The 56837-nt window shown below is 71.6% G+C and carries 56 protein-coding genes and 1 pseudogene (2 of these 57 cut by a window edge); 38 read left to right on the top strand and 19 right to left on the bottom strand.

The window, feature by feature from the left end:
* Together O7615_RS05470 and O7615_RS05465 are read left to right on the top strand one after the other, a co-directional pair.
* Positions 1–106, top strand: partial view of a serine/threonine-protein kinase gene (locus O7615_RS05470; protein WP_278176197.1) — the end only. The gene continues 2249 nt to the left of window position 1, outside the view; the window shows 106 of its 2355 coding nt (coding positions 2250–2355); the start codon falls outside the window, past its left edge; it ends in the stop codon at positions 104–106.
* Positions 107–167: 61 nt separating this feature from the next.
* Positions 168–401 carry a hypothetical protein gene (locus tag O7615_RS05465; protein WP_278176195.1) on the top strand — a complete coding sequence of 78 codons (234 nt, stop codon included), beginning with the start codon at positions 168–170 and terminating at the stop codon, positions 399–401.
* A 135-nt stretch (positions 402–536) separates the two neighbouring features.
* Here the strand turns inward: O7615_RS05465 and O7615_RS05460 are convergent, their stop codons facing one another.
* Together O7615_RS05460 and O7615_RS05455 are read right to left on the bottom strand one after the other, a co-directional pair.
* Complete coding sequence (locus O7615_RS05460; RefSeq protein ID WP_278176194.1) at positions 537–1289, bottom strand: GH25 family lysozyme; 753 nt, start codon at positions 1287–1289, stop codon at positions 537–539.
* Between the two features lie 123 nt (positions 1290–1412).
* Complete coding sequence (locus tag O7615_RS05455; RefSeq protein ID WP_278176193.1) at positions 1413–1964, bottom strand: Uma2 family endonuclease; 552 nt, start codon at positions 1962–1964, stop codon at positions 1413–1415.
* 131 nt (positions 1965–2095) lie between these two features.
* On the opposite strand from O7615_RS05455, the gene O7615_RS05450 reads away from it, so the two are divergent.
* Positions 2096–2842: a M50 family metallopeptidase gene (locus O7615_RS05450; protein ID WP_278176191.1), complete on the top strand. Its 747-nt coding sequence runs from the start codon at positions 2096–2098 to the stop codon at positions 2840–2842.
* 5 nt (positions 2843–2847) lie between these two features.
* On the opposite strand, the gene O7615_RS05445 is transcribed toward O7615_RS05450, so the two are convergent.
* Complete coding sequence (locus O7615_RS05445) at positions 2848–4431, bottom strand: acyl-CoA carboxylase subunit beta (protein ID WP_278176189.1); 1584 nt, start codon at positions 4429–4431, stop codon at positions 2848–2850.
* A gap of 75 nt (positions 4432–4506) precedes the next feature.
* Here O7615_RS05445 and O7615_RS05440 point away from each other — a divergent pair, with 75 nt between their 5' ends.
* Both O7615_RS05440 and O7615_RS05435 read left to right on the top strand, forming a co-directional pair.
* Entirely contained in the window at positions 4507–5400 is an 894-nt protein-coding gene (locus O7615_RS05440; RefSeq protein WP_278176187.1) for a biotin--[acetyl-CoA-carboxylase] ligase, read from the top strand.
* Between the two features lie 81 nt (positions 5401–5481).
* Positions 5482–6039, top strand: coding sequence for a PH domain-containing protein (locus O7615_RS05435; protein ID WP_278176185.1), 558 nt, complete (start codon positions 5482–5484; stop codon positions 6037–6039).
* An 18-nt stretch (positions 6040–6057) separates the two neighbouring features.
* Here the strand turns inward: O7615_RS05435 and O7615_RS05430 are convergent, their stop codons facing one another.
* The 3 genes and pseudogenes from O7615_RS05430 to O7615_RS34295 form a co-directional block, all read right to left on the bottom strand.
* The gene (locus O7615_RS05430) at positions 6058–6774 is read right to left on the bottom strand and encodes a GtrA family protein (RefSeq protein ID WP_278176184.1); all 717 of its coding nucleotides are present in this window, start codon (positions 6772–6774) and stop codon (positions 6058–6060) included.
* A gap of 63 nt (positions 6775–6837) precedes the next feature.
* On the bottom strand, positions 6838–7365 hold the full coding sequence (locus O7615_RS05425) for a GtrA family protein (RefSeq protein ID WP_278181979.1): 528 nt from the start codon (positions 7363–7365) through the stop codon (positions 6838–6840).
* Between the two features lie 185 nt (positions 7366–7550).
* Positions 7551–7655: pseudogene (locus O7615_RS34295) on the bottom strand (GtrA family protein); the annotation flags it as partial.
* Between the two features lie 141 nt (positions 7656–7796).
* Between O7615_RS34295 and O7615_RS05420 the strand changes: the two are divergent.
* The 3 genes from O7615_RS05420 to O7615_RS05410 all read left to right on the top strand — a co-directional run bounded on the left by O7615_RS05420 (position 7797) and on the right by O7615_RS05410 (position 11378).
* Complete coding sequence (locus tag O7615_RS05420; protein WP_278176183.1) at positions 7797–9647, top strand: phosphoenolpyruvate carboxykinase (GTP); 1851 nt, start codon at positions 7797–7799, stop codon at positions 9645–9647.
* Positions 9648–9678: 31 nt separating this feature from the next.
* Positions 9679–10533, top strand: a complete 855-nt coding sequence (locus tag O7615_RS05415) for a hypothetical protein (RefSeq protein ID WP_278176181.1) — start codon at positions 9679–9681, stop codon at positions 10531–10533.
* A gap of 74 nt (positions 10534–10607) precedes the next feature.
* Complete coding sequence (locus O7615_RS05410; RefSeq protein ID WP_278176179.1) at positions 10608–11378, top strand: isoprenyl transferase; 771 nt, start codon at positions 10608–10610, stop codon at positions 11376–11378.
* Between the two features lie 26 nt (positions 11379–11404).
* Here the strand turns inward: O7615_RS05410 and otsB are convergent, their stop codons facing one another.
* From otsB to O7615_RS05395, 3 genes are all read right to left on the bottom strand, one after another.
* Positions 11405–12229, bottom strand: a complete 825-nt coding sequence (otsB, locus tag O7615_RS05405; protein ID WP_278176178.1) for a trehalose-phosphatase — start codon at positions 12227–12229, stop codon at positions 11405–11407.
* A gap of 68 nt (positions 12230–12297) precedes the next feature.
* The gene (locus O7615_RS05400) at positions 12298–12651 is read right to left on the bottom strand and encodes a hypothetical protein (protein WP_278176177.1); all 354 of its coding nucleotides are present in this window, start codon (positions 12649–12651) and stop codon (positions 12298–12300) included.
* A gap of 160 nt (positions 12652–12811) precedes the next feature.
* Entirely contained in the window at positions 12812–13252 is a 441-nt protein-coding gene (locus O7615_RS05395) for a helix-turn-helix transcriptional regulator (protein WP_278176175.1), read from the bottom strand.
* A gap of 264 nt (positions 13253–13516) precedes the next feature.
* On the opposite strand from O7615_RS05395, the gene O7615_RS05390 reads away from it, so the two are divergent.
* The 5 genes from O7615_RS05390 (at position 13517) to O7615_RS05370 (ending at position 17677) form a co-directional block, all read left to right on the top strand.
* A complete protein-coding gene (locus O7615_RS05390) occupies positions 13517–13861 on the top strand; it encodes a hypothetical protein (protein ID WP_278176173.1) in 345 nt (114 codons plus the stop codon).
* A gap of 28 nt (positions 13862–13889) precedes the next feature.
* Positions 13890–14231: a hypothetical protein gene (locus O7615_RS05385; protein ID WP_278176172.1), complete on the top strand. Its 342-nt coding sequence runs from the start codon at positions 13890–13892 to the stop codon at positions 14229–14231.
* A 383-nt stretch (positions 14232–14614) separates the two neighbouring features.
* Positions 14615–16030 carry a PhoH family protein gene (locus O7615_RS05380; protein WP_278176171.1) on the top strand — a complete coding sequence of 472 codons (1416 nt, stop codon included), beginning with the start codon at positions 14615–14617 and terminating at the stop codon, positions 16028–16030.
* 212 nt (positions 16031–16242) lie between these two features.
* Complete coding sequence (locus O7615_RS05375) at positions 16243–16914, top strand: lytic transglycosylase domain-containing protein (protein WP_278176170.1); 672 nt, start codon at positions 16243–16245, stop codon at positions 16912–16914.
* Between the two features lie 109 nt (positions 16915–17023).
* Positions 17024–17677, top strand: a complete 654-nt coding sequence (locus O7615_RS05370) for a rhomboid family intramembrane serine protease (RefSeq protein ID WP_278176169.1) — start codon at positions 17024–17026, stop codon at positions 17675–17677.
* Here O7615_RS05370 and O7615_RS05365 read toward each other — a convergent pair.
* Positions 17607–18605 (bottom strand): DMT family transporter, encoded by a 999-nt coding sequence (locus tag O7615_RS05365; RefSeq protein ID WP_278181978.1) that lies wholly within the window; start codon positions 18603–18605, stop codon positions 17607–17609. The two genes, O7615_RS05370 and O7615_RS05365, sit on opposite strands and share 71 nt — an antisense overlap.
* Before the next feature lie 73 nt (positions 18606–18678).
* A complete protein-coding gene (glpX, locus tag O7615_RS05360; RefSeq protein ID WP_278176168.1) occupies positions 18679–19710 on the bottom strand; it encodes a class II fructose-bisphosphatase in 1032 nt (343 codons plus the stop codon).
* Between the two features lie 144 nt (positions 19711–19854).
* On the opposite strand from glpX, the gene O7615_RS05355 reads away from it, so the two are divergent.
* The 3 genes from O7615_RS05355 (at position 19855) to O7615_RS05345 (ending at position 22399) form a co-directional block, all read left to right on the top strand.
* Positions 19855–20454 carry a DUF4245 domain-containing protein gene (locus tag O7615_RS05355; RefSeq protein ID WP_278176167.1) on the top strand — a complete coding sequence of 200 codons (600 nt, stop codon included), beginning with the start codon at positions 19855–19857 and terminating at the stop codon, positions 20452–20454.
* A gap of 163 nt (positions 20455–20617) precedes the next feature.
* A complete protein-coding gene (locus O7615_RS05350) occupies positions 20618–21421 on the top strand; it encodes a hypothetical protein (protein ID WP_278176166.1) in 804 nt (267 codons plus the stop codon).
* A gap of 147 nt (positions 21422–21568) precedes the next feature.
* Positions 21569–22399 (top strand): hypothetical protein, encoded by an 831-nt coding sequence (locus O7615_RS05345; protein ID WP_278176165.1) that lies wholly within the window; start codon positions 21569–21571, stop codon positions 22397–22399.
* A gap of 477 nt (positions 22400–22876) precedes the next feature.
* Here the strand turns inward: O7615_RS05345 and O7615_RS05340 are convergent, their stop codons facing one another.
* Together O7615_RS05340 and xseA are read right to left on the bottom strand one after the other, a co-directional pair.
* Entirely contained in the window at positions 22877–23098 is a 222-nt protein-coding gene (locus tag O7615_RS05340; RefSeq protein ID WP_092380842.1) for an exodeoxyribonuclease VII small subunit, read from the bottom strand.
* Positions 23099–23300: 202 nt separating this feature from the next.
* On the bottom strand, positions 23301–24515 hold the full coding sequence (xseA, locus tag O7615_RS05335) for an exodeoxyribonuclease VII large subunit (RefSeq protein ID WP_278176163.1): 1215 nt from the start codon (positions 24513–24515) through the stop codon (positions 23301–23303).
* 159 nt (positions 24516–24674) lie between these two features.
* Between xseA and O7615_RS05330 the strand changes: the two genes are divergently transcribed.
* Together O7615_RS05330 and O7615_RS05325 are read left to right on the top strand one after the other, a co-directional pair.
* Positions 24675–25664: a 4-hydroxy-3-methylbut-2-enyl diphosphate reductase gene (locus O7615_RS05330; protein WP_278176162.1), complete on the top strand. Its 990-nt coding sequence runs from the start codon at positions 24675–24677 to the stop codon at positions 25662–25664.
* A gap of 56 nt (positions 25665–25720) precedes the next feature.
* Positions 25721–26167, top strand: coding sequence for a hypothetical protein (locus O7615_RS05325; protein WP_278176161.1), 447 nt, complete (start codon positions 25721–25723; stop codon positions 26165–26167).
* A gap of 114 nt (positions 26168–26281) precedes the next feature.
* On the opposite strand, the gene O7615_RS05320 is transcribed toward O7615_RS05325, so the two are convergent.
* Positions 26282–29548 (bottom strand): S8 family serine peptidase, encoded by a 3267-nt coding sequence (locus O7615_RS05320; protein ID WP_278176160.1) that lies wholly within the window; start codon positions 29546–29548, stop codon positions 26282–26284.
* Between the two features lie 161 nt (positions 29549–29709).
* Positions 29710–30882 carry a DNA recombination protein RmuC gene (locus tag O7615_RS05315; RefSeq protein WP_278176158.1) on the bottom strand — a complete coding sequence of 391 codons (1173 nt, stop codon included), beginning with the start codon at positions 30880–30882 and terminating at the stop codon, positions 29710–29712.
* 107 nt (positions 30883–30989) lie between these two features.
* On the opposite strand from O7615_RS05315, the gene O7615_RS05310 reads away from it, so the two are divergent.
* The 3 genes from O7615_RS05310 to O7615_RS05300 all read left to right on the top strand — a co-directional run bounded on the left by O7615_RS05310 (position 30990) and on the right by O7615_RS05300 (position 32767).
* The gene (locus O7615_RS05310; protein ID WP_278176156.1) at positions 30990–31322 is read left to right on the top strand and encodes a PadR family transcriptional regulator; all 333 of its coding nucleotides are present in this window, start codon (positions 30990–30992) and stop codon (positions 31320–31322) included.
* Positions 31315–31953: a hypothetical protein gene (locus O7615_RS05305; protein WP_278176155.1), complete on the top strand. Its 639-nt coding sequence runs from the start codon at positions 31315–31317 to the stop codon at positions 31951–31953. Before O7615_RS05310 ends, O7615_RS05305 begins: the two co-directional genes overlap by 8 nt.
* 73 nt (positions 31954–32026) lie before the next feature.
* Positions 32027–32767 (top strand): hypothetical protein, encoded by a 741-nt coding sequence (locus O7615_RS05300; protein WP_278176154.1) that lies wholly within the window; start codon positions 32027–32029, stop codon positions 32765–32767.
* A 43-nt stretch (positions 32768–32810) separates the two neighbouring features.
* Here the strand turns inward: O7615_RS05300 and ppc are convergent, their stop codons facing one another.
* Both ppc and O7615_RS05290 read right to left on the bottom strand, forming a co-directional pair.
* Positions 32811–35597: a phosphoenolpyruvate carboxylase gene (gene ppc / locus O7615_RS05295; RefSeq protein WP_278176153.1), complete on the bottom strand. Its 2787-nt coding sequence runs from the start codon at positions 35595–35597 to the stop codon at positions 32811–32813.
* Between the two features lie 102 nt (positions 35598–35699).
* On the bottom strand, positions 35700–36623 hold the full coding sequence (locus tag O7615_RS05290; RefSeq protein ID WP_278176152.1) for a cyclase family protein: 924 nt from the start codon (positions 36621–36623) through the stop codon (positions 35700–35702).
* Between the two features lie 186 nt (positions 36624–36809).
* Here O7615_RS05290 and mfd point away from each other — a divergent pair, with 186 nt between their 5' ends.
* From mfd to O7615_RS05270, 4 genes are all read left to right on the top strand, one after another.
* Entirely contained in the window at positions 36810–40514 is a 3705-nt protein-coding gene (gene mfd, locus O7615_RS05285; protein WP_278176151.1) for a transcription-repair coupling factor, read from the top strand.
* A gap of 13 nt (positions 40515–40527) precedes the next feature.
* Positions 40528–41292: a hypothetical protein gene (locus tag O7615_RS05280; RefSeq protein ID WP_278176150.1), complete on the top strand. Its 765-nt coding sequence runs from the start codon at positions 40528–40530 to the stop codon at positions 41290–41292.
* Positions 41293–41294: 2 nt separating this feature from the next.
* Complete coding sequence (locus O7615_RS05275; protein ID WP_278176148.1) at positions 41295–42266, top strand: nucleoside triphosphate pyrophosphohydrolase; 972 nt, start codon at positions 41295–41297, stop codon at positions 42264–42266.
* A gap of 84 nt (positions 42267–42350) precedes the next feature.
* Positions 42351–43970 carry a DUF885 domain-containing protein gene (locus tag O7615_RS05270; RefSeq protein ID WP_278176147.1) on the top strand — a complete coding sequence of 540 codons (1620 nt, stop codon included), beginning with the start codon at positions 42351–42353 and terminating at the stop codon, positions 43968–43970.
* A gap of 10 nt (positions 43971–43980) precedes the next feature.
* On the opposite strand, the gene O7615_RS05265 is transcribed toward O7615_RS05270, so the two are convergent.
* Positions 43981–44673: a hypothetical protein gene (locus tag O7615_RS05265; protein WP_278176146.1), complete on the bottom strand. Its 693-nt coding sequence runs from the start codon at positions 44671–44673 to the stop codon at positions 43981–43983.
* Positions 44674–44894: 221 nt separating this feature from the next.
* On the opposite strand from O7615_RS05265, the gene eno reads away from it, so the two are divergent.
* From eno to O7615_RS05220, 9 genes are all read left to right on the top strand, one after another.
* Positions 44895–46178, top strand: coding sequence for a phosphopyruvate hydratase (gene eno / locus O7615_RS05260; protein WP_278176145.1), 1284 nt, complete (start codon positions 44895–44897; stop codon positions 46176–46178).
* 29 nt (positions 46179–46207) lie between these two features.
* Positions 46208–46828 (top strand): septum formation initiator family protein, encoded by a 621-nt coding sequence (locus O7615_RS05255; protein ID WP_278176144.1) that lies wholly within the window; start codon positions 46208–46210, stop codon positions 46826–46828.
* A 22-nt stretch (positions 46829–46850) separates the two neighbouring features.
* Complete coding sequence (locus O7615_RS05250; RefSeq protein ID WP_278176143.1) at positions 46851–47408, top strand: DUF501 domain-containing protein; 558 nt, start codon at positions 46851–46853, stop codon at positions 47406–47408.
* A 20-nt stretch (positions 47409–47428) separates the two neighbouring features.
* Entirely contained in the window at positions 47429–47944 is a 516-nt protein-coding gene (locus O7615_RS05245; RefSeq protein WP_278181977.1) for an amino-acid N-acetyltransferase, read from the top strand.
* Positions 47945–48001: 57 nt separating this feature from the next.
* On the top strand, positions 48002–48946 hold the full coding sequence (locus O7615_RS05240) for a Ppx/GppA phosphatase family protein (protein ID WP_278181976.1): 945 nt from the start codon (positions 48002–48004) through the stop codon (positions 48944–48946).
* 111 nt (positions 48947–49057) lie between these two features.
* Positions 49058–49744 carry a dienelactone hydrolase family protein gene (locus tag O7615_RS05235; RefSeq protein ID WP_278176142.1) on the top strand — a complete coding sequence of 229 codons (687 nt, stop codon included), beginning with the start codon at positions 49058–49060 and terminating at the stop codon, positions 49742–49744.
* Between the two features lie 19 nt (positions 49745–49763).
* Positions 49764–50477, top strand: coding sequence for a uracil-DNA glycosylase (locus O7615_RS05230; RefSeq protein WP_278181975.1), 714 nt, complete (start codon positions 49764–49766; stop codon positions 50475–50477).
* Positions 50478–50553: 76 nt separating this feature from the next.
* Positions 50554–51282 carry a DUF4129 domain-containing protein gene (locus O7615_RS05225; RefSeq protein WP_278176141.1) on the top strand — a complete coding sequence of 243 codons (729 nt, stop codon included), beginning with the start codon at positions 50554–50556 and terminating at the stop codon, positions 51280–51282.
* A 22-nt stretch (positions 51283–51304) separates the two neighbouring features.
* Complete coding sequence (locus O7615_RS05220; protein ID WP_278176140.1) at positions 51305–51898, top strand: hypothetical protein; 594 nt, start codon at positions 51305–51307, stop codon at positions 51896–51898.
* Between the two features lie 5 nt (positions 51899–51903).
* Here O7615_RS05220 and O7615_RS05215 read toward each other — a convergent pair whose 3' ends face one another.
* Positions 51904–53100 (bottom strand): IS110 family transposase, encoded by a 1197-nt coding sequence (locus tag O7615_RS05215; RefSeq protein ID WP_278176139.1) that lies wholly within the window; start codon positions 53098–53100, stop codon positions 51904–51906.
* Between the two features lie 224 nt (positions 53101–53324).
* Here O7615_RS05215 and O7615_RS05210 point away from each other — a divergent pair, with 224 nt between their 5' ends.
* The 4 genes from O7615_RS05210 to O7615_RS05195 form a co-directional block, all read left to right on the top strand.
* Positions 53325–54332 carry a MoxR family ATPase gene (locus O7615_RS05210; RefSeq protein ID WP_278176138.1) on the top strand — a complete coding sequence of 336 codons (1008 nt, stop codon included), beginning with the start codon at positions 53325–53327 and terminating at the stop codon, positions 54330–54332.
* Positions 54333–54338: 6 nt separating this feature from the next.
* Entirely contained in the window at positions 54339–55721 is a 1383-nt protein-coding gene (locus tag O7615_RS05205; protein WP_278176137.1) for a DUF58 domain-containing protein, read from the top strand.
* Between the two features lie 4 nt (positions 55722–55725).
* Positions 55726–56292, top strand: coding sequence for a hypothetical protein (locus O7615_RS05200; RefSeq protein ID WP_278176136.1), 567 nt, complete (start codon positions 55726–55728; stop codon positions 56290–56292).
* A gap of 153 nt (positions 56293–56445) precedes the next feature.
* On the top strand, positions 56446–56837 hold the beginning of the coding sequence (locus O7615_RS05195; protein ID WP_278176135.1) for an NAD(P)/FAD-dependent oxidoreductase. It continues 934 nt past the right edge of the window; 392 of the gene's 1326 nt are visible here — the first part of the coding sequence; it begins with the start codon at positions 56446–56448; the stop codon falls past the right edge of the window.

Genomic DNA, 56837 nt, shown 5'->3' with positions numbered 1-56837 from the left:
TCGGGGTTTCGCCCTGCGCTGGGAGGTCGCGGACCGCGAGTGGGAGGCCCAGCTCGACAACTTCGAGATGATCTTCCGCGAGTTCGTACCGGACCGCCAGGACTGATCGAGGCATGACCCTCCCCCGTCGGGGTACCTGATCTCCGACGACGGAAGGGAGGCCCGAGATGGGTTACCGAGGAAGGGATGCCCGGCCCCGGTTGGCACTGTGGACCCTCGTCGTGCTGGGCAACGTCGTACTGCTGGTGGCCACCGTCGGCGTCGTGGTGCTGACGACCCTGCTGAGCGTCGTGACGCTCGCCGGGGCCGCCTTTGTTGGCTGGCACCTCACCCGGCGGGGGCACGTGTCCCGGCGAGCGGGGATGGCCGTGCCGGTCGCGCTCGTACGGCGGCGGGCCTGAGCCGCCCCGCGGCAGGTCCGGCGAATCGCTCGGCGGCAGGCCCGGCACTTCAGGCCACGGCGGCAGTCCGCGAGCGGCACGGCGGCGGGCCGGCGTCCGTCCAGTAGGGACGCCGACCCGCCGTCGTGGCGTACGTCAGGTGTTGTTGGCCAGGGCGATCAGCCGGCTGCGGTCGCCGTTCCAGTGGTTGCGGTCGACGGCGCCGCTGATGCCGGAGACGCTGCCGGAGTCGGTGTACTGCCAGAAGCTCCAGAACGGCGCGCCCGGCGGCAGGGCGCCGACGGAGGACGACCAGCGGGCGATCCAGAGCGGGTGGTTGTTCCACGGGCCGCTCCAGCTGCCGGTGCACTGGTTCCAGAAGCTGGTGGTGGTGTAGATGACCGCGTAGCGGCCGGTGCGCGAGCGGTAGGTGTTGAGGAAGTCCTGCACCCAGTTGCGCATGGCGGTGGTGCTCAGGCCGTAGCAGTATCCGCCGCTGTACGGGTTCGCCTCCAGGTCGAGCGCCGCCGGGAGGGTGCGGCTGTCGGCCGACCAGGCGCCGCCGTTGGAGGCCAGGTAGTTGGCCTGCACCGCGCCGGTGGAGATGTTGGGCCGGGCGAAGTGGTACGCCCCCCGGATGACCCCGGCGTTGTACGCGTTGACGTAGTTGGCGTTGAAGTTCGGGTCCTTGTAGCTCGTACCCTCGGTGGCCTTGATGAAGGCGAACTGGATGCCGGCGTTGCGGACGCTCGTCCAGTTGATGGTGCCCTGGTAGCGCGAGACGTCGATGCCGGGCACGGTGGCGGCGGCGGCCGGGGTCGCGGTGGCGACGAGGCCGGCGGCGGCGGTGGCGAGCACGGTGACCGCGGCGGCGATCAGCCGGCGCAGTGATGATCCGGTACGAGCCATGGCGTCCTCCTGAGACGACTGTCGATAGAGAGTCATCTTTGAAGGTGAGTGCCCGCCAAGGCAAGAGAAACTAAGAAAACTTTCAATGGATGGTGGGGTGACGGGCTGAACGTGTGCGTCCCCTCAGCGCAGGGTCGCCGGGTCGACCTGCCACGGGAACGGCTCGGCGAGGGTGAGCGTCTCACCGGCCTTGGCCACCCGGTCCTCGACGTAGTGCCCGCCGTCGAGTCGGTACAGCCGTAGGGAGTGGGTGTCGCCGTCCTGCTCGACCAGTAGATACCAGGGGATCCGGGCGATCGCGTAGAGCTGCATCTTGAGCACCCGGTCGGCGGCGGCGTTACCCGGCGAGACGATCTCCCCGACCAGGAAGACCTGGTCTGCGTCGAGGACCGTGCCCTCGTCGTCGGCGTCGGTAACGACCAGATCCGGAATGACGATGCGGTCAACGCCTAGTCGAACATTGATCGCATCGTATACCGACAGGCCGCTGCTCTCTGCCGCGGCCTCGATGCTGTTCGCCAGCCTTCGGGCCACTCGCTGATGCCGGCGGCTCGGGGCAGGGCTCACGATCAGGCTCCCGTCGAGCAGCTCGATCCGGTCATGGGTCTCGCCCAAGGCGAAGTAGTCGTCCTCGGTCCAGAGGCCGACGTGGGGTTCCAGGGGGGCCGCGCTCACCGGCGTTCACCTCCCGATCCGATCGCCACCCGGTCAGTCTCACACGATACGGGCGCCCGGCCCCGGATCGACACCGGAACGGTCGTCCGCCCTTGATCGGCGCCGGAGGGCGGGCGGTAGGCTGCCGCCCCATGGTGCCGATCGAGGGCATGACCGAGCTCTGGGACCGCCTGCTCGGCGCGCAGCCCGACCCACCCCCGCTGCTGGTGCTGCTCACCGGCCTGGTCGCGCTCCTGGTGGTCTCCACCCGGCTGCCGTGGCGGGTCGCCCGCAACGCGATCACCATCGCGCACGAGGGTGGTCACGCGCTGGCCGCGCTGCTCACCGGGCGCAAGCTACGCGGCATCCGGCTGCACTCGGACACGTCGGGATTGACCCTCTCCGCCGGGCGCCCCACCGGCCCGGGCATGGTGCTCACCCTCCTCGCTGGCTATCTGGCCCCACCCCTGGTGGGCCTTGGCGGGGCATGGTTGCTCGCCGGCAACCGGATCACCCTGCTGCTCTGGGTCGCGGTGATCCTGCTGCTGGCCATGCTGGTGATGATCCGCAACGTCTTCGGGATGCTCTCGCTGCTGATCACCGGCGGCGCCGTGCTCGCCGTCTCCTGGTACGCCAGCCCGCAGGTGCAGGCCGCCTTCGCCTGGACCGGCGTGTGGTTCCTGTTGCTCGGCGGCGTACGTCCGGTGGTGGAACTGCAACGGCTGCGCGCCCAGCGCGGGATGCCGGCCTCCGACGCCGACCAGTTGGCGGGCATCACCCCGCTTCCGGCGTTCTTCTGGGTCGTCCTCTTCGGCCTGGTGAACCTCGCCGTCCTGATCACCGGCGGGCTGATGCTGGCCGGCCCGCTGCTCGCCGAGGCCGGCCTCGCGCTCGGTTAGCACACTCAGAGCGGGATGTTGCCGTGCTTCTTGGGGGGCAGGGTCTCCCGCTTGGTACGCAGCACGCGCAGGGCGCGGACGATCTGGGTACGGGTCTCGTGCGGCGGGATCACCGAGTCGACGTAGCCGCGCTCGGCGGCGATGTACGGGTTGGCCAGGGTGTCCTCGTACTCGGCGATCTTCTCGGCCCGGACGGCGGCCGGGTCCTCGGCGGCGGCCAGTTCGGCGCGGTAGAGGATGTTCACCGCGCCCTGCGCGCCCATCACCGCGATCTGTGCGGTGGGCCAGGCGAAGTTGAGGTCGGCACCCAGGTGCTTGGAGCCCATCACGTCGTACGCTCCGCCGTATGCCTTGCGGGTGATGACGGTGACCTTCGGGACGGTGGCCTCGGCGTACGCGTAGATGAGCTTCGCGCCCCGGCGGATGATGCCGTCCCACTCCTGGCCGGTGCCGGGTAGGAACCCGGGCACGTCCACGAAGGTGAGTACCGGGATGTTGAACGCGTCGCAGGTCCGCACGAACCGGGCCGCCTTCTCGCTGGCCGCGATGTCCAGGGTGCCGGCGAAGTGCATCGGCTGGTTGGCCACCACGCCGACCGGCCGGCCCTCGACCCGGCCGAAGCCGACCACCATGTTCTGCGCGTAGAGCGGCTGGACCTCCAGGAACTCCCCGTCGTCCAGCACGTGCTCGATCACCCGGTGCATGTCGTACGGCTGGTTGGCGGAGTCCGGGATCAGCGTGTCCAATTCCCGGTCGGCGTCGGTGACGGCAAGGTCGGCGTCGACGGGGAAGACCGGCGGCTCGTCCAGGTTGTTCGACGGCAGGTGCGACAGCAGCGCCTTGACGTAGTCGACCGCGTCGGTCTCGTCGGCGGCGAGGTAGTGCGCGTTGCCGCTGCGGGCGTTGTGGGTGCGGGCCCCGCCCAACTCCTCCATGCCGACGTCCTCGCCGGTGACGGTCTTGATCACGTCCGGCCCGGTGATGAACATGTGCGAGGTCTGGTCGACCATGACGGTGAAGTCGGTGACGGCGGGGGAGTAGACCGCGCCGCCCGCGCACGGGCCCATGATCAGCGAGATCTGCGGGATGACGCCGCTGGCGCGTACGTTGCGGAAGAAGATCTCGCCGTAGAGGCCGAGCGAGACCACGCCCTCCTGGATCCGGGCGCCCCCGGAGTCGTTGATGCCGACGACCGGGCAGCCGATCTTCATGGCCAGGTCCATCACCTTGACGACCTTCTCGCCGAAGACCTCGCCGAGGGAGCCGCCGAAGACGGTGAAGTCCTGGGCGAAGACGCAGACCTGCCGACCGTCGACGGTGCCGTAGCCGGTGATCACGCCGTCGCCGTACGGGCGGGTGCGGTCCAGGCCGAAGTTGGTGGACCGGTGCCGGGCGAACTCGTCCAGCTCGACGAACGAACCCTCGTCGAGCAGCATCTCGATCCGCTCCCGGGCGGTTCTCTTGCCTCGGGCGTGCTGCTTCTCCACGGCGCGGGCCGACCCGGCGTGCGCCGCCTCGTCGACCCGTCGTGCCAGATCCGCCAGCTTGCCGGCGGTGCTGTGGATGTTGCTCCCGGTCTCGGTAGTCACCCAGGAAATATAACGACGGCTCAGGTCGCCGCTGCCGCGCCGTCCGCCGCACCGGCTTGCCCGTAGGCTGGTTCGATGCCGGGTTCGCCGTACACCGATCTGGACCGCCCGCCGCTGTCGGCGGCGCGGCTGCGCCGGGCGCTGGTCGCGCCGAACGGCCCGTGGTCACGGCTGGAGCTGCGGGTGGAGACCGGTTCCACCAACGCCGATGTCGCCGAGGCGGCCCGGGACGGGGAGCCGGAGGGCCTGGTGGTGGTCGCCGAGCGGCAGACCGCCGGGCGCGGGCGGCGCGGGCGGGTCTGGCAGTCGCCGCCGCGTGCGGGCATCGCGACCAGCGTGCTGCTGCGGCCCGGCGAGGCCGTGCCGGACCGAGGCTGGTCCCCGGCGCCACCCGCGGGGTACGGCTGGCTGCCGCTGCTGGCCGGCGTGGCGCTGGTCGAGGCGGTGGTCCTGCTGGCCGAGCTGGACGCCACCCTGAAGTGGCCGAACGACCTGCTCGTGGGGGGCGCCAAGTGCGCCGGGATCCTCGCCGAGGGGGTGCCCGGCCCGGGGCTGGGCGATCCGCCCGCGGTCGTGCTCGGCATCGGGCTGAACGTCACGCTGCGCGCCGACGAGCTGCCGGAGCACCCGACCGGCCTGCCGGCCACCTCGCTGCAACTGTCCGGCGCGGCGGCCACCGACCGGGATCCGCTGTTGCGGGCGCTGCTGCGCTCGGTGGCCGAGTGGTACGCCCGGTGGCGCGCCGCCGGCGGCGACGCGGTGGAGAGCGGCCTGCGGGACGCCTACCTGGCGGTCTGCGGCACCATCGGCCGCGAGGTGCGTGCCGTGCTCCCGGACGGCACCGAACTCACCGGCACCGCCACCACCATCGACCCCGACGGTCGACTCCTCCTCACCACCCCCGCCACCCCCACGACTGTCCCCACCACCCACCCCCTGGCCGCCGCCGACCTCCACCACCTCCGCTAACACCACCCACCCGGGGGGTGGATGTGGGGGGTGGCGGTGGGGGGTTACGGTCTGGCCGTCCGTTCCTGCGAGGAGGTTCCCGTGGCGTTTCCCGAAGACGTGCTCACCGAGGACGAGCACGTCGTGCTGCACCTGCATCCGCACTGGAAGGCACTGGTCGGGCCGGTGGCGGTGCTGGTGTTCGCCGTCGCCGCTGTGGCGGCCGGCGTCCTGTTCCTGCCCTCGGGCGGGGGCGGCTCCATCACTCTCGCGGTGATCGGCGGGCTGGCGCTCCTCGCCGTGCTCTGGCTGGCCCTGTGGCCGTACATTGCCTGGCGCACCACGCACTACCTCTTCACCAACGAGCGGGTGGTGCTCCAGCACGGGGTGTTCTCCCGGGAGCGGCGGGACATCCCGCTCAGCCGGGTCAACGACCACTCGATGAACCAGCAGTTCATCGGGCGGGTGCTGGGCTACGGCACGCTCACCATCGAGTCGGCGGGTGAGCGCGGTCAATCCGTGCTGCCCGACGTGCCGAAGGTGGACCGGGTCCAGACGAAGCTCTACGAACTCGTCGAGGCGTTCCACGACAAGCACTCACTCGGCGACGGCGAGCTGCGCGAGATCCTCGCCGAGCGCGACCGCACCACCGGCACCTAAGGTCGCCTGGGGTCAGCGTCAGCGGCGGCGGGAGCGGCGGGATGTGGGGGTGGGGTGGAGGTGGGCGGCCAGTTCGGCCTCCAACTCGGCGTCCAACGCCGCCGTCAGCTCCGCCTCGTCGCTGAGCGAGGCTGATCTCGGCTGGAGCGGGCGGGCGGGCACGCCGGGCCGGGCGGCGGGTGGTTCCTCTTCCTCCAGCTCCGTGATGGACTCGGCGAGTTCGGCCACCGGGTCCATCTCGGCCATCGTGTCCCACTCGTCGCGCGGCAGGCCCTGCCATCGCGGTGCCGCCTCGGCGGGCGCGGCGGGCTGGAAGACAAAGGTCCGGTACGACCAGAAGCGGAACAGGGTCGCCAGGACCACACCGCCGGTCTTGGCGACGTTGAGCGCCAGCAGGCCGGTCACGCCCAGCCCGTACTTGGCGGCGGCGAGCACGCCGAGTTCGATGAGCAGACCCACCCCGTTGAAGAGGAAAAATAGGGCGTACTCCCGCTGCATGGCCGATTTTGGACGATCTCGGTACGTCCAGTGCCGATTCATCAGATACGACGTGATCGTCGCGACGATGGTGGCGACAACGGTCGCCTTCAGCTGGCCATCGACGAAAACCGTGAGTGCCAGTGCGTTGAACACCGCGTAATTGATGACCGTGTTGACGCCGCCGACCAGGCCGAATTTGAACGCCTCGTGGATGAACTTCTGCCAGCGCTCAGGCAGCAGACGGACAAGAGGCATGCGCAACACCTTAGGGCAGTGGGTCGAGGCCGGCTGGTTCCGACCGAACGAGTGGGCGACAGGTCACGCCGCGCGGTCCTGGTTCGCTTCCGCGGCGGTTGGCGTTCCCGCATCCACGAAGACGAACCGTCGGTACGACCAGAATCGGAACAGCGTGCCTAGCCCGGTGCCCACCACGAAGCTGGCGATGTTGTCGGCCAGCCGGGTCTGGAAGACGGTCGGCCAGATGCTGCCGAGCCCGTAGCGGCTGATGGCCAGGCAGGCCACCGCGATCCCCAGGCCCACCGCGTTGAAGAAGAAGAACAGGGCGTACTCGCGTGCCGGGTTGGAGCGCTTGCGGTGCCGCCACGTCCAGAACCGGTTCCCCAGGAAGGCGAAGGTCGCCGCGATCACCGTGGAGATGGTCTTGGCGGTTACCTGCTCCACGCCCTGCGGGCCGATGAGGTAGTTGAACAGGGCGAAGTCGATGACGAAGGCGACACCGCCCACCGTTGCGAACTTGCTCAACTCCCGGACGAGGTGACCGAAGCGGTCGATCAGGGAGTGGACCAGACCCGTGCGGGTCTGCCGGGAGCCTGGCTCCCCGGTCATTGTGGCGGCCACCGTGCGAGCGTACCGGTTGCCGGTCCCACGGACGGGCAGCAACGGGCACCGGAGTCCACCGGTGCGGTGGCACGGACGGGCACGAACGGAGCGTAACCGGATCCGTGCGACGGGTGCCGTTGTTCCCTTCGGTGCCCCCCGGCCGGAAAACGCCGCCGCTGTCTCCACCCGGGAGCCGCAGGCCGGAGGTCCACCGCAGGATTTGCGTGAAACTGCGCGTGAAAGCGGGTAAAGGCTCGTGATGCCGCAGCGCGGCCGTACCTTGTGCAGTTCTTCACAACCAGTCCCACTGACTGGAGAGGGCCATCGGTTTACGCTGAGGCCAATCCCAGGTTTCCCACGAAGGCGATCCGCATCGCGCGGCGCCGAGACTCGTGCACTCCATAGACAGGTCAGCGTCGACCACAAGGAGATGTGTCATGGTTGCTCCGGCCACCGTTCGGGGTATCGATCAGGCCCCTACGTCCCACCCCAAACTCCTCGCCTGGGTCCGTGAGGTCGCTGAACTGACCAATCCCGACCAGGTCGTCTGGGTGGATGGGTCCGATCAGGAGTGGCGTCGCCTCACCGATGAACTGGTCGAGGCCGGCACTCTGGTCCGGCTGAACCCCGAGAAGAAGCCCAACTCGTTCTACGCGCGCACGGATCCGACGGATGTCGCCCGGGTCGAGGAGCGCACCTTCATCTGTTCCGTGGACGAAGCGGACGCCGGTCCCACCAACAACTGGATGGCGCCGGCCGAGATGAAACGGGTCATGACGGATCTGTACCGCGGTGCGATGCGCGGCCGGACGATGTACGTCATCCCGTTCGTGATGGGTCCGGTCGAGGCCGAGAAGCCCATGTTCGGCGTGGAGATCACCGACAGCCCGTACGTGGTCGCCTCGATGCGCATCATGACGCGGATGGGCGCGAAGATCCTGGCGGCGATGGGCGACGACGCGGACTTCGTGCACGCGCTGCACTCGATCGGCGCGCCGTTGGCCCCGGGCCAGCAGGACGTGGCCTGGCCGTGCAACGACACCAAGTACATCTCGCACTTCCCCGAGACCCGGGAGATCTGGTCGTACGGCTCCGGTTACGGCGGCAACTCGCTGCTCGGCAAGAAGTGCTACTCGCTGCGGATCGCCAGCGTGATGGGGCGCGACGAGGGCTGGCTCGCCGAGCACATGCTGATCCTGAAGATCACCTCTCCGGAGGGGCGGGTCTACCACATCGCCGGCGCCTTCCCGTCGGCCTGCGGCAAGACCAACCTGGCCATGCTGGAGCCGACCATCCCGGGCTGGAAGGTCGAGACGATCGGCGACGACATCGCCTGGATGCGGTTCGGCCCGGACGGTCGTCTCTACGCGGTCAACCCGGAGTACGGCCTCTTCGGCGTCGCGCCCGGCACGGACTGGAAGACCAACGCCAACGCCATGCGGACGCTGGAGCGGGGAAACTCCATCTTCACCAACGTCGCCCTCACCGACGACGGTGACATCTGGTGGGAGGGCATGGGTGAGCCGCCGGCACACCTGATCGACTGGAAGGGCAACGACTGGACGCCGGAGAGCGACAGCCTCTCCTCGCACGCGAACAGCCGGTTCTGCACCCCGATCACCCAGTGCCCGATCCTCGCCGAGGACTACTACGACCCGAACGGGGTGCCGATCGACGCCATCCTGTTCGGTGGCCGGCGCCGGGACACCATCCCGCTGGTGACCGAGGCCCGGGACTGGGTGCACGGCGTCTACCTGGGCGCCACGCTCTCCTCGGAGACCACCGCCGCCGCCTCGGGTGCGGTCGGCGTGGTGCGCCGGGATCCGATGGCGATGCTGCCGTTCATCGGCTACCACGGTGGCGACTACTTCCGGCACTGGATCGAGATGGGCAAGGGCGCCGACGGCGACGAGTCGAAGCTGCCCAAGGTCTACTACGTCAACTGGTTCCGCAAGGATCCGGAGGGCGGGTTCCTCTGGCCGGGCTTCGGCGAGAACTCGCGGGTGCTCAAGTGGATCGTCGAGCGGATCGAGGGTCGGGCGGAGGCCGTCGAGACGCCGATCGGCATGGTTCCGGCCCTGGACTCGCTGGACGTCGAGGGACTGGACATGACGCCGGAGGACGTCCGCATCGCGCTGAAGGTCGACCCGGACGAGTGGCGGGACGAGCTGCCGCTGATCACCGAGTGGTTCGAGAAGTTCGGCGACAAGCTGCCCGGCGTCCTCTGGGCCGAGTTGGACGCCCTGCGGGCCCGGCTCGACGCGGCGCAACCGCAGCGGGGGGTGTGATCGACAGCGGATCCGGGCATCATCTGATGCCATGAGGACGGCCGCCGCGACCGAGGTCCGGCGGCCGTCCGCCGTCCGGGTGCTGACCACGCTGCTGGCGGTGACCGCCGCGGCGACCGTCGTGGTCGAGGTGCTCAACTGGTGGTACGCGCCGGAGCAGGGTTTCGGGCTCGCCGTGCGGACCGGCTGGGCGATGCTGCGCTCGTTCGGCTTCCTGCTGCTCATCGGGCATGTGCGTCGCGGTCGGACGGTGGCCCGCCCGCTCGGCCTGATCCTCGCCGTCACCACGGTCTTCGCGGTCGGCCGGCTGGTCGTGCCCCGGCACGGCGTGCCGCCGCTGCCCGGACTGCTCGGCTTCGCCCTGCTCACCGCGCTCTGCACGGCCGTGGTCTGGTTGCTGTACCGGTCGTCGGCGCTCGCCGGGCATCTGGTGCGGCACCGGCCCCGGCTGGTCCTCGACCGCTCCGGCATCTCCTGGCGGGAGACGCCACCGCGCCGGCCGGAGGCGAACGCGTGGCTGCTGACCAGTCGGGTCGCGGCGTTCACGTACAGCCCGCTGATGCTGGTGCCGGCTCTGGTCGCCACCGCCGCGATCCTGGACGGGCGACTGATCGCCGTGCCCGCGGTGCTGCTCTGGCTGGGCGCCGGCATCGCGACCAGCTACCTGGTGCTGTTCTGCACGGCGTTCCTGATGCGTGGCCGGCGCTGGGCCGGCACGCTGCTCATCGTGGTCACCGTCGCCGTGCTCGCCGTCGACCTCCCGCTGTGCTGGTGGCTGCTCGGCGTCGACGGCCTGGTACGCGACGGCGCGCCGCTGGTCGCGGCCGGCGCCCTCGCCGTCTATGGTGTCCGTCGCGCCGCCCGAGCCAACCCCACCGCCGCCTGAGGAGACTCGGCGGTCGGCGCGGCATCGGCCACCGGCACACTGATCCGTCCGGCGGCTCGCTACCCTGCAAGGTGATGACTCTGCGGAAACTTCTCTACTCCGTCTACGAGCGGCGGCTGACGGCCAAGCTCGCGGGCCGTCCGGTGCCCCGCCACGTGGGAGTGATGTGCGACGGCAACCGCAGATGGGCCCGGGAGATGGGCTTCGTCGATCCGAACGACGGGCACCGGATGGGCGCCGAGCGGATCAAGGAACTGCTGCGCTGGTGTGACGCCGCCGGTGTGGGGCACGTGACGCTCTGGCTGCTCTCCACCGACAATCTCTCGCGCCCGGCGGCGGAGCTCGATCCGCTGCTCCAGATCATCGAGGATCTGAGCACCGAGCTGGCGGAGGAGGGCAACCCCTGGCGGCTGCGGATGGTGGGCGCGCTCGACGTGCTGCCGGCGCCGCACGCGAGCGCGCTCAAGGCAGCCGAGGAGCGGACCCGGGAGCGCACCGGCGGCGCTCAGGTCAACATCGCGGTCGGGTACGGCGGTCGACGGGAGATCGCCGACGCGGTGCGGTCGCTGCTGCTGGAGAAGGCGGCGAGCGGCGGCACGTTGGAGGAGCTGGCCGGCTCCCTGGACGTCGACGACATCTCCGAGCACCTCTACACCCGCGGGCTGCCGGATCCTGATCTGATCATCCGGACCAGCGGGGAGCAGCGCCTCTCCGGCTTCATGCTCTGGCAGTCGGCGCACTCGGAGTTCTACTTCTGCGAGCTGAACTGGCCCGATTTCCGTCGCGTCGACTTTCTCCGCGCTCTGCGCTCGTACGCCACCCGCCAGCGCCGTTACGGGGTCTGACCCCGGCACCCGCGCGCGGCGCTGGCTCAGGCGAGGCGGTGCGTGGCCTCGGTGAGGAAGTCGCCCAGCGCGGCCGGGGAGTCGATGGTGAGGTCGGCGGCCTCGGCGACCTCGTCACCGGTCTCCGGGTTGGCGACGGCGACGCAGACGCCCAGGAAGTCGGGGTCTGCGGCGGCGCGGGCCCGTAGCGCGGCGAAGGCCTTGATGTCGGAGACGTCGTCACCGAAGTACCACGCGCCGCGCACTCCCTGCACCAGCTCGTCGATCACCATGCCCTTGTCCCGGTCGACCGGTGGTTTGATCTCCAGCACCATCCGCCCGACCTGCACCCGCAGGCCGAGGCGCTCGGCCTGGTCGTGCCCCCACCGCTCGACGGTGGCGGCGAGCTGCGGGCTGGTACGCCAGTGCAGGGCCACGGAGAGTCGCTTGTACTCGACGAGGGTGCCCGGCGGCAGTTCGGCGCGGGCCAGGTCGGCGAGTTCGGCCATCGTCGGCACCCACGGCAGGGCGGCCGGCTCGGTGACCGTGTCCCCGCCGGAGTGGCTGTGCTCCAGGCCGTAGAGCCCGTACAGGTCGACGCCGGTGAGCCCACCGAAGTGCTCCCGGAGGAACTCCACCGGTCGGGCCGAGACGATCGCGACGCGCCGCACCACCGGGGCGAGCGCCTCGATCGCGGCCAGTACCTTCGGCGCGGGTTGCACCTGCGTCGGATCGTCGGCGACCGGCGCGAGTGTGCCGTCGAAGTCGAAGAAGAGGACGGTCTCGGCCGCCCGGTCGGCGGTAGCCCGCCAGGCCTGGTCGGCGTTCAGCGGGGTCTTCGGCTGCTGGTTGCCCAGATTCAACGGCGGCACGCGCGACAGCGTACCCCGGGTTCGACCGGTCATTCCCGGCGTGAATCCGGCGCGGGTGGCAGGCGTGATCAGCGTTCGGCGGCTCCACGTCCCCGGCGTCCGAAGGGCACCACGGCCGCCTCCTGACCGTGGCTGAGCAGGTAGCCCTCCACGAAGCCGGAGTTCCGGTCGCCGGTGTGCGTCTCGATCTCCCGCAGCCGCTCCACCAGGAACTCGGTGAGCGCGGTGAGTCGGTCGTTGAGCCGGTCGTGCAGCTCGGCGATGACGGCCAGGACGATCGCGGTGCTCGCGGTGGTGAGCGCGAAGAGGTTGACGAGCAGGGGAAGCTGCCCGCCGTTCAGGGTCAGGGTCACCGCGTTGCCGGTGACGCAGAGCGTCACCGAGACCGTGGCGACCACGACCGCCAACCATTTCAGGGTCATGGGGAGACCCCCTTCTGTCCCGCAGGGCTTGGTTCGGCCTTGTCCCGTCCCCCCGCCGACGACGAGCCCAAGCAGTACGAATACGGACGCTAGCGCGCCCGTTCCTGCCCCGTAGCGAAACGAATGAGGCTGACCTGTCGTTCTTTCGCCATCTGAGGAACTAGCTGGCGGCGTCTCCTCGTTTTCGGACAGCGAGCGGCAGCGTCGGGCGGTATGCGAGGTAACGGATGGTTTCCCGGATGTGGAACTTCTCCGCGTCCGAGACGTCGGGGTCGACCAGCCGGCGCAGCAGCGCCTCGACATCGGGGTCCATCGGGGGCGGGGACGGCGGGGTGCGGCGGGAGGCCGTCCGGTCCCAGCCCAGGGCCGCGAAGGCGTGGCCCGGGTCGAGCCCGAGGCCCTCGCAGAAGGCCACCACCCGCTCGGCCTCCGGGTCGCTGGCCCAGTCGCCGCGTACCCAACGGTTGATGGTCTGTCGCGAGACGCCGGTGCGTCGGGAGACCTCGGTGCCGCTCCATGCCCGGGTCGCGCGGGCCTCGTCGAGGGCGCGCCGGACGAAGGTGGCGAAGGCGATCTTCCGCGCGTTGGCCGTCTCGGTCACCTCGTGACCGTACGACCGTTGAGCCTGGGTGGCGGCCCGTGCCACGCGTCTGTCACGCTTGCGTGACGTCGTTGCGTTCCGGCCGGAAGGGGGTCCGGCACTCTTCCTGAGGGGTGTCACCTGGGCAGGATAGATGTACGTAGGTGCGGAGGCAAACGAACGAAAAGCTGATACTGTCACGTTCATGGGACAACCTACGGTGTGTCACGTGCCTGAGACGATTAGTGCTCACCTGCGTCACGCGCCCGGTGTGAGGGGGGTGTGGTGACCGAACTCGCAACCCGTGCCCAGGCCTTCAGCCTGGTTGCCGAGGGGGTCGCCGCCGGACTGAGCGCGCCGTGGCGCCTCTACCTTGCCCACGGCTGCCGTTACCTGTCGCTGAGCGTCGGCGACCGGGCCGAGTGGAACGCCTGGCGAACCCACCTCGGCTGCCCGGAACTGAGCGTCCGGGTCTACGACGCCGGCGGTGAGATCCGCCGGTCGTCGGTGGCCGAGGTGGTCATGGACGGCTGCCGGATCAGCGTCGAGCTGGTGGAGGAGATCAGCACCGACGACCTGGACCGGCTCCTGGTCGCCGACCCCACCATCGTCGAACCGGAGGAACGATGACGGGCGCGCGAGGGACCGGAGCCGCCGGATGAGCCCGTTCCTCGCGATCTTCCTCGTCCTGGTGCTCGCCGCGACGTGCTACGCCGCGGGGCGGCTGCACGGGCAACTCAGCTACCGGATCGGCTACCGCTTCGGCTACCGGCAGGGCTACTTCGACGGCGACCGTGGCGCGTGGAACCGGCGCCGCCGCGACGCCCAGGCCGCCATCGCCTCCGCCCTCGCCGTGGCGGCACCCTCGTCGCCCCCCGCCCGGGTCGCCGCCACGGTGGTCCGCCCGGGCACCACGTACACCGGATCGTCCTTCGCGGAGCCGGCCGCCTCGGTCACCGGGCGGCACCCGACCGGCACCCTCGTCCGACGGACCGGCTGAACCGGTCGACGGGCTCCGGCCCGTCCACAGGCGCGGCGCGTACGCCCTTCGGGGCGGCGCCGTCGGGGCCACGTCAGACCGGTGGCGGTGGTCCCACCGGCCGGGATGCGCGCAGGGGGCATGCATCCCGGCCGGTTCACGCCGCCGTGCCGATTCGCCGCCCGGGCCTCGTCTCGGCGCTCGACGAGATCCACGAGCCAGGCTCTAGCCGGGACCGGTTGTGGGGAGCTAGCGTCTAGGCCATGGCACGGGGTTGTCCCGAGCCAGCCGGCCCGCCCGGCCTGCGACCTCGCACACGGGGCCCGCATCCGACCCCGTGTCAGCCGGGCACCCGGAGGAGGCGGACCGCGGGTGGCCGGGTGCCCATCCGCCGGAGCAGGCCTGTGACGACTCGCCGTACGACCGCCGGTGCCGACCAGGGCCCGGCCGCGACTGCCACGACCCGCCGCAGCACCCGGAGCCGCCGTACCGCGGCCGCCGGGCCGGCCGACCCCAGGGAGCCCCGACCAGCGGGCCAATCCTTCGTCCTGGACACCTCCGTCCTGCTCAGTGACCCGGCGGCGTTCCACCGTTTCGCCGAGCACGAGGTGGTGCTCCCCCTGGTGGTCATCTCCGAGCTGGAGGGCAAGCGGCATCACCCGGAGCTGGGCTGGTTCGCCCGGCAGTCGCTGCGCATGCTGGACGAGTTGCGGGTGCGCCACGGCCGGCTGGACCGGCCGGTACCGGCCAACGACGCCGGTGGCACGCTGCGCGTGGAGTTGAACCACACCGACGACGGCGTGCTGCCGCCGGGGTTCCGCAACGAGTCCAACGACGCGCGGATCCTCTCCGTGGCGCTGAACCTCGCCGCGGAGGGGCGGGAGGTGACGCTGGTCAGCAAGGACATGCCGCTGCGGGTCAAGGCCGCCTCGGTCGGCCTGCGCGCCGACGAGTACCGGCACGGCCAGGCGAGCGACCCGACCTGGACCGGGATGGCCGAGCTGGAGCTGGCCGAGGACGACATCGCCCGGCTCTACGCCGGGGAGACCATCGACGCGGACGCGGCGGCGGGTCTGCCCTGCCACACCGGTCTGGTGCTGCACTCGTCCCGGGGCTCGGCGCTCGGCCGGGTGCTGCCGGACAAGACCGTCCGGCTGGTCCGCGGCGACCGGGAGGCGTTCGGCGTGCACGGTCGCTCCGCCGAGCAGCGGGTCGCCCTCGATCTGCTGCTCGACGAGTCGATCGGCATCGTCTCGCTCGGCGGCCGGGCCGGCACCGGCAAGTCCGCCCTGGCGCTCTGCGCGGGGCTGGAGGCGGTGATGGAACGTCGCCGGCACAAGAAGGTGATCGTCTTCCGCCCGCTGTACGCCGTCGGCGGCCAGGAACTGGGCTACCTGCCCGGCTCGGAGTCGGAGAAGATGTCGCCCTGGGCGCAGGCGGTCTTCGACACGCTCGGTGCCGTAATCCACGAGAACGTGCTGGAGGAGGTCACCTCGCGTGGTCTGCTCGAGGTGCTGCCGTTGACCCACATCCGGGGGCGCAGCCTGCACGACGCCTTCGTCATCGTCGACGAGGCGCAGTCGCTCGAGCGCGGCGTCCTGCTGACCGTGCTCTCCCGCATCGGCCAGGGCTCCCGCGTGGTGCTGACCCATGACGTCGCCCAGCGGGACAATCTGCGGGTGGGGCGGCACGACGGGGTCACCGCGGTGATCGAGGCGCTGAAGGGTCACCAGCTCTTCGCGCACGTCACGCTCAGCCGCTCGGAGCGCTCGCCGATTGCCGCCATGGTGACCGACCTACTGGAGGACATCCCGACCTGACGGCCTTCTTAGGGCGTGTTGGGCTGATTTTTCCCGTGACCCACGTCACAATCGAGGTCCATGGTTTCCCATCAGCCTCACTGTGCGCAATGGTGTCCCACGGGCGCCCACGCACCGGGCACATCGTTGGTGGCCGGGGCGCCCGCGGCTCGCTTCGACCCGTGCGGGTCGCGGCCCTGCCGCGTCCCTGACCCCGACGAAGGGATCACTTCGTGAGTCGGCCGTGGAGCCGGTTCGCCGCCCGGACCGCAGCTGTCGCGCTGCTCTCGGTGGGCGTGGCCGGTGGCTTCTACCTGAGCGAGGACCGCCAGTCCCAGCGCTCCGGCCCCGGTGCGCAGGTGGCCGGCAGTGTCAGCGAGATCGACGTCGACTACCGGCAGGAGCAGGCCGTCTCCCGCCAGGTCCGGGCCGCCCGGCAGCAGGCCACCGAGGTCAGGAAGCGCGCGCGGGTCGCCGCCGACAAGGCCCGCAAGGCCGAGGAGGCCGCGCGCAAGAAGGCCGCGGAGGAGAAGGCGGCCAAGGAGGCGGCAGCCAGGGCGGCGAAGCCGTACGACGGCCCGATCCCGGAATCCTGCGAGGAGTACAGCGGTAACCGGAAGGTCGGCTGCGCGCTCATGATCGACGCGGGCTTCGACATCGACCAGTTCCCCTGCCTCGACAGGCTGTGGAACAAGGAGAGCGGCTGGAACCACAAGGCCCGCAACCGGTCGTCCGGGGCGTACGGCATCCCGCAGGCGTATCCCGGTAACAAGATGGCCACGGTCGCCGACGACTGGGAGACCAACCCGGTCACCCAGATCAAGTGGGGGCTCGGCTACATCAAGGGCCGGTACAGCACGCCCTGCGGCGCCTGGACGCACTCCCAGGACAGGGGCTTCTACTAAGAGCTTGACCCGGCCGGTGCCGGTGCGCGGGTGGCCGCGTACCGACACCGGCCAGGTTGTGGCCGGCGAAGAGTGGCGGCCACCGGCGTTTGCTGATAGCTGTTGACAGGTGACCCTGCTCCCCGGAAGTGGCGACCCCCACCGGTTCGGCACCATGGCCTTCTACGCGTCGATCGGCCGGGCCTTCGTCGCCATGTGCGCGGTGGTGCCGATCCTCTTCCTGATCGAGGGCCTCGACGTCTGGCTGGGTGCCGGCTTCGACGCCGCCGCCGGGATCATCCCGCAACGCATCGACGGGCTGGACGGCGTCTTCTTCTCGCCGTTCCTGCACCACGGCTTCGACCACCTCTACAGCAACAGCATCCCGTTGATCCTGCTCGGCACCTTCGTGCTGGCCGCGGGCGCCCGGCGCTTTCTCTGGTCCACCCTGGTCATCGTCCTGGTCAGCGGGCTGGGCGTGTGGTTCACCGGCTCGCCGAACACGATCGTGGTCGGCGCGAGCGGGGTGATCTTCGGCTACCTCGGCATCCTGCTCACCCGGGGCATCTTCGAGCGGAGCTGGTGGAACTTCGCCGTCTTCCTGCTGGTCGGCCTGCTCTACGGCGGTCAGCTGGTGGGCGTCCTGCCCACCGACGAACGGATCTCCTGGCAGGGCCACCTGTTCGGGTTGCTCGGCGGTATCGTGGCCGCGATCATCTTCCGCCGCCGCCGGTCCGACCTCGACGGGCCGTACCGCTCCGAGTCCCCGATGACCATGCCCTGAACCGTCCACCGAGCGCGGCGACCGCCACGGCGACGAGGGTGAGGACGGCGCCGAGCACCGTGGTCGCGCCGGGGTGCGAGGTGGTCGACGGCAGCAACACGTCCAGCAGCACCGCCCCGGTGACCTGACCGGCAACGGTGGCCAGGCCGAGCAGCAGCACACCGGTGAGGCGGACCACCGCCGCGGCCACCGCGATGAACGTGATGCCGATCGGTCCACCCAGGTAGAGCCAGGGTTCGGTGGGCAGGCCGCCGGGTGGCAGACCCCGCAGCGCGAGGCTGACGGCGAACGCGGCCAGCAGGACCGTCGTACCGACGGCGAAGTTGACCAGCGTGGCGGTGAGCGTGCTGCCCGTGACCACCCGGACCCACCCGTTCACCGCCTGCTGCCAGGCCACCCCGATGCCCGCCAGCAGCGGCAGCACGGCCAGCCCGAGCGCCGCCGGCTGACCGAACCGGTCGCCGACGGCCAGCAGCACCGCCGCCACGGTCAGCACCGCCCCGGCCAGCCGGGCGGCGGTCACCGGCTGCCGCCCGCTCGGGCCGACGCCCGCCCGGTCGACGGCCAGGCTGCTGGCGGACTGGCCGGCCACGACCGCCACGGTGAACACCGCCACCCCCAGCGTGCCGACGGTGGTGCCCTGGGTGAACACGAGAAACGCGCCGCAGCCGCCGCCGAGGCACTGCCAGGGCCGCAGTGTCCCCCGGGTGAGAGCGTCGCGCAGTGTGGCCAGGCCCCGCCGCCCGGTGCCGGTGGCGGGGACCAGCACCAGCAACAGCAGCAGGCCCGACCCGAAGGAGACGGCCGCGGCGGCGATGCCGTCGCCGAGGCGTACGCCCATCTCGCCGTTGATCCGGGACTGGATGGCCACGGCGACGCCGGCGACGGTCGCCAGCCCTATCGCGCCGGCCCGGCGACCCGCCGACACCGTCGGCCGGGTCGCCGTCGCGGTCCTCACGCCGTCGCCCTGCCCCGCTCGCCGAGGGCGCTGAGGGACTCGCTCACACCTGTTCGTCCAGGGGACGGCCGTCGAAGTCCACCGCCGAGTAGAGCGCCAGCTTCTCCAACCGGTGGTACGAGTCGATCACCCGGATGGTGCCGCTCTTCGAGCGCATCACGATCGACTGGGTGTACGCGCCGCCGGCCCGGTACCGTACGCCGCGCAGCAGGTCACCAGAGGTGACGCCGGTGGCCACGAAGAAGCAGTTGTCTCCGGTGACCAGGTCGTCGGTGGTGAGCACCCGGTCCAGGTCGTGCCCGGCCGCGATCGCCTTCTCCCGCTCGGCCTCGTCGCGCGGCCAGAGCTTGGCCTGCATTGTCCCGCCCATGCACTTGAGGGCGCAGGCGGCGGTGATCCCCTCCGGGGTACCGCCGATGCCCATCAGCACGTCGACGTCGGACTCGCCACGTGCCGCGGCGATGGCACCGGCGATGTCGCCGTCGGAGATGAACCGGATGCCGGCTCCGGCCCGACGGATCTGGTTGACCAGGTCGTCGTGCCGGGAACGATCGAGTACGCAGACCGTCACCTCGGAGACGCTGGAGCCCTTGGCCCGGGCGATCCGGCGCAGGTTCTCGCCGACACCGGCGTTGATGTCCACCACGTCCGCGTAGGCGGGGCCGACGGCCAGCTTCTCCATGTAGAACACGGCGCTCGGGTCGAACATCGCCCCCCGTTCGGCCACCGCCAGCACCGCGAGGGCGTTGGGCATGCCCTTGCTCATCAGCGTGGTGCCGTCGATCGGGTCGACCGCGACATCCACCTCCGGACCGCTGCCGTCACCGACCTCTTCACCGTTGAAGAGCATCGGAGCGTTGTCCTTCTCGCCCTCGCCGATCACCACGACACCCTTCATCGGGATCGAGTTGATCAGCTTGCGCATGGCGTCGACGGCGGCACCGTCGCCGCCCTCCTTGTCGCCCCGGCCGACCCACCGGCCGGCGGCCATCGCGGCCGCCTCGGTGACCCTGACCAGGTCGAGGGCGAGGTTACGGTCGAGATTCTGTGGGGTTCGCGTCCTGGTGGTCGTCATGAAGCGGCTCCTCCTCGCGGCGGTGCGGGGCGGGCCGGCGCTGCCGGCTTTGGTTCCTGATCCTCACACGATGGCGGACGCCCGGCCGGTGCGGGGCGGTGATGGGCCGGATACCGCCGGTCGGGCGGCTGCGAGAATGGCCGGGTGGAACCCGCACAGCCTGCCGACCGCGTACCCGCCGACCAGCCCGCCGACCAGCCCTCGCCGGGCGAGCGGCCGGCCGCGCCCAACGCTGGGAAGTCGGAGCGGTCGCCGAGGGACATGGCGATCTCGCTGCTGGTGCTGCTGATCCCGATCGCCCTGCTGCTCGCCTTCTACCGGGGGTTCCTGGGCGGGGACGAGCCGAACACGGTCGACCCAGCGCCCGTCTTCGACCAGGCGAGATCGGCCGGCGCGTTCCCGGTGAGCGAGCCGACCGGGCTGGGCGACGGGTGGCGAGCCGTACGCGCGACCTACCGCACCGCCGAGGATGGCGCGATCCTGCGCGTGGGCTACGTCACACCGGAGGGTCGCGGCCTGCAACTGGTGCAGAGCAACGTGCCGGCCGAGCGGCTGCTGCCGGCCGAGTTGACCGACGAGGGGCGGCCGCAGGGGCAGACCGATCTCGGCTCCGGCACCTGGCAGCGGTACACCGCCCGCGGCAACGAGCAGGCACTGGTGCTCCTCCAACCCGAGCGTACGGTGATCGTGGTGGGCGACGCCCGGGACAACGAACTGCGGGCGCTCGCCGCCGCCGTGGACTAGGGCCTGCCTCCCGGGTCTCGTCTCGGCTCGGCTCGGTTCGGTGGGGCCCGGGAGGCGGGCCGTAGGTGACCCCATGATGTCGGTCGGTTCCGCTACGCTCCGCAGGTTCAATGCCCGACCGGCCCCCGGCCGGCGGGCCTGCCTGTGTGAAGAGAGACGATCTGTGAACATTCGACGGTGGAGCGTGGGCGTCATCGCCGCCACGCTGCTCGTTCCCGGCGTCACCGCCTGCAACTCCGGCGGCGACTCGCCTTCCGCGACTGCCCCCTCGGCCGAGTCGGGCATCCCGGCCGACCCGAAGGCGGCGCTGGTCGCCTCCACCAAGGGGTTGGCCGAGGGCAACTTCACCTTCACGATCACCGCCGACTCGATGAGCGGCAAGGGCACGTTCCACAAGCCCAGCAACAGCGCCCAGATGACCATGACGGTGGGCGGCGAAGACTTCACCATGGACTTCGACCTCATTCAGATCCAGCCCGACACCTGGGTGAAGGTCGACCTGGGTGACCTGTTCGCCGGCATCCCCGGCATGGAGGCGTTCAAGGACAAGTACCAGCACCTCGACGCCACCAAGGCCAAGGAGGCAAAGAACCTGGACGTGTTCAAGGAGGGCAGCGACCCGGCCGCAGCCTCGGAGATGTTCGAGGGTCTTGCCGAGGTACAGCAGACCGGCGAGGGCGCCTACAGCGGCACCTTCGACCTCTCCGCGGTGAAGGACTCGGTCGCCGCCGACGAGGACCTGCTCAAGGAGTTGGGTGACCAGGCCAAGGCGATCCCCTTCACGGCGAAGCTGGACGCCGAGGGCCGGCTGACCGAGCTGGTCATGTCCATCCCGGCGGCGGGCGAGGCCGAGGCGCAGGAGATCAAGATCACCTATGCCGACTACGGTGCCGCGACCGGGGTGCAGAAGCCGCCGGCGGATCAGGTCATCGAGGCGAGCGAGCAGACCTACGAGATGTTCAAGTAGGTCGGATCGGCAGTGCTGCGGGGGTGGGCTCGGGCCCGCCCCCGCTGGTGCCGACCGGCTCGCGTGATTGCGCGGGCGGATGGTGGGGAACAGGAGAGGGGAGCCTCCGGCGCGAGATGCGTCGGGTGACCCTGCTGGGAGACACCGATGACCGTTCGACGATTGAGCGCCGGCCTCGTGGCCGTCGCCCTGCTCACGCCCGGAGTCGCCGCCTGCACCACGGCCGGCGACGCCGGGTCGACCGCCACACCGTCCGCCACCGCCTCGGGTGCCGCGCCGGAGGCCGACACCGACGCCAAGCAGGCGTTGCTGGACTCGACCCGCGAGATCAGTAACGGCAACTTCCGGTTCAGCATGTCCGGTGCCGGCTCCACGGCCGAGGGGCAGGTGCACCAGCCGAGCCAGAGCGCCGAGATGCGGGTACGCATCGGCGAGCCGACCGATGACCTGGCGATCAGTCTCGACCTGATCCACGCCCGGCCGGACAGCTGGGTGAAGGTGGATCTCAAGGGGCGAGCGGCGACCAGCGTCCCCGGGCTGGACCGGCTCAACCTCGGCAAGTACCAACACCTCGACCAGAACCGGATCCAGGGTGACCGCAACCTCGGCTTCGACTTCGATCGGGTCGACCCCGCCGGCAGCGAGGCGCTGACCCAGGCCATCACCGAGGTACGCCGTACCGGCGACGGCACGTACGCCGGCACCATCGACCTGTCGAAGGCCGCCGACGCCGGTTCGCTCGACCCGACGCTGATCACCGCGCTCGGCGCGCAGGCGAACTCCGTGCCGTTCACCGCGACGACCGACGCCGAGGGGCGACTCACCGAGCTGGTCATCCAGCTGCCCGACACCGGCCAGGCCGCCGGGCAGGAGATCAGGGTGACGTACGCCGACTACGGCAACGCGACCGAGGCGCAGAAGCCGCCGGCCGACCAGGTCGTCGAGGCGCCGCCGGAGCTGTACAACCTTTTCGACTGAGCACGCTCCGCCGGGCCCGCCGCACCACGCGGCGGGCCCTTTCACATCGCGTTGATCGACGCTGGGGAGACCATGGATACGGACAGCGACGAGCGCGTTCCGTAGCGCCAGTAGCCTCCGTCAACCCCTCCCCTGCGCATCCTTTGCTCTGCTTCAACCCACGCAACAGCTTGTGAGCTGCGGCGACGCGGCGGCCTTCCGTCGTCGCCTGAAGATCGACAGGCACTGTCGGTAACCGTTGCGTCTATTGAAGCAGAGCAAAGGATGGAAGGGGGTAGGGAATGCCGGGCAGGAAGTCACGGTGCGTGACGGTACGGGTTAGCCTCGGTCGGCGGTCGGCGGTCGGCGGTCGGCGGTCGGCGGTCGGCGGTCGGCGCGCGGTCGCTGTCTGGGGCGCGGACGATCGCTATGCGCTCGCCCCACGGCTGCGTCTCCGGCCCGGGCAGCGCCTTTACACCCGCCGGGTCCTGACCGTGCTCAGCCGGCTGGGTCCTGCCGGGCGGCGTCGATGCGGGCGCGGGCACCGTCAAGCCAGCGTTGGCAGATCACCGCCAGCGCCTCCCCGCGCTCCCAGAGCGCCAGCGACTCCTCCAGCGACGTGCCGCCGGCTTCCAGCCGCTCCACGACCGAAGCGAGTTCGGCGCGGGCCTGTTCGTAGCTGAGTCGCTCGTCCGACCCGCTCGTCTTCTCGTCAGTCATCGCACCCATCTCAGCACAACCAGCCCCTACCCCTCCTCTCCCCACCCCGCCTCCCACGCTGTCTTCCCTCCGCCCGCCACCCGTCCCCGCGATCTTGCACTTCTGGTCGGTTAGATGTGCACTTCAGGGGCATTTGTCGCGACGGAAAGTGCAAGATCGACGCGGCGAGGTGGTGGGACGGGGTGGGGTGAGGTCAGGGGGGTTAGGGGGTGACGGTGGTGGCGAGTTCGCCGTTGGCGAGGCGTACCCGCAGGGGGTCGCCGGGGGCGACGTCGGTGGCCGCGCGTACGACGTGACCGTCGGCGCGCTGCACGATGGCGTACCCGCGGTCGAGGGTGGCTGCCGGCGAGAGCGCGCGCAGCCGGGCCAGGGTGTGCCGCAGGTCGTCGTCGGCGGCGGCGAGGCGGTGGTCCAGGCAGCGGCCGGCGCGTTGGCGCAGGGCGGCCAGGTCGGCGGCCCGCTGTTCCACCATCACCTGTGGCCGGGCCAGCACGGGGCGCGACCGCAGCGCGTCGATGCGGTGCGACTCGCGCTCGACCAGGTTGTGCACCGCCCGGTGCAGGCGGTGCCGGCCCTGCTTGATCAGGCGTACCTCCTCGGCCAGGTCGGGCACCACCCGCTTGGCCGCGTCGGTGGGTGTCGACGCGCGGACGTCGGCCACGTAGTCGACCAGCGGCGCGTCCGTCTCGTGGCCGATCGCGCTGACCACCGGCGTACGGCAGGCGAAGACGGCCCGACACAGTGCCTCGTCGGAGAAGGGGAGCAGGTCCTCGATGCCGCCCCCGCCCCGAGCCAGGATGATCACGTCGATGCTCGGATCGGCGTCGAGCACCTTGAGCGCGTCCACGATCTGCGGCACAGCGCTCGGGCCCTGGACGGCCACGTTCACCGTCCGGAACTCCACCGCCGGCCAGCGTCGACGGGCGTTGGTCAGCACGTCCCGCTCGGCGGCGCTGGCCCGGCCGGTGATCAGCCCGATCCGCTGCGGCAGGAACGGCGGGCGGCGCTTGCGGGCCCGGTCGAACAGCCCTTCGGCGGCGAGCAGCTTCTTGAGCTTCTCCAGCCTGGCCAGCAGTTCACCGAGGCCGACCTGGCGGATCTCGTCCGCGCGCAGGCTGAGCGTGCCCCGGGCGGCGTAGAACTCCGGCTTGGCGTGCAGAACGACGCGGGCGCCCTCGCGCAGTTCGGGTGCGCCAGTGTCGAGGACGTCCCGGTTGGTGGTGACGGTGAGGCTCAGGTCGGCCGACGGGTCACGCAGGGTCAGGAAGACGGTGCTGGCGCCGGGGCGTCGGCTGATCTGCGCCACCTGCCCGTCGACCCAGACCCACCCCAGCCGCGCGACCCAGGCGCCGATCTTCTGGCTGACCACCCGTACCGGCCACGGCTCCTCCGAGCTGCTCTTGTCCACCCCGCCCACCCTACGGCCCTCCCCTCACCACCCCACCCACCCAACCTCGACGATCATGAAGTCAGCCGGGTTTTCGATCTCCATGACACCCGCTAAGTTCATGATCAACGGGGTTGTCGGTGGGGCGCGGGTGGGGGTGTCGGCGGGAGCGGGACGTACGATGGGGGGGTGACTGAGGCTGAGGCGACTTCCCGGACCGGCAAGCGCGTGCTCCTGGCCCGGCCGCGTGGTTACTGCGCGGGCGTCGACCGGGCGGTGCAGACCGTCGAGGAGGCGCTCAAGCTCTACGGCGCCCCGATCTACGTCCGCAAGCAGATCGTGCACAACAAGCACGTGGTGCGGACGCTGGAGGCCCAGGGTGCGATCTTCGTGGAGGAGAACGAGGAGGTGCCCGAGGGCGCCACGGTGATCTTCTCCGCGCACGGCGTAGCGCCCGAGGTCTACGAGCAGGCGAAGGAGCGGTCGCTGAGGGCGATCGACGCGACCTGTCCACTGGTGACCAAGGTGCACCACGAGGCGAAGCGGTTCGCCGCCGAGGACTACGACATCCTGCTCATCGGCCACGAGGGCCACGAGGAGGTCATCGGCACCTCCGGCGAGGCGCCGGAGCACATCCAGCTGGTGGACGGTCCGGAGGATGCCGATCGGATCACCGTGCGGGATCCGAACAAGGTCGTCTGGCTGTCGCAGACCACCCTCTCGGTGGACGAGACCATGGAGACCGTGGCCCGCCTCAAGAAGCGGCTGCCGATGCTCCAGTCGCCGCCCAGCGACGACATCTGCTACGCCACGAGCAACCGTCAGCACGTGGTGAAGGAGATCGCGCCGGATTGCGACGTGGTGATCGTCGTCGGCTCGCGCAACTCCTCCAACTCGGTACGCCTGGTCGAGGTGGCCCTGGACGCCGGTGCCCGCGGTGGCCACCTGGTCGACTTCGCCCACGAGATCGACGACGCCTGGCTGACCGACGCGCGGACGGTGGGCCTGACCTCCGGCGCGAGCGTGCCGGAGGAACTGGTCCAGGAGGTGCTGGCGCACCTTGCCGAGCGCGGCTTCACCGACGTGGAGGAGGTGGTGACCGCCAACGAGCGGCTCACGTTCTCGCTGCCCCAGGAGCTCAAGCGCGACATGAAGGCCGCCGCGGCGGCCCGGGGCTGACCGGCCGGGGGCCGCCCGATGGAACTGTTCGCCGGCCCGCTGCGTCAGAGCCGGGCATGAGGACCCTTCGGATCGCCGCCACCGCGCTGATCGTCTGCACGGCGCTCGTCGCCTGCGGCGGCCAGGATGCCGGGGACGGCCCCGCCCCCCCGACCCCGACGGGAGCGTCACCCGTGACCGAGCTGCCGACGCCGGACCCGACCGGCTCCGCGCCCCCACCCTCCGACCCGGTGGACCCGACGGCTCCGGCCAGCCCACCGGGCAAGCGGCCCAGCGGCGAGCCGCGGCCGACGGCGACCAGTGAACTCACCCTGACCGGCCGGATCGAGTCCGGTGTCGAGCCGGGCTGCCTGCTGCTCGACGGTTACCTGCTGCTCGGTGGCCCCCGTGACGTGCTGACCGCGGGCGCCTCGGTGACGGTGACCGGCCGACCCGCACCGGACATGCTCACCACCTGCCAGCAGGGCACCCCGTTCCAGGTGGCGTCCGCCCGCCGCTCCTGACCCGGGCAGACAGGCCGAACCACGACGGACAACAAGCCGAAGTACCACAGACAGACGGAAGCCCGTCTCCGGAGATCCGGAGACGGGCTTCCTGTTGGTGCGGGTGGTGGTGTGTCAGTTCACCGCGCCGATGGAGACCGAGCCGCGGCCGACGACCGCGCCCTCGGTGGTCACCACGGCCAGCTCACCGGAGAGCGTCCGGCCCGCGGACGGGGCGGACTGGGCGGTCACCGTGCCCGAGAGGGTGCCGGTGGCGCCGTGTGCCAGGGTGAGGGTGCCGCTCGACGCCGCGAGGGTGCCGAGCGCCGGGGACGAGTACGAGTCCCGGTAGTCGTACGCGGTGCTGCCACCGGCGCCGTCCACCGAGTACGCGTCCACCACGACGGTGTACGTGCCCGCCACCGGGTTGGTGAGGGTCACGAACTCCTCCGAGTCGCCGTCCGCGTTGTACGCGACCAGAGCGCCGTCCCGGTAGACGAACAGGTCGAGGTCGGCACCGGCGTTCGACGTGTTGCCGATGCGGGCGGTGAAGCTGGTGGCGCCCGCCGGCACCTCAACGGTGAACTCCTGGGTGGCCAACTCGACGATGGTCGGCCGCTCCGAGTGCGTGCTGGACAGCGGGCCACCCTGGCCGGTCACCGTGACCGGGCCGAAGGTGTTCCGCAGCGACCAGGTGACCGGGGTCGGGGTGCCGGCGGTCACCGACGGCAGCTCGACGACGGCCGGCTCGACGGCCACGCCCTGCACCCGCGCCTGGATCTGGTACGGGTTGCTCAGCGCCGGCGACGTCCGCCGCGACTCCACCTCGATCTCCCAGACACCCGGCAGCGGGTTCTGGTAGTCACGCTCGAACGCGTTGCAGACGACCGTGCTGGCGAAGTTGGTGAAGCAGGCCAGGCTGGAGGTGCTCCCCACCGGTACGCCCCACGGGTTGAAGGCGATGAAGCGGGTCTGCGACCCGGTGGCGATGCCGGAGAGGTTCACCTGCAGCGCACCGGCACCCGGCGGCACCGTCACGAAGTACGACCTGGTGCTGTTCCGCTCCACCGAGCCCTGCGCCGAGTAGGCGAAGTTGGGCTTGCTGACGTCGTTCGAGGCCACCACCACGGCGGAGAACTCGAAGTCGATCGTGTTGGTGGTCGGGTCGTCGACGGTCACGATCGTGCCGTGGGCGCCCGCGGTCTTGGGCTTGGCGGTGATCGTGATGGTGACGGCCTTGTTCAGCGGCAGCGTGACGTTCTTCGGGGCCGAGAAGGTGCCGTTGTTGCCGCGCAGACCGACGTTGTGCTTGATGTTGCCGGTCGTGCCGCTCGTCCGGGTCAGCGTGACCTGGTACGACTTCGACTGGTTGACCTTGTGGCCGCCGTCGGCGGAGCCGCAGCGGTTGTAGACGCCGGTACCGCGGTGCGGGGTGGCCAGCTGGCCGGCAAGCACCGTGCAGACCGGGGCGTCGGCGGTGTAGGAGCGGGGCTCCGTGCTCCTGCGCAGCAGGTTCCAGGCGCCCGGCACGTCGAACATGCCGTAACCCTGCGCGTACGTCGGGGTGTCGGCGATCGGCTTGGCCGAGGTGTAGATCGCCCGGCGCAGCGCGGCCGGGGTGACGCCCTTGTCGGTCGCCTTGGCGGCCGAGAGCAGCAGTGCGGCGGCACCGGCGGCCTGCGGGGACGCCATCGACGTGCCGTTGAACATGCCGTAGCCGGACGGCAGCGCGTAGCCGGCCTCGGCGACCGGGCTGCCCGGCTGCCAGACCGGGGTGGTGGAGATGGCGGAGCCCGGCGCGGCGATGTTCGGCTTGGCGCCACCGTCCTCACGCGGGCCGCGCGAGGAGAAGTTGAACAGGGCGTTCTTCTTCTTGACCACCGAGCCGTAGTTGGCCAGCCAGGTGTCCTTGCTGACGCTGGCGGCGACGCTGACCACGTTGGTCGACGCCGACGGGTCGCCGATGGTGTTCACACCCGGGCCGGAGTTGCCGGCCGAGATGAACATCTGCACCCCGTACGTGGTGATCAGGTTGTTGTAGAGGGTGGCGCGGGCGTTGTTGCCGTCGTTGAGCGCCGGCAGGCCACCGATCGACATGTTGATGACGTCGACCCCGCGGTTGATCACCAGATCGGCCATGCCGGTGGTGAGCGCGGCGGCGGTGCAGCCACCACCCCAGGAGCAGGCACGGGAGGAAACGATCTTGGCGCCGGGTGCGGCACCGTTGAACGACTTGTTGCCCAGCATGCTGTTGGCGGCGGTGATGCCGGCGACGTGCGTGCCGTGCGCGCTCTCGATGATGCCGATGTTGACGTAGTCGACCAGGCCGGGGCCGCCGACCGGAGTGGTGTCGACGTTCTTGCGGTACTCGACGACGAACGACATCCGCTCCTTGACCGGTGTCGCCGGGTTGTCGACGCCGAAGTAGCCGACATCGAACTTCTCCCGGTACGGCCGCATGACGGCCTCGTCGGTGAAGTCGCCGTCCTGGTCGGTGTCGACCCAGATGTTGTTGGTCGCCGGGTCGAAGAGGATGCCGAACTGGTCCGTGTTGTCGCCGTCGCGGTTGACGTCACCGCCCGGCTCGCTGTTGTTCGTCACCGACTCGTTGAACAGGTTGAAGCGGTAGCTGCCGGCCGGAGCCGTCCAGGTGCGCCCGGCCAGGGTGAACGTCGGCCCGGTGACCTGGTTGATCATCGGCCGCCAGGTGGCGTCCTCGAACGGGTCGGTCGCGGTGACCCAGTCGACGATCTTCCGCTCGCCGGTGGTCGTCTTCTGCAGCGCCGGGTGCTCCAGGTCCACACCGGAGTCCATGATGCCGATGGTGACGCCGCGCCCGTCCCACTTCTTGTTCTGCTTGACGAACTTGACCGCGCCGGTCTCGCCCGTCGGCATGTACGGGTTGTCGGCGGGCGTCTTGGCGCCGGGGCCGCTGAGCGTACCGCCCTGCTTGTCGCCCTTCTTGCCGCCCTGGACGATCTCCGGCTTCGGGTCGGGCAGCTGGATCTTCTCGTCCAGGTCGATCGCGGCGACGCCGGGCAGCGTGGCGGCCTTGACCGCCTTGCCGGTCGGCACCTTGGCGAGGACGTAGCCGATGGTGTCGTAGCGTTCGGTGACCGCCGCGCCCAGGTCCGTGAGGTCGTCGGCGACGTCCTTCGCCTTCCCCTTCTCGGTGGCGACGATCATCGTGACGGTGGGGGCCTTCTTCGCCTCCGCCTCGGCGAGCAGCTTGGCGTCGTGCTGGCCCAACGCCTCGGCGGGGGTGGCCTGCGCGGCGTCGGGTCCGGCAGGAGCGGCGCTCGCCGTGGCGGCGCCGCCCACCACGGTCACGGCGCTGGCGGCCATGACCGAGGCGAAGAGCGCGGCGGAGGTGCGCCGGCTCAGGTTTCGGGGTTTGCTCACGTTCTCTTTCCTCCAGAGAACAGGGCGCCCTCAGATGCAGGGCACGCGTGAGCCGAATCCTTCGTGGTGTCGACCATCGATGTCACTACCGCCGGGTACGTTGTGACCATCTCGTGATACGCGAGACGCGTATTGTCACATCGAAGGTGGTAAGGGCTCGACTAGTTCGACCGACTTCGACCATCCGCTGTGGAATCGTCGGCCACCAGTTCGGGTGCCTGGGGCTGCCGTGGTGCCAGCTCCACCTGCCCCGGCACGGTCAGCTCCTGATCCGACACGCCCAGTTCGGCCAGCTTGCGGGCGCTCACCAGCACCCGCGCCTCCAGCGAACCCACCGCCCGGTTGTACGCGGTCACCGCGCCGCCGAGCGAGGCGCCGAGCTTGCCGACGTGGTCACCGAGGGTGGACAGCCGCCCGTACAGTTCTCGGGCCAGCGAGTGCACCGCCACGGCGTTGCGGGCGAGCTGTTCCTGCCGCCAGGACCAGGCCACCGTACGCAGCAGCGCGACCAGGGTGGCCGGCGTGGCGAGCACCACGTTACGGGCGAAGGCGTGCTCCAGCAGCGTGGGGTCGCGTTGCAGCGCCACGTCGAGGAACGTGTCGGCCGGCACGAAGAGCACCACGAACTCGGGAGTGGACTCGAACGCGGCCCAGTACGACTTGGCGGCCAGCGCGTCGACGTGCGCCCGCAGGTGCTTCGCGTGCGCGTCGAGCTGGGCGTCACGGCCACGCTCGTCGCGCGCCTCCATGGCGGTGAGGTACGCGTCGAAGGGCGCCTTGGCGTCCACCACCACCGTCCGGCCGCCGTGCAGGCGGACCACCAGGTCGGGGCGTACGGTCTGGTGGTCGGTGGCGGCGGTGACCTGCTCGGAGAAGTCGCAATGCTCCAGCATACCGGCGGCCTCGACGATGCGGCGCAGCTGGTGCTCGCCCCACCGGCCGCGTACCTGCGGTGCTCGCAACGCCGCCACCAGCTGCTTGGTCTCGGTGCGCAGCTCGCCCGAGACGGCGCTCATCGAGCGCACCTGCTCGCGCAGCTCGGCGTACGCGTCGACCCGGTCGTGCTCCAGCTCGGCCACCCGCTGCTCGTAGCGGCGCAGGGTCTCGTGCAGCGGGGCCACCGCCCGGGCGACCGCCTCCTGCGACTGTGCCGTCGCCTCGTAACTCAACGCCCGCATCGACTGCTCCAGCCGCCCCTCACCCTCGCGGGTCGCCCGCAGGGTGGCGTCCAGCCGGGCGATCTCGGTGGCCGAGCGCGACCGGGCGGCGAACCAACCGACCGCGCCACCGGCGCCGAGGCAGACGACGACAACCGCCAGGGTCGAGAGCTCCATCCTGACGAGCTTGCCAAAGATGAGCCGTTCCCGCCCCGACCGGCGCCCGCGCCTCGCCGGTGGAAACCAGTATTGTGCAATGCATGGTACTGCGCTATAAAGATTAGGTGAAGTCAAGTCAACTGCTCAAGGGCGTGCTGGAGGTCGCCGTCCTGGCGACGATCTCTCGCCGCGAGGTGTACGGGCTGGAGTTGTTGGAGCTGCTCAGGAAGGCGGGCATCACACCGCTCGGCGATCCGTCGGTCTACGGCGTGCTCCGCAGGTTGGAGCAGGACGAACTGGTCACCGCCCGGCTGGTGCCGTCGACCGCCGGCCCCGCCCGCAAGTACTACGCGATCACCCCGAAGGGGTGCACCAGCCTGGACGCGGCGGAGGCGGAATGGTCGCGTCTCGCCCAGGCGGTCAATCTGCTGTTGGAGATGAGGAGAGAAGATGGGTGACTCGGGGCAGGCCGGTGTGGATTCCGGCGAGATGACGCCGGCCGGTTCGGTGGACGTGCAGGCGTACGTCGCCGCGGTGGACAACCTTCTCCTGGACGTGCCGTGGCGTCGTCGGCGCGAACTGGTCGACGATCTGCGTACGCATCTGCGCGAGAATCCCGAGCACGTCGCGATGGAATCGCCCCGGGAGTACGCAGCCGAACTGCGTTCCTCGGCGCAGGTCGTACCGGGTGGGCTCCTGTCGGGTCTCCGGTCGGCATCCTGGCCGACGCCGCTGGAATGGTGGGAGTCGGTGCTGCGCGGTAGCGCGATCGTCCTGGTGCTCCTGGTGGCGTACGACTTCCTCGCGACCGCCTCGCAGGCGATCGTCGGTGATCGGATGCCGGTCACCTGGCCCGGCATGGTCGATTCCGCGCTTCGCTCGGTGTATCCGACGCCGGCCTTCGGCGGATCCCAGCGCGACGGGCTGCTCTTCTTCGCCCCGTTGATGGTGCTGGCCGGCCAGTTGACCACCGCTGTCCTGCTGTCGCGGGCGCCGCAGCGGCGCCGGACCCTGCGCCGCCTGACCTACCTGAGTCTCGCGGTCATCGCGCTCCTGCTCGGCAACGGCGCCCTGCGTTCGATCATGTGACGCAGGTTGCCGGGCGCGGACCCGGTCGGTGGATCTAGCAGGTGGGACGATGGCGCCGGCTGGGTAGGTTGGAGTGGTGGAACTTCTGCTGCTGACTGTCGTGGTGGCGCTGCTCGGCGGCGTGCTGATCTGGTGGCGGCGGGAACGCGCGGCGCGGGACGCCCGCAGCCTCGCCGACGTGCAGGCCGACGCCCGCCGGTGGTACGAACGCCTCGGCGGCCAGGTGATGAACCTCAGCGGTGAGGACCCGGCGGTACGCCAGGCGCTGGCCGATGCCGCTGAGCGCTACCACGCCGCCGGTTCGCAACTGGAGCAGGCGCGGACCATCACGCAGTATCGACTTGCCCGGGAGAGCGCGGTGGAAGGGCTCACCTACATCCGGGCGGCCCGGCTGGCGCTCGGCATCGACCCGGGGCCGGCCCTGCCACCGCTGGCCGCCGCAAGTGGCGCTGGTGAGCTGACCGTGCCGCGTCAGGTGGACGTGCAGGGCCAGACGTTCAAGGCCGGCCCGCAACCCGGCCAGGACACTCCGTACTACTACCCCGGCGGGCAGGTGCGGGGCCGACCGGTGCCGGCGGGCTGGTACTCCACTCCGTGGTGGAAGACGGCGTTGGGCGCCGGTGTCGGCGTACTCGGCGGCATGCTGATCGCCGACGCCCTCTTCTCGCCCTCCTTCGGCGACCCCGGCTACGACGCCAGCGCCGCCAGCGAGGCGGTCGACCCGGGCGACGTCGGCGCCGGTGATGTCGGTGGCGGCGACTTCGGTGACTTCGATGGCGACTTCGGTGGTGACTTCGGCGGCGGCGACTTCTGACGCTGGCGTCGACGGCGACCGGTGTCCGGCAGGCGCCGCCCCGTCAGCCGGTGTTGCGCATGCCGGCGGCGATGCCGTTGACGGTGGTGAGCAGGGCGCGTTCCAAAGCGGTGCCGTCGCTGGGGGCACGCCGGCTGCCCGGTGCGGTGGCCACCGCTCGCCCCGCCGCACCGGACTCGCGGTACTGCCGCAGCAGCGCCACCTGGAGATGGTGCAGCGGCTCCAGGTAGGTGTCGCGTACGGCGAGGGTGCGTTGCAGCACCGGGGAGTTCTCCAGCAGGTCGGGGGAGTCGGTGACGGCCAGCACCTCGCGCCGGGTCAGCTCGTACTCCTCTTCGATCTTGGCGAAGATCGGGTGCAGCTTCTTCGGCACCAGGGTCTCCACGTATCGGCGGGCGATGCTGAGGTCGGTCTTGGTCAGCATCATCTCGACGTTCGACAGGAACGTGCGGAAGAAGTGCCAGTTGCGGTGCATCTCGGCCAGCACGTCGGCCAGGCCGGCCTCGCGGGCGGCGGCCAGGCCCGAGCCGACCCCGAACCAGCCGGGCACGATCTGCCGGGTCTGGGTCCAGCCGAACACCCAGGGAATGGCCCGCAGCCCGGACAGCCCGGCGCCGGTGTTCGGCCGCTTCGCCGGCCGGGAGCCGATGTTCAGCGCGCCGAGCAGCTCGGTGGGGGTGGACGCCCAGAAGTACGCCGGCAGGTCCGGATCCTCCACCAGCGACCGGTACGACCGGAACGCCGACTCCGAGACCACGTCCATCGCGGCGTCCCAGCGTTCCAGCATCTCGGCCGGCTGCCGGGGTGCGGTGTGCAGCAGCGTCGCCTGGAGCACCGCGGCCACGGTCAGTTCCAGGTTCTCCCGGGCCAGCGCGGGCAGCGTGTACTTGTCGGAGATGACCTCGCCCTGCTCGGTCACCTTGATCGCACCGTCCAGCGTGCCGTACGGCTGGGCCAGGACCGCGTCGTGCGTCGGGCCGCCGCCGCGCCCCACGGTGCCGCCCCGGCCGTGGAAGAGCCGCAGGTGCACCCCGTGCCGGGCGGCCACGTCCCGCAGCGCCCGCTGCGCCCGGTGGATGGACCACTGGCTGGTGGTGATGCCGGCCTCCTTGTTGGAGTCGGAGTAGCCGAGCATCACCTCCTGCACGTCGCCCCGGGCCGCCACCAGCGCCCGGTACGCCGGCAGCGACAGCAGCTCGTCGAGCATCTCGCCGCCGGAGTTCAGCTCGGCCGGGGTCTCCAGCAACGGCACGAAGCCGACCCGGGCGCGGCCGGTGTGCACGTCGACCAGCCCGGCCTCGCGGGCGAGCACCACCGCGGCCAGCACGTCGTCCACGCCGAGGGTCATCGAGATGATGTACGACTCGATCACCTCGGCGCCGAACCGGTCCTGCGCGTCGCGGATGGTGGCGAACACGTCGAACGTCTTGCGGGCCGTCTCGCTCAGCGGCGTGTCCACGGTGGACAGCGGCCGGCGGCCGGTCAGCTCGTCGGCGAGCAGCTTGGTGCGCTCCAGCCGGCTCAGCGACGGATAGTCGTCGACCTCGCCCACCGCCCGGTAGAACTGGGTGAGCACCTCGTGGTGCTTCTCGGCGTGCTCGCGGACGTCCATGGTGGCCAGGTGCAGGCCGAACGCGGAGACGGTACGGATGGTGGCGGCGAGCCGCCCCACGGCGGTGAGCTGGCCGGAGTTGCGGGCCAGCGAGGCGCGCAGCAGTTCCAGGTCGGCGATCAGCTCGGCCGAGCCGCGATAGTCCCGCCCCGGCACGTGCGGCGTGCCCTGGCGCAGCCGGGCCCGGGTGTTGGCGAGCTTGGCGCGTACGCAGCGGGCCTTGAGACGGTACGGCTCCTCGGCGTTGACCCGGCGGAACCGGGGCGCCACCTCGGGCAGCGCGTCGAGGTCGGCGGCGAGGCTGGCGGAGAGGTCGAGCGACACCCCGCGCAGCCGGCGGGAGACCGACACCTCGTTGATCAGCTCTTCCATCGCCGCCTCGGTGGCGGTCAGGCCGTGCTCGTGCTGGATGGCCAGCACCTCGCGGGTCACCGTCGGGGTGACGAACGGGTTGCCGTCCCGGTCGCCGCCGATCCAGGTGCCGAAGGTCAGCGGCCGGGCCGTCGGCGAGGTCTCCACGCCGAGCGTACGCAGCGTCTCGGCCAGGTCGGTGAGCACCTGCGGGGCCGCCTCGGCGAACAGGTCACGCAGGTAGTAGATGGCGTTGCGGGCCTCGTCGGTCGGATCCGGCCGGTCCAGGCGCAGCTCGTCGGTCTGCCACATGAGATCGAGCAGCTCGGCCAGCCGCCGGTTCGCCGGGCCCTCGTCGCTGGCGCCGTAGAGGATCGCGTTGGCCGTCTCGGTGTCCAGCTCGTCGGCGATCGCGCGCAGCTTGGACAGGATCGACCGGCGGGCCGCCTCGGTGGGGTGGGCGGTGAAGACCGGGCGTACCGCCAACCGGCGGGCCACGGCGGCGATCTCCTCGGCCGGCACCCCGCGCTCGGCGATCATCCTGGCCGCCTGGTCCAGCCAGCCGCCGTGCACGGCGCGGCGGCGGCGCAGGTCGCGGGCGCGGTGCACCTGCTCGGTGATGTTGGCCAGGTGGAAGTAGGTGGAGAAGGCGCGGGCCAGCTTGGTGCCGGTGGTCACGTCGAGCCCGCCCAGCCGCCGGGCGGCGGCCGGGGCGTCGGTGCGGACCTGGGCGCGGATCTCCTCGACGAGGTCGAGCAGGGGGCGGCCCTCCTGGCGGGCCAGGGTCTGCCCGAGCAGCGTGCCCAGGCGGCGGATGTCGGCGCGCAGGGCGGCGTCCGGGCCGTCGTGATCGTGCTGGTCGGTCACCATGCGCTCCTTACGTCAGGACGAAGGACAGCGCTGTCCGACTACCCCGATCGTATCCGCGCGACGCCGGTCAGAAGGAGGGGCCCTGGGCTGTCGCCTTCATCATGTTCCCGGGTCGAGTGTTGCGAAGGCGCGGACGGGGAAGGTGGCCATGCCGGCCACCCTGGGTGGGGTGGCGGTGAAGCGGAAGCCGTCGGGTGGGAGCCCGTCGAGGCCGGTGAGGTGCTCCACGATCGGGACGCCGGCGGCCAACAGGGCACTGTGCGCGGGGCGTTCGCCGCCCGCCGCCGGGCTCATGTCGTCGATGTTGATCGAGTCGATGCCGACCAGGGCGGCGCCCGCGTCCACCAGCGCCTGCGCACCCTCGCCGGTCAGGTAGGGCGCCTCCGGCGCGGCGTACCGCTCGGTGCCGAAGTGCGTGTCCCAGCCGGTGTGCAGCAGCACGGCCCGGCCGGCGACGTCGTAGGGCGCCAGCAGCAGGCGGTCGACCGCCCGGGTGCCGGCGGGCAGCCGGACCACCATCCCCGGCAGGTCGGCGAGGCGGTCCAGCGGTATGCCGGTCAGGTCGGCGCCGTCGGCGTACCGGTGCGCGGGGGCGTCCAGGTACGTGCCGGTGTTGGCGATCATGTCGATCCGGGCCACGTGGAACTCGGTTCCCGGTGCGTAACGCTCCCGGGACGCCTCGCGGGTCAGCCAGTCGCTGATCCGGGGCGCCGGCCAGCCGGGCAGGGTGATCATCCCGTCGGTGACCACGTGACTCAACTCGACCAGTCGCCGACCTGCGGTGCCACCCGCCGCGTCCGCGACGGCGCGACCGCCCTTGTGCGCCTCCTGGATGATCGTCTTGTTGGTGATCCGCACGTCGGACACCATCAGCAGGCCGAGATGCCGGACGAAGAGCGCCGCCAGGTCGGCGTCGTCGATCCCGTCACCGGCTATGTCCAGCCGGAACCCCTCGGTGCGCAGGCCGCCGCCGTTGGCGAACGCGACCTCCGCGTCGAACTGCACCCGAAACTTCCCGCTCATGCCCGGCAGCCGACCACAGACGCGAACCGGCGTCAAGATCCTGCTACCGACGTGGCGGCGGCGGGCGGCCCGGCAGTAGCCGGGGACTCAGGCGGATCGTCGGCGGGGAGAGATAGTGTCGACCGGTATAACCCCCCGTCCGGCTGGACGCGGGGTGATCGTCGTGTCCCCGTTCCGGAAGTGATCATGACTGCGCTCAGCGGACTCTTCGCCGCCGCCCTGGCCGACCCGGGCCTGGCCCGCGTGCGTGACCTGGCGCGCTCCGGTGCGGCCCAGGTCGACGGCCTCGACCTGACCGCCCCGCCGGCGCTGCGCCCGTTCGCGGTCGCCGCCGTCGCGGCGGATCCCGACAACCAGACCGGCGGCCCGCGCGCCGACGGCGGCCAGGGCAGCGGCGGGACGGCCGGGGGAGCGGGGCGGCCGGTGCTCGCGGTGACCGCCACCAGCCGCGAGGCCGAGGATCTCGCCGCTGCGCTCGGCGCCCTGCTGCCGCCCGAGCAGGTGGCGACCTTCCCGAGCTGGGAGACGCTGCCGCACGAGCGGCTCTCGCCCCGGTCCGACACGGTCGGCCGGCGGCTGGCCGTGCTGCGCCGGCTCGCCCACCCGGACTCGACCGACGCGCACGGGCGCACCGGTCCGCTGCGGGTGGTCGTGGCACCGGTCCGCTCCGTGCTGCAACCGCAGCTCAAGGGGCTCGGCGACCTGGAACCGGTGCGGCTCGCCACCGGTGACGAGGCCGATCTGGAGCAGGTGGCCCGCCGGCTCACCGACATGGCGTACGCGCGGGTCGACCTGGTCACCAAGCGGGGGGAGTTCGCCGTGCGGGGCGGCATCCTCGACGTCTTCCCGCCCACCGACGAGCACCCGTCCCGGGTCGAGTTCTGGGGCGACGAGGTGGAGGAGATCCGCACCTTCGCCGTCGCCGACCAGCGCACCATCGAGCAGGTCGCCCAGCTCTGGGCACCGCCCTGCCGGGAGTTGCTGCTCACCCCGGCGGTCCGCGAGCGGGCCGCCACGCTGGCCGGGCAGCACCCGGAGCTGGCCGAGATCCTGGACAAGCTGGCCGGCGGCGTACCGGTGGAGGGGATGGAGTCCCTCGCGCCGGTGCTGATCGGCGACGACTCGATGGAACTGCTGCTGGACTGCATGCCGGCCGGCACCCACGTCCTGCTCTGCGACCCGGAGCGGATCCGCACCCGGGCGCACGACCTGGTGCGTACCTCGGAGGAGTTCCTGGCGGCCAGCTGGGCCGCGGCCGCCGTCGGTGGCCAGGCCCCGATCGACCTCGGCGCCGCCGCGTTCCGCACCCTGGCCGACGTACGCGCGACCGCCGCGACCCTGCGCCAGCCCTGGTGGACGCTCTCCCCGTTCGGGCTGGCAGCGCCGCAGGACGGCCCGGCCCGGCAGCCCTGGGAGGACGCGCCGGAGGCGGTCGACGTCACGCCCGACGACGCGATCGCGGTGGCGCTGGCCGCCCAGCCCGCACCGCTCTACCACGGCGAGACCGCCCGGGTGGTCGACGACCTGAAGCGGTGGGCGGGCGAGGGCTGGTCGATCGTGCTGGTCTTCGAGGGCCACGGTCCCGCCCAGCGGGCCGTCGAGGTGCTGCGCGACGGCGGCCTGGGGGCCAGGCTGACCGAGCAGGTGCCGGCCGCGCCCGGCCCGGGTGAGTTGCTGGTCACCTGCGGCAGCCTGACCGGTGGCTTCGTCGACGAGGCGGCGCGTTTCGTGCTGCTCACCGGCAGCGACGTGACCGGCGGCCGGGGCGTCTCCACCCGGGACATGCGCAAGCTGCCGAGCCGGCGGCGCAACACCATCGACCCGCTGGAGCTGCGGGCCGGCGACCACGTGGTGCACGAGCAGCACGGCATCGGCCGGTACGTCGAGCTGGTGCAGCGTACGGTCAACGGTGCGTCCCGGGAGTACCTGGTCATCGAGTACGCGCCGAGCAAGCGCGGGCAGCCGGGCGACCGCCTCTTCGTCCCCACCGACCAGCTCGACCAGCTGAGCCGCTACGTCGGCGGTGAGCAGCCCGCCCTGCACAAGATGGGCGGCTCGGACTGGCAGAAGTCCAAGGCGCGGGCCCGCAAGGCGGTCCGGGAGATCGCCGCCCAGCTGATCCAGCTCTACGCCGCCCGGAAGGCGTCCAAGGGGCACACCTTCGCCCCGGACACCCCGTGGCAGCGGGAGCTGGAGGACGCCTTCCCCTGGCAGGAGACCCCCGACCAGCTCGCCGCCATCGACGAGGTCAAGCGGGACATGGAGCAGAGCGTGCCGATGGACCGGCTGATCTGCGGCGACGTCGGGTACGGCAAGACCGAGATCGCGGTGCGGGCGGCGTTCAAGGCGGTGCAGGACGGCAAGCAGGTCGCCGTGCTGGTGCCCACCACCCTGCTGGTGCAGCAGCACTACAACACCTTCGCCGAGCGGATGAGCCAGTTCCCGGTGACCATCCGGCAGCTGTCGCGGTTCCAGACGCCGAAGGAGGCCGAGCAGACCCTGGCGATGGTCGCCGACGGCACCGCCGACATCGTCATCGGCACCCACCGGCTGCTGGCGGCGGCCACCCGGTTCAAGTCGCTGGGTCTGGTCATCGTGGACGAGGAGCAGCGCTTCGGCGTCGAGCACAAGGAACACCTGAAGTCGATGCGGGCCTCGGTCGACGTGCTGAGCATGTCGGCCACCCCGATCCCGCGGACCCTGGAGATGGCGATCACCGGCATCCGGGAGATGTCCACCATCGCCACCCCGCCGGAGGAGCGGCACCCCGTGCTCACCGCCGTCGGCGCGCAGGACGACCGGCAGGTGGCCGCCGCGATCCACCGCGAACTGCTCCGCGACGGTCAGGTCTTCTACCTGCACAACCGGGTCGAGTCGATCGAGCGGGCGGCGCGGCGACTGCGGGAACTGGTGCCCGAGGCCCGGGTGGCGGTGGCCCACGGCCAGCTGGGCGAGGACGCCCTGGAGAAGGTCATGGTCGGCTTCTGGGAGAAGGAGTACGACGTCCTGGTCTGCACCACGATCGTGGAGTCCGGCATCGACATCCCGAACGCCAACACGCTGATCGTGGAGCGGGCCGACCTGCTCGGCCTGGCGCAGCTGCACCAGATCCGTGGCCGGGTCGGCCGGGGCCGCGAGCGGGCGTACGCGTACTTCCTCTATCCGCCCGACAAGCCGCTCACCGAGCACGCGCACGAGCGGCTGGCCACCATCGCCCAGCACACCGAGCTGGGCGCCGGCATGTACGTGGCGATGAAGGACCTGGAGATCCGGGGTGCCGGCAACCTGCTCGGTGGCGAGCAGTCCGGGCACATCGAGGGCGTCGGGTTCGACCTGTACGTGCGGATGGTCGGCGAGGCGGTGTCGGCGTTCAAGGGCGAGCGGCCGGAGTCCGACGGCCTGGTGGACGATGTCCGGATTGATTTGCCGGTGGACGCGCACCTGCCGCACGACTACGTCGGGGTGGAACGGCTGCGGCTGGAGATGTACCGCAAGCTCGCCGAGGCCCGTGACGAGGAGCGGCTGCGCGAGGTGACCGCCGAGATGACCGACCGCTACGGCGAACCACCCGCCCCGGTGCAGAACCTGTTCGCGGTGGCCCGGTTCCGGTTGCTGGCCCGCCAGTACGGCCTGACCGACGTCAGCATGCAGGGCAAGCACATTCGGTTCGGCCCGCTGCCGCTGCCGGACTCCAAGCAGCTGCGGCTCAAGCGCTACCACCCCGACTCGGTCTACAAGTCCGCGCTCGACCAGGTCAGCGTGCCCCGCCCGACCACCCGCCGGGTGGGTGGCGAGCCGCTGCGCGACCAGCCCCTGCTCGACTGGTGCGCCCAGCTTCTCACCGACGTCCTCGGCGCCCCCGCCGGTGTGACCAGTGGACGAGGGGCATGAGAGAGTGGCCGGCATGCGTGTTCGCCGTCTTGTGGCCGTCGCCAGCGTGGCGGTCGGCATCGTCGCCCTCACCGGCTGCCGTTCCGAGCCCGGCGTCGCCGCGTATGTCGGTGAGCATCGGATCACCGAGGACGCCGTCACCGAGGTGATCGACGACGCGCGGGCGAAGAACCCGACGCCGACCGAGGCGGCCGATGTGCTGCCCGGCCAGGAGCCGCAGCTGCCCGGGCGCAGCCAGGTGGTGAGCACCCTGGTGCTCAGCGAGGTCTGCGAGCGGGTCTCGGCCGCCGAGGGCTACCGGTCGCAGGGCGAGGTCGACCCCGCGCAGGTCGCCCAGGGGCTCGGGCTGAACCCCGAGACCAGGTACGTGCGGCAGGTCGCCGAGCTGTACAGCTGCCTGTCCGGGATCCCGGTCGGTGCGCCGGTCGCCCCGACCGAGCAGGAGCTGATCGACCTGGTGGCAGCGGGTAAGCGGGCCGGTGCCGTACCGCCCGAGGTGACCGTCGAGCAGGCCGCCACCCAGCTCGACGGCGATCAGCTGCGCCAGGCCCTGGCCCACCGCGACTCGCTGAGCGAGGCGGTCGAGACGTACGACGTGACGGTCAACCCCCGGTACCGCCCGCTGGTGTTCCCGGTGCTGAGCTTCTCCGGGCAGGCCATGGCGGTGGGCGTGCCGCTGGGCGAGCCCGGCTCCGACGCGGTCACCGACATCTCCACCCCGAGGCCCCGGCCCGAGCAGACCGAGCCGACCGAGCCGACCCTCCCGACCGACGGCTGAGCATGCCCCGGATCGTCCTGCTGGTGACCTCGCCCCGGTTGCCGGCCGGGTTGCTGACGGCGACCGCCTGGGACGTGGTACGCACGGCTGTCGTGCTGGCGGGGGCGGACAGTGAGCTGACCACGGCGTTGCGTTCGGCGGGCGCGCAGGTGCGGGTGCTCGACGGCCCGGCGGTGCCCGCGTTGTTGGATGCGGCGGCCGCGCACGACACGGTGGTCTGGCTCGCCGGGCCGGCCGGCGACGAGTCGCTCGCCCGGGAGTTGGGTCTGCGGCTGGCCCGTGAACCGGGGCTGGCGGAGCTGGAGCTGATGTACGGCTCGTGGGATCCGCCGGGCGCCCGGTTGCTCGACGCGGTGGCGGTGCTGGACCGGCTGCTCTCGCCGGGCGGCGACCCGTGGAAGCGGGCGCAGACCCACCGGAGCCTGGCCGGGTTCCTGCTGGAGGAGAGCTACGAGGCGTACGACGCGATCAGCGCCGGGGACACCGACGCGCTGCGCGAGGAGCTGGGCGACGTGCTGCTCCAGGTGGTGCTGCACGCCCGGCTGGCCGAGGAGCTGCCCGAGGACGAGCGGTGGAACATCGACGACGTGGCCGGTGGGCTGGTCGACAAGATGGTGCGACGCAACCCGCACGTCTTCGCCGGTGCGCAGGCCGGCACGCTGGAGGAGATCACCGCCAACTGGGAGCGGATCAAGCAGACGGAGAAGGCGCGCGACTCGGTGCTCGACGGCATCGTGCTGAGCCAGCCCGCGCTCGCCCTGGCGGCGAAGATCCTGGAGCGCTCCGCCCGCGCCAACCTCACCGCCCCCCTGCCCCTGCCCGAGGCCCAGCCCGACCCCGAAGCCGCCCTGGGCGCCACCCTGCTGGCCCTGGTCGCCGAGGCGCACCGGTCCAACCTGGACCCCGAAGCCGCCCTCCGCCGCACCACCCTCACCCACGCGGAAACCATCCGCACCACCGAATCCTCCGGTTGATCATGAAGTTGTTGTCGCCCCGCCCGGCGTGTCGGGGTAACAACTTCATGATCAACCCGGCGGTGGGGTGGGTAGGGTTGGGGTGTGGAGGGGTTTTCGGTGGTGGGGGAGCGGGTTGTCGAGGCGCTGCTGGCTCGGCGGCCGGGGGTGGCCACCTCGGTGGGGGACCACCGGTATGACGATCGGTTGACCGATTTCTCCGCCGACGCGGTGGCGGGGGACCGGGCGATGCTGGCGGATGCGGCGAGCGTGCTGTGCCAGATCGACGCCGAGGCCCTCGACACCGAGGAGCGGGTCGACCACGCCCTGCTCGCCGCCCTGGTCGACCGGGAACTGTTCGAGCTGACCGAGATCCGGGCGCACGAGTGGGATCCGCTCGCGCACAACCCCGGGCCGCTGCTGCACGCGCTTGTTGCTCGCCCGTACGCGCCGGTGGAGGTGCGGCTGACCGCCCTCGCCGGACGGCTCGCCGCCGTACCGGACGCGTTGGCGACCGCGCGTGCGACGCTGCGCGACATCCCCCGAGTGCACGCCGAGACCGCGGTCGGGCAGTTCACCGGCGCGGCGGCGCTGATCCGCGACGAGGTGCCGGCGCTGCTCGCGCAGGCACCTGGACTCGTCGACCGGATCGAGCCGGCGGCCACCGCGGCGCTCGCCGGGTTGGAGGAGTTCGTCGCCTGGTTGCGCGTCGGCCTGGCCGCCGACGCCGGTCCGGGCCGCGACCCCCGGCTGGGCCGGCGCCGCTGGGAGGCGCGGCTGTGGTACGCGCTGGACACCGAGTTGGGCGCGGCCGAGATCCAGCGCCGCGCGTGGGCGAACCTGGACCGGGTCACCGAGGAGATCCGGGCGGCGGCGGTCGAGCTGGTCGGCGGCCCGGCCGACGACGAGACGGTACGCCGGGCACTCGACCTGCTGGCCGCCGAGCATCCCGACGACCACACCATCGTCGAGCTGGCCTCGATCACGCTGGACGAGGCGAGCGACTTCGTCCGGGCGCACGACCTGGTGAGCGTGCCGGAGGACCCGTGCGTCATCCAGGTGATGCCGCAGTTCGCCCGCGGCGTGGCGGTGGCGTACTGCGACGCGCCCGGTGGGTTGGAGACCGCCGAGGTGCCGACGTTCTACTGCATCGCGCCCACCCCGGCCGACTGGCCGGCGCACCGGGTGGAGTCGTTCTACCGCGAGTACAACGACCACATGATCCGCAACCTGACCGTGCACGAGGCGATGCCCGGTCACTTCCTCCAACTCGCCCACGCCCGCCGCTACGCCGGCCCCACCCGGGTCCGGGCGATGACCCGCTCCGGCCCGTTCGTCGAGGGTTGGGCGGTCTACGCCGAGGAGCTGATGGTCGGGCACGGCTTCGGTGGCCTGCCGGTCCGGTTGCAGCAACTGAAGATGCAGCTGCGGATGACCCTCAACGCCCTGCTCGATCAGCTGGTGCACGCCGAGGACGTGCCCGAGGCCGAGGCGATGGCGCTGCTGACCGGGCGCGGCTTCCAGGAGGAGGGCGAGGCGGCGGGCAAGTGGCGCCGTGCGCTGCTGACCTCGACCCAGCTGTCCACGTACTTCGTGGGCTACAGCGAGCTGGCCGAGGTCGCCGCCGCCCGGCCGCACGACGTGCCGCTGCGTGACTGGCACGACGAGATGCTCGCCCACGGCAGCCCGTCGCCGCGCCACCTGCGCACCCTGCTCGACGGGTGAGGGATCGGCGTCAGGGGCCGGGCGTCCGCCGGTCCACCACGCCGGCGCCGGCCGGCAGGTCGAACGCGCCGCCGTCGACCTGCTCGCGGTAGCGGCTCAGCGCCAGCTCGACCGGCTGGCCGTCGAGCTGTCCGGTGAAGCTGCCCAGCGCGCCCTCCCCGGTGACGCAGGCGGTGAAGCTCTCCGCGCTGCGGCGTACGTCGACGCAGGTGGCGTGGTACCCGACGACCGTGCTGCTGCGTTCGCTGATGACCGCGCCCGGGTCCAGCGCGGCGGAGGTCAGCCGACCGATCACCATCGGCGGCGTGACCAGCCCCTGCAACTCGGCCTCGGCGAAGACCACCACCGAGGGCTTGCTGTTGGGGGCGGGCGGCGCCTCGACGGTGCAGACCGTCCGGTCGCGGGCGGTGTTGCAGCGGGTGGTCGCCTCGTCGGTGACCGTCAGCTTCCCGCCCGGCCAGGTGTAGCTGGACCGTGCCGGATCCTGGGACTGGGCGAACAGGGCGGTCTTCCCGCCGCGGAGCTGGTACTCCGCCGAGTAGGTCAGCTCCAGCGCCCGGTCCATCCGGGCGGCGAGGTCGTTGACGATGTCGGCCCGCCCCATGGCGCGTCCCGCGTCGTCCAGGGCCTGGCAGCCGGTGACGGTGAGCAACGCGATGACCGACACAGCGAGCGTACGGAGGGTGGTCGAGGCGGCGGGCATGGCGACCAGCCTGGTCGATCAGGTCCCACTCGTGCAAACCCGTTGTCGGTTGAGGCACGAGAATCCGGGAATGTCCGACCTGTCGGAGCGCCGAGCGTGGCCGTTGGCCCGCCCGGTCGCCGTGCCGGCGGGCGGGGACCGATACGCTGCGTTCAACACCTTCCTCCGCCGCACCGTCGCGGCCCATACCGGACGAGACCACACGAACGAGGAGCGACTCAGTGGCAACCATCGAGGTAATCGAGGCCCGGGAGATCCTGGACTCGCGGGGCAACCCGACGGTCGAGGTCGAGGTCGGGCTCGACGACGGCACGATTTCCCGGGCGGCGGTGCCCTCCGGCGCCTCGACCGGCGCCTTCGAGGCGATCGAGCTGCGCGACGGTGACAAGGGCCGCTACCTGGGCAAGGGCGTGGAGAAGGCGGTCGCCAACATCGAGGACCGGATCGTCGACCAGCTCATCGGTTATGAGGCCAGCGAGCAGCGGGCGATCGACCAGAAGATGCTTGACATCGACGGCACCGACAACAAGGCCGAGCTGGGCGCCAACGCCATCCTCGGGGTCTCCCTGGCGGTGGCGAAGGCCGCGGCCGGCAGCGCCGACCTGAGCCTCTTCCGCTACCTGGGCGGGCCGAACGCGCACCTGCTGCCGGTGCCGATGATGAACATCCTCAACGGCGGGGCGCACGCCGACAGCAACGTCGACGTCCAGGAGTTCATGATCGCGCCGATCGGCGCGCCCAGCTTCCGCGAGGCGCTGCGCTCCGGCGCCGAGGTCTACCACGCGCTCAAGTCGGTGCTGAAGAAGAAGGACCTGTCGACCGGGCTCGGCGACGAGGGCGGCTTCGCGCCGAACCTGCCCACCAACGCCGCCGCCCTGGACCTGATCGCCGAGGCGGTGGAGAAGGCCGGCTACCGGCTCGGCACCGACATCGTCTTCGCCCTCGACGTGGCCGCCACCGAGTTCTTCTCCGACGGCACCTACACCTTCGAGGGTGCGGCCAAGAGCGCCGAGGAGATGAGCGAGTACTACACCAAGCTCGCCGACGCGTACCCGATCGTCTCCATCGAGGACCCGCTGGCCGAGGACGACTGGACCGGCTGGCAGACGCTGACCGCCGCGGTCGGCGACCGGATCCAGATCGTCGGCGACGACCTGTTCGTCACCAACCCGCAGCGCATCGCCCGGGGCATCGCCGAGAAGGCGGCGAACGCGGTCCTGGTGAAGGTCAACCAGATCGGTTCGCTCACCGAGACGCTGGACGCGGTCGACCTGGCCCACCGGGCCGGCTTCAAGTGCATGATGAGCCACCGCTCCGGCGAGACCGAGGACACCACCATCGCCGACCTGGCGGTGGCCACCGGCTGCGGCCAGATCAAGACGGGTGCGCCGGCCCGCTCCGACCGGGTCGCGAAGTACAACCAGCTCCTGCGCATCGAGGAGGAGCTGGCCGACGCGGCGCGGTACGCCGGTGCGGGCGCCTTCCCGCGTTACCGTTCCGCCTGACACGTGCCGGAACTCGGGGGAGGGGTGTGATGCAGCAGCGCCGCACGCCGGGTGGTCAGCGCCCGGTCCGCCGGCCGGCTCGCGCCGGGCGTCCCGGCACGGTCCGCGACAGCGGGGTCCGCGCCGAGTCGCGCGCCGCCGCCGGCCGGGCGCCGTCGGCCACCCGTGGTGCCGAGGGCGTACGCTCCGCCAAGCGGCCCGCCGCAGCCCGGCGCACCGCGGCCGGCGGTGCGGTGACGCGGCTGTCCGCACCCCGATCCCGAGGTCTCACCGGGCGCGCCACCGTGCTGTTCGCGGTGCTGATCGCGCTCGCGCTCGCCTACACCTATCCCGTCCGCGTCTATCTGGATCAGCAGGCCGACATCGAGCGGATGGAGGCCGCGCAGGCGGCTCAGCGGAAGCTGATCGCCGAGCTGACCACCGAGGCGGAGAAGTGGCAGGACGAGGCGTACATCGAGGCCAAGGCCCGGGAGCGGTTCTTCATGCGCCGGCCCGGCGAGAAGATGGTGATCCTGCTCGACGCTCCCGAGGGCGCCACCGGCGACGCGGGCACCGGTGACGGCCCGGCGACCTCGACCACTCCCGACCCCTGGTACGACACCCTCTGGTCCAGCGTGCGGGCCGCCGACGCCAACCAGATCGACGAGTGAGCACCGAACGAGAGATGGCACCGTGACTGTCGTACCACCGCAGGAACCGGCGGCGGCCTCCATACCCGGGCCGGAGCGGGAGCCGGCCACCGAGGCGGACCTGGCCGCGGTGGCCGCGCAGCTCGGGCGCCCGCCCCGGGGGACGCGGGCGGTGGCCCACCGCTGCCCGTGCGGCCTGCCGGACGTGGTGGAGACGACGCCCCGGCTGGCCGACGGCACTCCGTTTCCGACGCTGTTCTACCTGACCTGTCCCCGGGCGACGGCCGCGTGCAGCCGGCTGGAGTCGGCCGGACTGATGAAGGAGATGGCGGATCGGCTGGTCACCGACCCTGAACTGGCCGCCCGCTACCGCGCCGCGCACGAGGACTACCTGACCCGGCGGGAGGCCATCGCCGAGGTATCCGAGATCGCCGGCATCTCGGCCGGCGGGATGCCCGGCCGGGTGAAGTGCCTGCACGTCCACCTTGGCCACGCGCTCGGCGCCGGTCCCGGCGTGAACCCCTTCGGCGACGAGACGCTGGCCCTGGTCGAGCCCTGGTGGACGGCGGGACGCTGCGTCGACGTGCCGGACGCCGGGTGAGCGCCGCACCGATTCCGGCCGTGACCACCCCCGACGACATCGTGGTCCGGCGGGCCCGGACCGCCGACGTACGGGCGATCCGGCGGCTGGTGGACACCTACACCGACGATCGCCGGCTGCTCAGCAAGGCGACCGTGACGCTCTACGAGGACGTGCAGGAGTTCCGGGTGGCCAGCCGGGCCGCCGACGGCACGGTGGTGGGCTGCGGGGCGCTGCACGTGATGTGGGAGGACCTGGCGGAGATCCGTACGGTGGCGGTCGATCCGACCTACCGGGGGCAGCGGATCGGGCACCGGATCGTCGCCGAGCTGATCGGGGCGGCGCGGGAGCTGGGGATCGCCCGGATCTTCGTGCTGACCTTCGAGACCCGGTTCTTCGCCTCGTTCGGGTTCACCGAGATCGACGGCGCACCGGTGCCACACCCGGTCTACGAGCAGCTGCTGCGCTCGTACGACGAGGGTGTCGCCGAGTTCCTCGACCTGGAGCGGGTCAAGCCGAACACCCTGGGCAACACCCGCATGCTGCTGCGCCTCTGACCGCGACCCGTTCCCGCGCCATGGCGCCCGCTGTAGGGTTTCCGCGTGACGACGCGTGTGGCGGCCATCGACTGTGGCACCAACTCGATCCGGCTGCTGGTCGCCGACCTGCCCGACCCGTCGGCCGGGCCGGCCGCGCCCCTGGTGGACGTGACCCGGCGGATGGAGATCGTCCGGCTGGGTCAGGGGGTGGACTCCACCGGCCGGCTGGCCCCGGAGGCGATCGAGCGGACCCGGGTCGCGCTCGCCGACTACGCCGCCGAGATCGAGAAGCGGGGCGCCGAGCGGGTGCGCATGGTCGCCACCTCGGCCAGCCGTGACGCCGAGAACGCGGCCGACTTCCGGGCCATGGTGGAGCGGACGTTGGGCGTCGCGCCGGAGGTGGTCAGTGGCGACGAGGAGGCCCGGCTCTCCTTCACCGGCGCGGTGCGCGGGCTGCCGGCCGACGCGCGGTCGCCGTACCTGGTGGTGGACATCGGCGGCGGCTCCACCGAGTTCGTCGTCGGCGGCCGCGACGGGGGCGTGGACGCGGCGATCTCGGTGGACATCGGCTGCGTGCGGATGACCGAGCGGCACCTGCACGGCGACCCGCCCGGCCCGGCCGAGATCGCCGCCGCGCAGGCCGACATCGTGGTCGCGGTGGATCGGGCGCTGGCGGCCGTGCCCGGGCGGGAGGCGGCCACGCTGGTCGGGCTCGCCGGGTCGGTCACCACCGTGGTCGCGATCGCCGAGGGCCTCACCGGGTACGATCCGGCCCGCATCCATCATGCCCGCGTGCCGTACGACCGGGTGGCGGAGGTCACCGCCGACCTGCTGGCGATGACCCGTGAGCAGCGGCTGGCCATCCCGGTGATGCACCCGGGCCGGGCCGACGTGATCGGCGCGGGCGCGTTGGTGCTCCGGGTGGTCATGGAACGGGCGGGCATGGCCGCGGTGGTCGCCTCCGAGCACGACATCCTCGACGGCATCGCCTGGAGCCTGGCAGACGCGAACGGGAGGTGAATGCCACTGTTCCGGCATCTTCCCGGCGGTGGTCACCGCGTGGCAGGCTACCGGCACGTAAGACCACTGGGCGACCAGCCAACGATGACTGACCGCTAGGAGGACGGGCCAATGGGCGAGATGATTACCTACCGTGGTGATGGCGGTACGGGTGAGGGATATCTCGCGATCCCCGCCACCGGCGCGGCCAGCCCCGCGGTGATCGTCATTCAGGACTGGTGGGGCCTCGTACCCCACATCCGGTCCGTGGTGGACCGGTTCGCCGAGGCGGGCTTCGTGGCGCTCGCTCCCGACTTCCGGCACGGCGAGTCGGCCGGGAAGCCGAGCGAGCCTCAGCAGATGCTGAACGGCCCGCAGATGGACGAGTCGGCGCGGGAGATCGCCGCCGCCGCCGACTATCTCGCCGGCCGCATCGAGGTCACCGGCAAGGTCGGCTGCGCCGGCTTCTGCGCCGGAGCCAGCCTGGCGCTCTGGTCGGCGAACGTCTCCGAGCGGATCGTCGCCACCGCCGCCTTCTATCCGAGGTTGCCGTGGGAGGGCATGCGCGCCGAGTGGGCCGACTACGCGGGCAAGGACGCGCTCGTGCACTGCGCGGAGGCGGACGGCACCTCCGCCGACCCGGGCGTGCAGGCGGTCCGCCGGGCCATCGAGAGCGGCGGCGGCACCTGCCAACTGCACGACTATCCCGGGACCGCGCACGCCTTCTTCAACGAGGACCGGCCGGAGAAGTTCGACCAGCTGGCCGCCATCAGCGCCTGGGCCCGTACCCTCGAACTCTTCCGGGCCAAGCTTGGCTGAGTCGCGTACCCCGGGCGAGGTGGTCGCCCGCGCGGCGCGGGCGGGCGATCTGGCCGACCTGGACGCGGCCGTGGCCGACTGCTTCGCCTGCCCCCGGCTGGTCGACTGGCGGGAGGAGGTCGCCCGCACGAAGCGGGCCGCGTTCCGGGAGCAGGAGTACTGGGGTCGACCGGTGCCGGGCTTCGGCGATCCGGCGGCCCGGATCGCGATCCTCGGCCTGGCTCCGGCCGCGCACGGCGGCAACCGCACCGGCCGGATCTTCACCGGCGACCGCTCCGGCGACGTGCTCTTCGCCGCGCTGCACCGTGCCGGCCTGGCCAACCAACCCACCAGTGTGGCCGCCGACGACGGGCTGGCGCTGCGGCAGACCCGGATCTTCGCCGCCGTGCGCTGCGCCCCGCCGGACAACAAGCCCACCCCGGTCGAGCGGGACACCTGCGCGCCCTGGCTGCGCCGCGAGGTCGAACTGATCCGGCCGACGCTGCGGGTGGTGGTGGCGCTGGGGGCCTTTGCCTGGGCCGCGTGGTGGCCGGCGCTGCGTGACGTGTACGGCGTCCGTCCGCCCAGCCCGCGACCGTCGTTCGGCCATGGGGCAGACTGGTCCGGCACGGCCGTACCGGAACTGCTCGGTTGTTACCACGTCAGCCAGCAGAACACCTTCACGGGGCGGCTGACACCAGGGATGCTGGACGATGTGTTCGCCCGGGCGAAACGATTGGCCGGGGTGGACTGAGGCTGCGGGGCGGTGACGATGTCGGACGGTACGCACGACCGCCCGCCGTACGCCCGGGCGGCCCGGAGGTAGTCGGATGGACGTCCTGCGCAGATGGTGGCCGGTAGCGGTGGTGATCGCCCTGCTCGCCGCCGTCACCCTGGCCGCCGCGCACTCGTCGATCGGCGCGAGCCGGATCCCGCCCGCCGCCGGGGACGCGCCCTTCGTCCTGGAGTACCCGAGCGACGAACCGCGTCCGTCGATTCCGGCCGAGCCCCGGGAGGCCGCCGAGCAGACCCGCACCGAGATTCCGTCCTGGCTCGGCACGGCGACGCTGGTGCTGCTCGGGCTGGCGCTGCTCGCCGTCCTCGGCTACCTGGCCTGGACCGTGCTGCGGGGGGTGACGCTCCGGGTCACCCGGGCGCTGCCCGCGCGGCCGGAGCGGCGCCGCGCCGGGGGCACTGCCGCCGAGGTGGCCGCGGCTGTGGATGCCGGTCTGGTCGAGCTGGACGATCGCGCCACCGACCCGCGTACCGCGGTGATCGCCTGCTGGGTACGCCTCGAAGAGGCCGCGGCCACCGCCGGGGTGTCCCGGCTGGCCGGCGACACCCCCACCGACCTGGTCAGCCGGCTGCTGCGCGGTGACCCGTCCAGCGGGGTGCCGGCGATCGTCAGCGCCGACGTGCTGGCCGAGTTCGCGCACGTCTACCGGGAGGCCCGGTACGCTACCCGCCCGGTCGACGAACGGACCCGTGACCAGGCCCGCGCGGCCCTGCGCCGGCTACGCGGCGAACTCACCCTGGCGACCGAGCGGGAGCCGGCATGAGCGAGCGCAGCGGAGTGCCGGCATGAGCAGGACGAGCATCGACGACCTGCTCAGCTTCTCCGAGGAGCGGCCGGTCCAGCCCGAGCCGCGCCCGGGCGGGCGGTTGCGTACCGTGGCCGGTGTCCTCGGTGTGACCGCGGCCGTGACCGTCGTTTCCGTCGCCGGGCTGCGCGCGGTCGGGCTGCGGGTGTCGCTGCTGGTGCTGGTCGCCGCGGTGGTCACGCTGATCGTGGTCCGCCGCATCGTCGCCGCGCTCGCGCCGCCGCCGAAGTCCACCCGCACCGGGCCGCACACCCGGGGCGGGGAGGAGGACGGCATGTACAACTGGGACGCCCGGGACGCGCTGCGCACCGCCATCAACGGCTGGGAACTGCCCCTGGAGTGGTCCCGGACGCGACCGGAGCGGTTCACCCACGTGATCCTGCCCCGCCTGGCCGAGCTGGCCGACGAGCGGCTGCGCCTGAAGCACGGCGTGACCCGCGAGTCGGATCCGGCGCGGGCCCGTGCCCTGCTGGGCGACCGGCTGTGGACGTTCCTGGACACCCCGCCCCGCCGTACCCCTTCGCCGCGCGACCTCGCGGCGATCGTCGCCGAACTGGAGAAGACCTCCCAATGACGTTGTCAAGCCGCGATAGCGGCAGGCGGTACGGGTTGGTAGCACCGTCTGTCACGCAGGAGTGCCCACAGGACGTTGATTCGGCGGCGGGCGAGTGCGAGTACGGCCTGAGTGTGCCGTTTGCCCTCGCCGCGTTTGCGGTCGTAGAAGCGCCGCGACTCGGTGCATCGTTGGATGCTGATCAGCGCGGAGGTGTAGAAGACGCGCTGGAGGCCCCGGTGGTAGCGGCGTGGGCGGTGCAGGTTGCCGCTGACGCGTCCGGAATCGCGGGGCGAGGGAGCCAGGCCGGCGAAGCCGGCCAGCCGGTCCGGGGTGCCGAAGGCGTCGAGGTCGCCGCCGGTGGCGGCCAGGAACTCAGCGCCGAGCAGCGCGCCGATGCCGGGCATGCTGGAGATCACTTCGGCGAGTTCGTGCTCATGAAACCGGCCCTCGATGAGCTTGTCGATCTCGCTGACCTTCTCGTTGAGGGCGATCACCTCCTTGGCGAGGGTGTGAACCATCTGGGCGGTGAGCTTCTCGCCGGGCAGCGTGGTGCGTTGCCGGTCGGCGGCCTCGACAGCGGCGGCGGCGATGGTGCCGGCCGAGCGGACTTTGCGGTTACGCAGCCAGGTCTGCAACCGCGCGACGCCGACACGGCGAAGAGCTGCGGGGGTCTGATAGCCGGTCAGCAGCACCAGCGGGCCGTGGTTGGTCAGGTCGAGGGCACGTTCCAGCGCGGGGAAGATGTTCAGCAACTGCTCGCGCAGTCGGTTGATGGTGCGGGTCCGGTCGGCGACCAGGTCGCTCCGGCGGGCGGTGAGGATCTTCAACTCGACGGCCGCCTCGTCTCCCGGGCGCACCGGGCTGAGGTCACGGCGCATACGTGCCTGGTCGGCGATCACTGCGGCGTCGCGGGCATCGGTCTTGCCGGTTCCGCGGTAACCGGCGGCGGCCCGGTTCACCGCGAGACCAGAGATATAGACCAGCCGCTGCTCATGGTTGATCAGCAAGGCGATCAGCAGAGCCGCGCCGCCGTCGGCCACGTCGACCGCCCACGTGACCTCGTCGCTCAGTGCCAGCACATCGGCCAGCAGCGTCAGCAACTCCGCTTCCTCGTTGGCCACTCGCCGCGACAGCAGCCGGTCGCCGTTCTGGTCGACCACCACACAGTGGTGATGCGCCTTGCCGATATCTACGCCGGCCCACACCTTGGGCACGGTCACCTCCACAAGTTCGTTGGTGAGTCGGTCCGCAGACGACCTCGCCGGCATGGTCCTACACAGCGATCTACTCGCAACTCCCAATCGGCGGCCGAGTCGTCGCGGGGTGCTGGGCGGCCAGGTCTCCTGAGCCATCAACGGCAACCCGATGAAAGCCACACCCAGCACCCCCGGATGAGCCAACCCTACGAACAGGGCGGTCATCACGATCAAGAAGGTAGGACCTGATGAACGACGTCGGCCGCACGATGCCCCCCACCGAGGTCGGTCGCCTCGCCCGGGCGGTACTGGACGCGGTGGGTCAGGTCGTGGTCGGCAAGCGGGACGCCCTGGAGCTGGTCCTCGCCGGCATCCTCGCCGGCGGGAACGTGCTCCTGGAGGACCTGCCCGGCCTGGGTAAGACGCTCACCGCACGCTCCTTCGCCCAGGCGCTCGGGCTGGACTTCCGGCGCCTTCAGTTCACCCCCGACCTGCTGCCCGCCGACGTCACCGGTTCGTTCCTCTACGACCAACGCAGCGGCGACTTCACGTTCCGGGCCGGGCCGGTCTTCACCAACCTGCTGCTCGCCGACGAGATCAACCGGACCCCGCCGAAGACCCAGTCGGCCCTGCTGGAGGCGATGCAGGAGAAGCAGGTCTCGGTGGAGGGCGTGACGTACCGGCTGGACGAGCCCTTCCACGTGCTCGCCACCGCCAACCCCATCGAGTACGAGGGCACCTACCCGCTGCCGGAGGCGCAGCTGGACCGGTTCCTGCTGCGGGTGTCGTTCGGCTATCCGGCGCAGGAGGAGGAGTGGGAGGTGCTCCGCCGGCGGATGGCGCGCCGCCGCGAGGAGGCCGAGATCAAGCCGGTCGTCGACGCCGGCACGCTGCGCGCCATGCAGGCGGCGCTGGAGGACGTGGTGGTGGAGGACTCGGTCGGCCGCTACATCGTGGCGCTGACCGCGGCCACCCGGGAGCACCCGTCGGTGCTGGTCGGCGCCTCGCCGCGGGGCTCGCTGGCGCTGCTGCTGCTGGCCCGGGTCCGGGCGGTGCTCTCCGGTCGGGACTACGTGGTGCCGGAGGACGTCAAGGACGTGGCGGCACCGGCGCTGGCGCACCGGATCACCCTGCGGCCGGAGATGTGGCTGCGTCGGGTCGATCCGTCCTTCGTGGTCGGTGAGGTTCTCGACGGCACCCCGGCACCGGCCAGCGGTGCCCTGCCCAGCTACGCCGCCGGTCGGCAGGGAGACTGACCCGTTGTGAGCCCCGCGGACCGACCGGTACCGGCCAACTGGACGCCCACCTGGGCGTTCGGCCGGGCGGTGCTGCTCACCGGCCTGCTCCTGGCCGCCGCGGTGCTGCTGGGCCGGGTGGACCTGATCGTGCTGGCCGCACCGTTCGCGCTCGGCACCGCGTACGCGTTGCGTCGCCGGCCCACCGAGCTGCCCCGGGTGTGGATCGGCGCCGACGACGGGCATCTGGTGGAGGGCGGCGAGGCGGCCGCGACGGTCAGCGTCGGCAACCCGGGCGCGGTCGGCTACGACGTCGCGGTGCTGCGTACCCGGGTCTCGCCCTGGCTGCGGATCGAACGCGCGAGCCTCGCGGGCGGCGCGGTCGCCGGGTCGAACCGCCCCGCCGGTGGCGGTCGGGTGGCCCTGGCGGACCGCCCCTTCGTGACCTCGGTCGCCCCGGACACCGCCGTCGACCTGGAGCTGGCCGGCACCGCGCTGCGCTGGGGCCGGCACCGGATCGGCCCGGCGGGCGCCCGGGTCGCCACCGCGCAGGGCCTGCTGGTCTCGCGCGCGGTGATCGCCGAGCCGATCCGGTCCAAGGTGTACCCGAAGACCGAGCCGTTCGAGGCGGTCGAGGCGATGCCCCGGGCCGCCGGGCTGGTCGGCGCGCACCACTCGCGTCGCCCCGGTGAGGGCGGTGAGCTGGCCGGGGTGCGGGTCTTCGCCCCGGGCGACCGGCTGCGCCGCATCGACTGGCGGGTGTCGCTGCGGGCCCGGCAGCTGCACGTGGCGGCCACCCTCTCCGACCGGGACGCCGAGGTGGTCGTGCTGCTCGACGTGCTGGCCGAGGCGGGCCGCTCCGGTGGGATCGCCGGCACGGCGTCGGTGCTGGACACCACGGTCCGGGCGGCCGCCGCCATCGCCGAGCACTACCTGCACCGGGGCGACCGGGTGGCGCTGCTGGAGTACGGCCCGAGTGCCCGCCGGCTGCGCCCGGCGACCGGGCGCCGGCAGTATCTGACCGTGCTGGAGTGGCTGTTGGACGTCAAGGCCCAGTCGTCCCCCCACGAACCGTACGACCAGGTGTTCGGGCCCCAACTGCTCTCCGCCGACGCGCTGGTGGTGGTGCTCACGCCACTGTTGCAGGAGCGCTCGGCGCAGATGCTGGCCCGGCTGGCCCGCTCGGGACGGTTCGTGGTCGCCGTGGACACCCTCCCCGCCGACCTGTCACCGCCGAAGGACCGGGGCTGGGCCGAGGTGGCGTACCGGCTGTGGCGGCTGGACCGCGACACGATGATCGCGCAGTTGCGCGAGCACGGGGTGCCGGTGGTGCCGTGGGCCGGCGCGGGCAGCCTCGACCAGGTGCTACGCGACGTGGCGAGACTGGCCACCGCCCCGAGGGTGGGGTGACACCATGATCGGGACGGTCACCGAGCGTGCCCGGGCGTGGCGGACGGCGGCCGGCCGGATCTCGGCGACTCCCGTGGTGGTGCGGATAGGGATCTTCCTCAGCGCGCTGGTGGGGTTGCTGCTGGCGTACCCCGCCGAGGTCGTCGCCGGGCAGGCGCTGGGCCCGCTGGTCGCGGTCGCGGTGCTGCCCGCGCTGGCGCCACGCCGGTTCTGGCCGACCTTCGCGGCGCTGGTCACGGTCGTCGGCTGGTTGCTCGCCACCGACGGGTACGACCGGCCGATCGCGCTCTGGCGACTGATGGCGGTGGCCGTCGCCCTCTATCTCACGCACACGCTGTGCGCCCTCGTCGCGGTGCTGCCGTACGACGCCGTGGTGGATCCGGACGTGATAGTGCGTTGGCTCACCCGCGCCGCGGGCGTGTTGCTCGCCACGTCGGTGCTCGGGGTGCTGCTGCTCGAACTCTCCAGCGTGGCCGCCGGTGGCGGTGGCTGGCAGGCGGTCACGATCGCCGGTCTGCTGCTCGCCGTCGGGGTGACCGCGTTGCTGGCCGGGCTGCTGCGACGCAGGTGACCGGCGGGACGCGGGGGGCCCACGGGGTGGCTCTTTCCGCTGTGGAGCGCGTGGTCCCGGCGTCGGAGTCGTGCGGGTCACAGCGGTTGTGCTCGGTCACAGAACGGGGCCGCGAGCGGAATTAGTGCTACCGGTGGGGGAAAGATGGTAGGCGTGAATCCGAAGCGGATCCTTGTGGTGGGCGCCGGGCACGTCGGTCTCTACGCGGCGCTGCGCCTGTCGAAGAAGCTGAGTTCCCGTGAGGCTGAGGTCATCGTCGTCGACCCCCAGCCGCACATGACGTACCAGCCGTTCCTGCCCGAGGCTTCGGCGGGGAACATCTCCCCACGGCACTCCGTGGTGCCGCTGCGTCGCGAGTTGCGCCGGTGCACGGTGGTGGCGGGTGCGGTGACCCGGGTCGACCACGCGAGCCGGACCGCCGTCGTGCAGCCGATCATCGGCCCGCCTCGGGAGATCACGTACGACCACATCGTGGTCGCACCGGGCTCGGTCTCCCGGACGCTGCCGATCCCGGGCCTGCACGAGCACGGCATCGGGTTCAAGAC

This window comes from Micromonospora sp. WMMD1082 (assembly GCF_029626175.1).
Taxonomy (GTDB): Bacteria; Actinomycetota; Actinomycetes; order Mycobacteriales; family Micromonosporaceae; genus Micromonospora.
The sequence above is the reverse complement of the archived record's forward strand: the minus strand, read 5'-3'. Positions and strand labels throughout refer to the sequence as shown.

Bases quoted from the DNA above. Each gene is read 5' to 3' on its own strand.
- O7615_RS05290 (WP_278176152.1), bottom strand. From the start codon at position 36,623: ATGAGCGGGAAGTTTCGGGTGCAGTTCGACGCGGAGGTCGCGTTCGCC.
- O7615_RS05440 (WP_278176187.1), top strand. From the start codon at position 4,507: ATGCCGGGTTCGCCGTACACCGATCTGGACCGCCCGCCGCTGTCGGCG.
- O7615_RS05460 (WP_278176194.1), bottom strand. From the start codon at position 1,289: ATGGCTCGTACCGGATCATCACTGCGCCGGCTGATCGCCGCCGCGGTC.
- O7615_RS05450 (WP_278176191.1), top strand. From the start codon at position 2,096: ATGGTGCCGATCGAGGGCATGACCGAGCTCTGGGACCGCCTGCTCGGC.
- O7615_RS05465 (WP_278176195.1), top strand. From the start codon at position 168: ATGGGTTACCGAGGAAGGGATGCCCGGCCCCGGTTGGCACTGTGGACC.
- O7615_RS05325 (WP_278176161.1), top strand. From the start codon at position 25,721: ATGAGGACCCTTCGGATCGCCGCCACCGCGCTGATCGTCTGCACGGCG.
- O7615_RS05305 (WP_278176155.1), top strand. From the start codon at position 31,315: ATGGGTGACTCGGGGCAGGCCGGTGTGGATTCCGGCGAGATGACGCCG.
- O7615_RS05415 (WP_278176181.1), top strand. From the start codon at position 9,679: ATGAGGACGGCCGCCGCGACCGAGGTCCGGCGGCCGTCCGCCGTCCGG.
- O7615_RS05345 (WP_278176165.1), top strand. From the start codon at position 21,569: ATGACCGTTCGACGATTGAGCGCCGGCCTCGTGGCCGTCGCCCTGCTC.
- O7615_RS05430 (WP_278176184.1), bottom strand. From the start codon at position 6,774: ATGCCTCTTGTCCGTCTGCTGCCTGAGCGCTGGCAGAAGTTCATCCAC.
- O7615_RS05275 (WP_278176148.1), top strand. From the start codon at position 41,295: ATGCCCCGGATCGTCCTGCTGGTGACCTCGCCCCGGTTGCCGGCCGGG.
- O7615_RS05220 (WP_278176140.1), top strand. From the start codon at position 51,305: ATGAGCAGGACGAGCATCGACGACCTGCTCAGCTTCTCCGAGGAGCGG.
- O7615_RS05235 (WP_278176142.1), top strand. From the start codon at position 49,058: ATGGGCGAGATGATTACCTACCGTGGTGATGGCGGTACGGGTGAGGGA.
- O7615_RS05340 (WP_092380842.1), bottom strand. From the start codon at position 23,098: ATGACTGACGAGAAGACGAGCGGGTCGGACGAGCGACTCAGCTACGAA.
- O7615_RS05225 (WP_278176141.1), top strand. From the start codon at position 50,554: ATGGACGTCCTGCGCAGATGGTGGCCGGTAGCGGTGGTGATCGCCCTG.
- O7615_RS05255 (WP_278176144.1), top strand. From the start codon at position 46,208: ATGCAGCAGCGCCGCACGCCGGGTGGTCAGCGCCCGGTCCGCCGGCCG.
- O7615_RS05280 (WP_278176150.1), top strand. From the start codon at position 40,528: ATGCGTGTTCGCCGTCTTGTGGCCGTCGCCAGCGTGGCGGTCGGCATC.
- O7615_RS05315 (WP_278176158.1), bottom strand. From the start codon at position 30,882: ATGGAGCTCTCGACCCTGGCGGTTGTCGTCGTCTGCCTCGGCGCCGGT.
- O7615_RS05265 (WP_278176146.1), bottom strand. From the start codon at position 44,673: ATGCCCGCCGCCTCGACCACCCTCCGTACGCTCGCTGTGTCGGTCATC.
- O7615_RS05200 (WP_278176136.1), top strand. From the start codon at position 55,726: ATGATCGGGACGGTCACCGAGCGTGCCCGGGCGTGGCGGACGGCGGCC.
- O7615_RS05420 (WP_278176183.1), top strand. From the start codon at position 7,797: ATGGTTGCTCCGGCCACCGTTCGGGGTATCGATCAGGCCCCTACGTCC.
- O7615_RS05385 (WP_278176172.1), top strand. From the start codon at position 13,890: ATGAGCCCGTTCCTCGCGATCTTCCTCGTCCTGGTGCTCGCCGCGACG.
- mfd (WP_278176151.1), top strand. From the start codon at position 36,810: ATGACTGCGCTCAGCGGACTCTTCGCCGCCGCCCTGGCCGACCCGGGC.
- O7615_RS05210 (WP_278176138.1), top strand. From the start codon at position 53,325: ATGAACGACGTCGGCCGCACGATGCCCCCCACCGAGGTCGGTCGCCTC.
- O7615_RS05425 (WP_278181979.1), bottom strand. From the start codon at position 7,365: ATGACCGGGGAGCCAGGCTCCCGGCAGACCCGCACGGGTCTGGTCCAC.
- glpX (WP_278176168.1), bottom strand. From the start codon at position 19,710: ATGACGACCACCAGGACGCGAACCCCACAGAATCTCGACCGTAACCTC.
- O7615_RS05400 (WP_278176177.1), bottom strand. From the start codon at position 12,651: ATGACCCTGAAATGGTTGGCGGTCGTGGTCGCCACGGTCTCGGTGACG.
- O7615_RS05410 (WP_278176179.1), top strand. From the start codon at position 10,608: ATGACTCTGCGGAAACTTCTCTACTCCGTCTACGAGCGGCGGCTGACG.